Below are 53,376 nucleotides of genomic sequence, written 5' to 3' on the forward strand. Positions count from 1 at the left end.
ACGGGGTCGGAGGCGAAAACCTTTCTCATGCGCATCCTCACCAACGAGGAAGACAACTCAGCCGCTGCCCTGCCAGTAGCGCGCTACCTGGCCAAAACCTACCCCGACAATGCCTACTTCCAGCGGTTCTTCGCGCTGCTCTGCTTTCACGAAGGCGAGTTTGTGGAACTGGAGCGGCAAAGCAAGGATATCCTGGATAAGCTCAACCGCGGCATGCCGGGCTACGAGGCCATTAGCGGCCGCTACGCCACTTACTTCCTGGGCTGGCTGATGCAGACCAAGTACAAGGATATGCAGAAAGCGCAGGATTATTTTCAGCGCTGCATCGTCTTTGCCGAAACGACCGGCGACACAGAGGGCGGCTTCTATATCTACTCCAACGTGAACCTGGCGCGGATGGCAGATAAGGCCAAGGATTCGAAAACAGCTATTCGGTACTATAAAACAGTACAGGAAACAGCAAGCCACAAAACGGAGCAATACCGCGAGGCGGTGGCGTATTTGAAAAAGAACAAGAAATAGGGCGCGGCCTATGTATACCAAAGACCTGCTGTTAACGCCTATCTTTTTATTGTTGATCTATTTGTTTGCCTTTGCCATACGGCCACGAGTAACCAATATTTACACCCGCAACTATTTTATTCCTGCCCTTAGTGTAAAGCTAGTGGGCGCAATGGCTCTGGGGTTGATTTATCAGTTTTATTATCATGGAGGAGACACATTTAACTATTTCCGTCATTCTACTATTATGTATGAAGCCTTTGGTGACTCTTTTACGCTGGGGTTGAAATTATTAACAAGTAATGGAGAGCGGCTACCTGAGTTTACCAAGTATACCTCCCGAATGTTCTGGTGGAAGCCTGGCTCAGAAGAACTGGTTGTCATCCGAATAGCAACGGTACTTGGCTTATTTTGCTTCAACACTTATACGGTTGTAAGTCTGATGTTTGCCTGCCTCAGCTTCAGCGGTATGTGGGCAATGTTTATCACATTTGCTAAAATACGGCCGCAGGTATACAAGCAGTTAGCCATTGCCGTTTTCTTTATACCATCTGTTTTTTTCTGGGGTTCCGGGCTTATGAAAGACTCAATTTGCCTAGGGGCATTAGGCTGGGTATTTTATGGCTTTTATCAAGGGGCTATTCAGAAAAAGCGCATATTTAAATCCCTTATTATCGGAGTGCTTTCCGCTTATCTGGTATATACAACGAAAGTATATATTCTACTTTCATTTTTACCGCCAGCCCTGCTTTGGGTATTCAATGAAAACAGCCAGCGAATTAAAAACCAGACGCTTCGCATGATTGCAAAACCGTTTCTATTGGCTATTGGGGCCGGCGTAGCTTTGTTTGCCATGCAGAACCTCACGGCCGGCGACTCCCAGTATGACATCGATAAGATTGGGGAGAAAAGCAAGATCACGGCCGATTACCTTTATCGGCGCTCTATTCAAAAAGAAGGCTCTGTGTACACCTTGGGTGAGCAGGATGGCACTATTGGCGGCATGCTAAAACTAGCGCCTAAAGCAGTAGTTGTATCCTTGTTTCGTCCGTTTCTGTGGGAAGTACGCAACGCTATTATGCTCCTATCTGCGTTGGAATCAGCCTTTTTTCTGCTGTTCACCCTGCGCATTCTGTTTAACGTAGGTATCGTGCGCTTCTTTACCACTATTGCGCGTACCCCCGTGCTGGTGCTGTGTTTTGTATTTGCTCTGGTTTTTGGAGCTGCAGTGGGCATTATCTCAAATAATTTCGGCACGCTTGTACGCTACAAGATTCCGCTTATCCCCTTTTACGTAGCCGGACTGTATATCATGCGCAATATTAGCCTGGAAGACAAGCCCGCAGCCAAGCCGCGGGTAGCTCGCCGCATAGCTATGCGCTAACGGCTGGATAGGGGTTGTGTTGGTTGCACATCCCAGTTACCCAAGGTCACGCGTGCTAGCGCGTACCGGCACGGCGGTTGGCTAGGTACTCGGTCAGCGTTGGGTGGGACCAGAGCCGCGAAATGCCGGCTGGTGCGGGCTGCAGCTTCACTTCGCCCCGGAGCACGTCACGGATGGCCTGCTTAAGCAGCGGCAGGCCGGCAGCAAGCTGCAGCAGCGGATACGTTACGAAATTATCTTCGGGCGTTGGGCTGATCAGCGCCTGTGCGATAATGCCACCGGTATCAATACCGGCATCCACCAGGTGCACAGATACACCGCAGTGCGCGGCATCGTTGTTGGCCAGCGCCCAGTAGCCGCCGTGTACGCCGCGGTAGAGCGGGGTGATGCCGGCGTGGGTATTCAGAAACTTGCAGGGCACACTGGTCAGCACCTTTTTGGCGATGATACGCGTGCCATTCACTACCACCACATCGGGCTTCAGGGCCTGCAGCTGCGCAATGCACTCCGGCGAATTCACCGAAGGCACCCGCATCACCCGGTCCTCGGGTAAAGGCCGGTCGTTGAGGTTAGCCTGCTGCTTGATAGCCTGCAGGCGCTTACCGGACGTTTTGGCCAGCGGACCCGCTATCAAAAGTTTAAATAGAATCTGGCCGGCGACCTTCGCGTAGCCCAGTTTCTCGGTCCGCCGCTTCAGGAGCTGCTGTTGGCTGACGGGCGTTTCCAGAATAATGCGGTGCACGCCGAATTCCGCATCCAGCGCGTGAAACAATATGTCGGTAGATTCGCCTGGGCCCGCCAGGATTACAATTTTCTTGGTGGACATCATACAACGGAAGTACTGGGGTTGTTCTGCTGCAGCTCGCTTGCCAGATCCCCCATCGACTGGCTAACCATGCCATAGGTGCGCTGCAGCTTGCGGTAATGCTCGGCAATACGCCGCAGGACTGCCATATTCTGCGGAATATTTGCCCCAAAATTGTGCGGGTGCCACCACAGATGAAAAACCTGTCCGTGGCGGGCCGCATACTCCATGCCCTGCAGAATACGGCGCAGACGCAAGCCTTCCAACGCCTGCAAACGCCCCGACCAGGGCCGCAGGAACCGGCTGGCGGGGATATTGTACGGAAACTGCCGGGCGATATCCGTCAGCGAGTGGCAGTTGGGGCCGGAAAGGTCCAGATAGGCGTCGAGCAGGCGGGCGCCCCTCTTGTACAGGCTCTGCTGCTCTTCGTTGCGCTCTTTGTAAATCCAGGAGCTTTCATTGCCCCGGTAGCTGGTGATGCCGAGTTCTTCGCAAACCGAAATGTACTCGGCATTATACTGATTGCGGGGAAATACTAGGCTGCGCAATGTTATTCCCTGCTCGCGCGCCGTCTGCACGGCAGCTTCCAGGTCGGCCCGGAACGACTCGGCTGTTTGGCCGCGCTCCAGGCAGTAGTAGTGACAGAAGGTATGGGTTGCCATTTCCTGGCCCGGAGTGCTCCGAATCTTCTCAATCAGGGAATACCCGAAATGATACGGATCCGTGGCTTCGTCGGGGCCGACCTGGTCCATCACCAGGTAGGGCGACAGGTTGGAATCCACATAATCAGGGCGGATGGCGGGCAAATGGCTCAGCATTTCCTGCTTGGTCCGAAAAAACAGCAGGCCTACCGTCGCCCACGTTACACGCAGGCCGAATTCCTCAAACAAAGCCAGCATAGCCGGAATAGCCTGACGCACCCCCAACAGGTTTTGCCCGTACTGCGCCAGGGTTTGCTGGTCCCGCACGCCCCAGTTTATCTCGAAGTCGAGGGAAATGACGAAGCGGCCTTTTTCCTGCTCTTGTTGCGGTACTTGCTGTGTCATGACCGTCATTGGCTAACTAAACAGCCTCAAAAAGTTCTCCTTGTTCGATACCACGGAGTAGCGCTCCACAATAGTGCGGCGCGCAGCGGCTCCCTGCTTAGCGCGCAGGTCTTGGCTGGCCAGCAGCTCGCGCAAGGCGTTGTACCATTGCTCCGGCGTGTCGCACACAAAGCCATTCTGACCATCCTGTACCACTTCCGTATTCATTCCAACCGGGGAAACCAGCGCAGGCATTCCTAGCGACATGTACTGCAGCGCCTTAAACGCGCACTTTCCTCTGGCCCAGGGGTCGTCCACCAGCGGCATAAGTCCCAAGTTGAACTGGCTCAGATCGGCAATTTCTGTTTCCTTGTTCCAGGGCGTAAAGCGAAAATTCCGGAGGCCGGCATACTCGGGGCCCTGGTTGGAAATCACCCGAAACTCAAAGTCGTAGCCCTCTTGCTCCAAGCGTTCCAGCACCGGCCAGATTAAATCTAGGTGCCGGAGGGTAGTGTGTGTGCCCGTCCAACCGATAATAGGCCGCCCCGACAGGTACTGGTCACGGATTTGGTTGTGCAGGTTCTCCGTGTCCAGCGTGGTGGGGTTTATGAAAGAGTGCGCGTTGAACTGCAGCGCGTAGTCGCGCAGGTAGGCGTTGCCACAGCTGACCTTGTACGCCCACCGGCAGATCTGCCCAACCTTCTGCTGCCACTTAAGACGGCTGATGAAGGTTTGTTCCCCGGCCGGATCTTTCATCCAGATGGCATCGTCGAAGTCGTATATGATCTTCTTTTGAAGAACCTTGGCAATAATCCACTCAAAAACCGGCGGGCCAATAGGTGCGGCTTCCCGATGAATAAATACAAAATCGTAGGAGGAGACCGTAAACAGCAGCAGAAAACGGCGGAATAGACCAGCCAGAATACCCGCTACTTTGCTAACTACATGCCCCGGCTTATATAGAATGGACCAGGTATAATCGGACAGGAAGGGAGCCAAATGCCAAGTATGGCCGGCGGCGGTTAAATAGCTAAGGTACTGTTCGAACCGAAAACGTTGGGAAGGTGCTTTACCCAGCGGATAAGGCACAATAAAAAGAATCCGCATGGATGAACGGCAAAATGGCTGCGTTGTAAGCCCTAAAGATACGGCAATGTCGGCTCATAGTGGGCTCGGGGTCGTAGCATCGGGGTAGCCGGCCTTCCCTGGCTAGGGAGGCAACCTATACAGCCCTTTCTCAGCCATTCATTGCTACGTCGTATTACTTCTGCAACAGCTGCTGATACATAGCATAATAGCTGGCAATGGCGTTATCCAGATCATAATACTGCTGGGCCTTCTCCCGGATTTCACCACCATCCTTAGCCAACAGGCTGGGAATGGCCAGGGCCGCCTTGTCGAATTCCGCGACGTTAAGATTGGAAAGCGCAATGCCGCCGCCAGTTTGCTCGATAATGCCGGCCACGTCGCCAACGCCATCGTTGCAGATAACTGGCAGGCCCATAGCCAGGATTTCGCCCAGCTTGGTTGGGGAACTGGCTTTTTTGGAATAGCTCTGCTTGATGAAGAACAGATTCACATCCGAAGCTGCAATCAGACCAGGAACCTCTGTGCGGGTAGCCGGCCGCACTAAGAAGTCATCGGCCTGTAGCCCGGGTACTTTTGCTGCGGCCGTCAGTATTTCGGCCAGCGGCTCCTGCGTAACAAACAGCATTTTGGCCGCCGGATACTGCTGCTTGATAGCAGCAAACTGCTGCAACATTTCATCCAGCAAATACCACGCGCCAATTGAGCCCAAATAGCTTATCACCAAGCCCTCTGGCTGCAGCCCCAAAGTCCTGCGCGAAGCCTGGCGGGCCTGTTTGGTTACCAATGGGAATACGGAGAAATCAGCGCTACACGGAATAACGGAAATGGGCGCCTGGCGGTAGCTAGGCCAGGTCAGCATCTCATTTTTACCGTTTTCCGTTAAGCTAATAATGCCGTCGGACGCAGCTATAAACGCGGCTTCCTTTTGTTTGTAATTCCGGTAAGCCTGACGGTATACAGGGTTTTTTAAATTCCACATTCCTCCTTCCACACGTTCATCTACCCAGAAGCCACGCATATCAAACAGGAGTTTTACACCAAATTTCTGCTTCAGATATAAGCCTACCTCCGCACTCACATAGCTACGGCAGTGCGTCATATCAAACCGGTGCTGTTTATGCAACGCAACCGCTTTTGCTCTTAGCTGATATCGGTCATACAACTTAGCCAAGACCGGCGGGTTGCTGGTAAAGAATATAGTTTCCCAACGAATGCCCGCCTGGCTTGTAATGTCCTGTATGGTCTTGGCATGCTGGGTATACCGTTCCCTTTTCTCGGTCGAAAGCAAAGTAATTTCATACCCTCTTGCCGATAAGCCAACCAAATAGGGCAGTACTTGTGACTGACCCAAAGGATCCGTCATGCCATCGTAGGAGATGAACAAAACTCTTGGTTTTGCAGAAGGGCTCATAGAAAATTTTGTCAGGCGCAGTTTATACTTATTTAGTAAAGGCAGCAGCACCTCTCTAGTATCTCATTAGTAATTTATTTTTAATAATAGACAAAACATGTTTTAGTATTCTTACATCACCTTTTCTTTCGATAAGCAGCTTTATTTTATCCATTAGAACAGGCCTATCTTCCCATTGAGGATTTGTTTTAATTTTTTCAAACAAATCCGCAGTAAATTTTTTCACAAATATCTTTTTGTTATTCAAATCATTCAATTGAACAACTTCAGAAACAAACTTTAATACATATTCGTCCACAGGTTTTTTCCGCGAATAGTAATGATATACATATTTATCGGAAGCCTGTACATTTGTTTGAGTCTGAAATATCAACGAAAACGAATATTGCTCTATTACAAACACTTTTACTCGTTCATACAAATAATCAGTAAGTTCCAAAGACAAATCTATTAAATTTAAGTTTTTATGACTAAAACCAATAACTCCTGTATTCCAAGAATAGTTATTTCCAGAGAATTCAAACTCAAGGCCTTGGATTCTGATTTTATTATTTTTTATAACTGGAAGAAATAAGGAGCTATTTCTTCCGCCTTTCGACACTGCTTCATTAAATGAATATTCCCTAGCGTACAGAATTGTTTTATCTTGCCCATACATAGCCAATAACGGCCCACTATCAGTATACAAAAATGTATCAGAATCCAAAAACAAAACATCATTATCAGGATATTTTATTGTGGCATCCTGGATAGCTTTAACTTTGACACGAAACATGAAGTTATCCTTGCCTTTCCAATCGGCTAATACTTCAGGTGTTAGGTTTACAAAGGTTATCTGTATATCCTTGAAATAAGGCTCAAAATACTTCTCATTATCAGTATATAAGATAAAACTTATTTTATCTGATGCATTTTCAGTCCATGCATACAGACTCAGCATAGACATAACTATCCTTTGATACTCGATTTCACGACTATGAGCTAGTCCAACAAAAGTTACCATTTGGCCAGTTTTATATTCCGATGAGAAAGGTTTTTACAGATTTTCAGCAGTTAATAGCTGATCCAGGAATAGCTCTACCGGACTAGCTGCCATTTTATTTTTGCCAAAAATTGACGCCTGTTGGCCGATTTTCTGCCAATTGTATCTATCATTCCATGCAACCTCCAGTATCTGATCCAGCGCGTGGGAAGTTATGCCCTCTGCAATGTAACCAGTGTCACCAGAAGTAATCCATTCTGGAACAATACCTACTCGTGTAGATACTACAGGCCTCCCACAAATCATAGCTTCGGCCACAACCATTGGCCCGGAGTCAATTCGTGAAGGAACAATTAACAGATGGCATTCTGCCCATATAGCTGCCATATTCGCTACGTGCCCCCGAAATTTTACTTTATCATCAATCCGATAAAATGAAGCTAATCGTTTCAGGTAATCCAAATCTGGTCCGGTCCCAAATAAGTTAAGTTGCCAGGGACGGTCTTTCCATTTTTTGGAGCTTAATGCCTCAAAGAGAATATCCTGCCCCTTGGCAAGAATCGTCAGGCTCCCGATGCAAGCCAGTTGCGGTACATCTATTGTGGTTGCAGGGAATGGTATAGGGTATTCTGCCGGTAAGTTGAGCAGGTTTGAAACCTGAATATTATTGGTGATGCTATGAGCTAGCTGTCTTTCAATTATTGCCTTCTGTTGAAGCGATACCGTAAATACCTTAACTGCTCCTTCGAATATGCTGACTATAAATTTTTGTTGCTTCTCAGCAAATGTTACCACCTCATTGTATGAATGACAAATAAGATGGTAAGGAATGGCATTTTCTTTAGCGAAGGCAAGTAGCTCTGGCCAATACCTCAAGGTATAAGCCCCCCCCTGGTTAAAGAGGATAACGTCGGGGTTGAATTTTTTAATAGCGGCAACTTCAGGAGAACTTACTTTAGCAGCCTTATATAGCTTATTGATCAGCCTTGTTTTCAACGTAGGATGAGGCCTGAAATAGGACACTGCACCCTTTTGGATAAGCTTATTAATATTTGCATGCGGTGAGGGCCATTCAAAGGCCGAAAAAAAAACCTCATGGCCCTGCTCCAAAGCATAGGCAGCAGTATTGCTCCATAGCACTTCGCTTCCACCCCACGGTGCGTTTGCCATTAAGGAAATGAAAGCTATGCGCATTGGATTTGAAATTACCTGTTTATACTATCGAAGCTTGCTTTATACAATCCGACGAATCAAAGATTCGTACTGATGCTCCGCAATGATTTTACCTTCATTCAACTCGTATATCCGGTCACATTCACGCAGGGTGGTAATGCGGTGAGCAATTATTAATATGGTGATATCCGTTTGCGAAAGTTTATTGATAGCTTCATTTACTTCCCGTTCGGTTTCATTATCAAGCGCGCTCGTGGCTTCATCAAGCACCAATATTTCGGTCTTTTTATACATAGCGCGCGCTATACCGATACGCTGCCGTTGCCCACCGGACAGCTTAGACCCTCTTTCCCCTATATAGGTATTAACACCCTCGGGTAGGCCTTTTATAAAACTTTGTAAGGAGGCTTGCTCTATAGCGTATTGCAAACGCTCCTCATCTACGTCGGTTTCTCCTAAAGTAATATTATCCTTTATCGAAGCTTCCATTAAGAAGGTATCCTGCTTTACATAGCCGATAATTTTATGCCATGCCTGTAAATGTTGGCTTGTTAGTCGCTCACCGTCAATGGCTATATGCCCGCTCTGCTCCGTATAAAAACGCAGCAGAATATTCATCAGCGTGGTTTTTCCTGAGCCGGAGCTGCCTATAAACCCGATCTTTTCTCCTTTTTTTATATCAATATTTATATCCTGAAGTGTAGGCCGGACAGCGCCAGGGAAGCTGAAGTTTACATTCTGAAATGATAATGACTGTTCAAACCGTAAGGGTAGCTGCTGTGGGTGAGGGGCCTCAACATACTCATCACCTCGGAATTTCTCCAATGCCTCAATAGTGTACTGGCTGGTTTTTAGTTGCAGCATAGCCGTAAGAATCCGGTTCACCGAGGGCATAAGCCGGTAAGCAGCAGCTGCGAAAAGCCCTACTAGGGAGATAAGGCTGGTTGAGTCCGGCGCGATTAGGATAGCATACAGGAATATGGTAATAACTCCTAATATAGCTACCATTTCAATTAGCTTCAGCGGTAGCAGCGTGTACAAATATGCCTCTGCTTCAAGAACCTGAATATTTTGCTGCTTTTCTATTGCCGAATCACTGAAATGTTTTTGCTTGTTGGCCAGCTTCAATTCCACGTAGCCGGAAAATAACTCGTTTACAATACCCATTGTAGCAGGGCGAAGCACATTGAGCTTGCTTCCTATTCTTTGCGACTTTACGCGCAGTGCCCGGTAGGCAAGAAACGTAGCGGGAAACAATACCAGCCCGAGAATAACCAGCAAAAGCGGTTTATAAATAAAAATACCAACTACAATAACTACGACAATGCAAATTTCTGACAGGAGGATAAATATTTGACGAACAATACCTATAACATAGTAAGTAGGAACTGTAATTGTACTGTTTACCAGTGCCGCAGAGCCAACATCAGTGAAATGCCAGAAAGGAAAATGCAAATATTTATACATCTGGCTCTTCACAACGGAAAGACCAACTCTGGCAGTAAAGCGGGTTTGCAAATAACTTACCCAGGTAGAAAAAGCATTTTTTGCCAGAAAAAAAATAAAAATACCAACAATCAACAGAACAAGGAAAATCTTTTCCGACTCAATACCTAAGAAATTATAAATACTAAATATTATTTCATTTTTTTGAATTCCGCCTGGTTCGCCCGCTACCATCATGACGGGCACCAAGGCAGCTAAACCAATTACATCAAGAAACGAAGCAAATAGCAGCAGCAGAAACATCCCGACGGCTTCCCGCTTCTGAGAGTGGCTAAGGTAGTATTGGATACTCTCGATACTACGGTTTACGATTCCAGTATTCATTTGAGAAAGGTCAAGGCACTAAAGAGCGTGCTAAATGATCATTTAGCACGCTACACTCTACGTTATTTATTCCGGAAAACGTATTCAGGAACAGATAACCGTTGTTTTACAACAACAATCAGATACTCTTTTTGAAGTACTCCAGCGTCCGGCGCAGGCCTTCGGCCCGGTCGACTTTGGGCTCCCAGCCCAGGATTTCCTTGGCTTTGGTGATGTCCGGCCGGCGCTTCAACGGGTCGTTGGTGGGCAGGGGGCGATAATCGGGCTTGAACTCTACGCCAGTTAGGCGGGCAATTTCCTCCCCGAACTCTTTAATGGTTATTTCCGAAGGATTACCAATGTTGACCGGCAGGTGGTAGTCGCTCAGCAGCAGCCGGTAGATTCCCTCCACAAGGTCATCTACGTAGCAGAAGGAGCGTGTCTGCGAGCCGTCGCCGAATACCGTCAGGGCCTCACCCCGCAGCGCCTGGCTCAGGAAAGCCGGCAGTACACGGCCGTCGTCGAGACGCATGCGCGGGCCGTAGGTGTTGAAGATGCGAATGATGCGCGTTTCCAGCCCGTGGTGGTTGTGGTAGGCCATGGTAATGGCCTCCTGAAAACGCTTGGCTTCATCGTAGCAGCCGCGCGGTCCTACCGGGTTTACGTTGCCATAGTACTCTTCTACCTGCGGATGAACTTCAGGGTCGCCGTATACTTCGGAGGTGCTGGCGATAAGGACGCGGGCTCCCTTCACGCGGGCAAGGCCCAGCAGGTTGTGAGTTCCCAAGGAGCCCACCTTCAACGTCTGAATAGGAATTTTCAGGTAGTCGATAGGCGAAGCCGGGGAAGCGAAATGCAGAATGTAGTCGATTTTGCCTGGCACGAACACAAACTTCGACACATCATGGTGATGAAACTCGAAGCTCTCCTTGCCGAACAAGTGCTCGATGTTAGCCAGGTCACCCGTAATCAGGTTATCCATGGCAATAACGTGGTAGCCCTCGGCCAGGAACCGGTCGCATAGGTGGGAACCCAAGAAACCGGCTCCCCCGGTAATCAGAATGCGTTTTTTGTCAGCGCTGTTAGCCATTAGCTGGAAAAGTTAATTGAAGCCTGCAGCTGCCAGCACCGGCTGGCAGCCCACGCCGAACTATGCGGGTTCCTGATGATGCGTGCGAATACCAATGCAGTGGTAGGCAAAACCGGCCTGCTCCATTTCGGTAGCCTCGTAAATATTACGGCCGTCGAACACCACTTTATTTTTCATTAGCCGGGCCACTACCTCAAAGTTAGGCGCGCGGAACTCGGGCCACTCCGTCACCACCAGCAGCGCATCGGCGTCAATGACGGCGTCGTACTGGTCTTTGGCGTACGTGATAGTGTCGTGCAGGGTGTGCCGGGCTTCGGGCATAGCCACGGGGTCGTAGGCCGATACGGTACAGCCTTCCGCCAGCAGCTTCTCGATGATAACTAGGGAAGGAGCCTCCCGCATATCATCGGTCTTGGGCTTGAACGACAGGCCCCATAAGGCCAGCTTTTTGCCTTTCAGGTCGCCGCCGAAGTGCTTTCTTACCTTATTGAACAGAACTTCCTTCTGGGCATCATTCACGCTTTCCACAGCCTTCAGTACCTGCATGTCGTAGCCATTCTCAGCCGCTGTTTTGATGAGAGCTTTTACGTCCTTCGGAAAGCAGGAGCCGCCGTAGCCAATACCGGGGTAGATAAATTTGGTGCCGATGCGGGCGTCGGAGCCAATGCCTTTGCGTACCATATTCACATCGGCCCCCATGATTTCGCAGAGGTTGGCAATGTCGTTCATAAACGAAATCTTGGTAGCCAACATCGAGTTGGCCGCGTATTTCGTCATCTCCGCCGACGGGATATCCATGAAGATGATCGGGTGACCGTTGAGCAGGAAGGGCTTGTATAGCTTGCGCATAACCTCTTCAGCCCGCTCCGATGACACGCCAACCACAATGCGGTCCGGCTTCAGGAAGTCATCAATAGCGGCGCCTTCTTTCAGGAACTCGGGGTTGGAAGCCACGTCGAAGTCGATCTGCACGCCGCGCTTTCCCAGGGCCTGCTCCAGTTCGCGGCGCACTTTGGCTGCAGTGCCTACCGGTACTGTGCTTTTGGTGACGATAACACCGTAGCTGTTCATGTTCTCCCCTATTCCGCGGGCTACGGCCAGCACATACTTCAGGTCGGCCGAGCCATCTTCGCCGGGCGGGGTGCCTACCGCTATGAAGGCTACGTCGCAGTCTTTAATGGCCTCGCCTAGGTTGGTAGAGAAATGTAGGCGGCCCGCCTCTACGTTGCGGCTCACCATTTCTTCCAGGCCCGGCTCGTAAATCGGCAGGATGCCATGGCGCAGGTTGTCGATTTTCTTCTGGTCGATGTCGATACAGGTAACGTCAATGCCGACTTCGGCAAAGCATGTGCCTGTAACCAATCCTACGTACCCCGTGCCTACTACTGCTATTTTCATATTTGGCCTGAACCGTCGAACAATCGACTTATGCGTTAACTTATTTCGTTGATGAGGGCATCATCCACTTTTTCCACCACCACTGGAACACGATGAGCGCCCAGATCCGGGCGTGTACATCCCCGGGGCTCCGGGAGAAAAGCTGGGTTTTCAGGGCGCGGATGGCGTCCACGTCGAATACGCCCTGGGCTTCTACGAAAGCATCCGACAACAGGTCGTCCTCAATCAGCGGGCGCAGTTCCCCGCGGAACCACTTCAGCAAAGGTACTTCAAAACCATGCTTGGGGCGCTTATAGAGTTCCTCGGGCAGCATAGGCCGGAAGGCATCCTGCACGATTTTCTTCTTCATGTCCGCATCAATCTTGCTTGCTACGGGCAGGGAGAAGGCAAAGCGCACCACGTTGGGGTCTAGGAAGGGGGGGCGCACCTCCAGGGAGTTGGCCATGCTCATCAAGTCCACCTTGGTCAGCATATCGTAAGGCAGCACCATCGTGGTGTCGGTCAGAAGCACCTCATTCAGGTCGCCCTCGGCGTGCAGGCCTTCCAACAGGTCTTTGCGGCGCTTTTCGGCCAGCTTCTTACCTATCTTACGGCGGGAAGCGGCACTCAGCAAACTGCGCGCATCCTTGGCCGAAGCAAACGAAGCCCAGTCCCAGTACCGGTCTTTGGGCCCGCTGAGCATACCGCGCGAAAAGCGCTGAAATTGCCGGATCTTGTTGCCGAAGAAGGAATTGCGCGACTTGGGCAGCACATCCCAGAGCAGGTTCAGGCCCGTCACGGCTTCGGCCTTGAAGCCGCCCTGCCGCACCTGAAACTCGCCCATGTGCTTGTTGTAGCCCGCAAACAGTTCGTCGGCGCCGTCGCCGGACAGGGCCACGGTTACTTTCTCGCGGGTGCGTTTGCTCAGGATGTACACGGCCAGGGACGAGGAATCGGCAAAGGGCTCATCGATGTAGTTGAGCACATCGAAGATATGGTCGTACAGATCCTGGTTGGTGAGCGAGAAAACCGTGTGGTTGGTTTTGTAGCGGTCAGCAACGAGCTTGGCGTACTTGGTTTCGTCGAAGAACGGCTCGTCGCGGTAACCGATGCTGAACGTGTTCAGGTGCTGGGTGTGGCGCGAGGCCAGGGCCACAATCACCGACGAATCGATGCCCCCGCTCAGGAACGCCCCCAGCGGCACGTCGGCCACGAGGCGGCGGGCGGTGGCATCGTCGAGCAACTCCACCAGCTTGGCCTGCTGCTGCTCGTAGGAGAGCTTGTTTTTCTCGGCTTTTTTGGGGTCGTACGGAATCTTGTACCAGCGCTTACGCACCACCTTGCCGCCCTGGATGTACATATAGTGGCCCGGCAAGAGCTTTTTCACCCCTTTGAAGATGGTAGCCGGCCCCGGGATGTAGTTGAGCTGCAGGTAGTGGCTGAGGGCCACATAGTCGAGCTTGCGCGGGATACCCAGCGCCAGCAAGGACTTCATCTCGGAGGCAAACAGCAGCTTATCCTCGTCGCGGTACACCAGCAGGGGCTTCTCCCCCATTCGGTCGCGGGCCAGGAACAGGGAGTCTTCCTCCTTGTCGTAGATGGCAAAGTCGAAGAACCCGTTGAGCTTCTTCAGGAAGCTGCGCCCTTCGGAGATATAAAGCTGCAGCACAACTTCCGTATCCGTTTGGGAATGAAAGCGGTGTCCGCGCTTTACCAGCTTCTGGCGCAGCTCGCGGAAGTTGAAGATTTCGCCATTGAAGACGATGGTATAGCGACCCGACTCGTCGGTCATCGGCTGGTTGCCGTCGGCCGTCAGGTCCAGGATGGCGAGGCGACGAAAGCCCAGCCCACACTGCTCAAACACGAAGTGCCCCTGGGAGTCGGGGCCACGGCTGCTGATAGCGTCGGTTGAGGCGCGCAGGGAGGCCAGTGCGCTACGGCCGACCTCAGTGAAAGCGAATACTCCGGAGATTCCACACATAATTGGCGGGCAAAAGTACGAACTATTAGGACTTGAAGGAGGAAATCTACCTGACCAGCCCGTAACAAAAGCCAGGCCGGCCAAGTAAAGTGGGAAGTTATTCTCCTCACCCTTGATTTCTCAGCGCCATGAATTTGCAGCAGCAACCCGACCTTCAGCAACAATTTGAAGCCGCCGTATCGCGCGTAGACAGCCTGCCCGGTGACAAAGCCGCTCCGCATATGCATGAGCTCTACGGCCTCTATAAACAAGCTACCGAAGGTGACCACGACACTAAACGGGAAGAAGTAGGCGACGATACGCCCGACAACCCCAACGGACCGCAGGGCCTGTCGCAGGCCCAGTGGGACGCCTGGAGCAAATTTAAAGGCGTGAGCCAGGAGGATGCCCGCCGCCAGTACGTAGAAAAAGTGGAGGAGTTGGCTGGTCAGTCGGCCAATACCGCTGCGGGAAGCGCCCAGCCTACCTCATCAACGGGCACAGCCCCCGCTCCCGAACCCAATGAAGCCGGTGCGCCGGGAATAGCCAAGGCACCGTTTGAAAACCTGGGGGGCGCATCAGCCGGTGGTCTGCGCGGTGATATCAACGCTGGCGCGCCGTACGGGGGCGAAGACCTGCTGAAAACCCAGCAATAAGCTCCGGTTGCCGCCCAAACGGCAGTTTCCACATGTGCAACAGAAAAGGCCCGCTACGTTGGAAAACGTAACGGGCCTTTTCTGTTGCGCCTTACGGCTGACCCGGAAGCCAGACCTCCCGGAAGGTGGCGTAGTCCCGGATGTAGTCTTCTTCCTGATAGAGCTCAGAGGCAAACGTGAGCTGAATGGCCTCCTCAGCGTAGTGCATAGAGTGCCAGCTGCTCGGCGGGATGTACAGCCCCAGATGTGGACTATCGAGGCGGAAGCTCTGCAGCTGCCCATTGGCCTGTTCGGTCACTACCACAATGCGCCCGGCTACGGCTACCAGCACGTGTTCTGACTTGTAGTGGGCGTGCCGGCCCCGCACAATTTCCTCGGGGGTATGGTAAGTCCAGAAAACGCGCCGGGGCACAAACGGCAGCACATGTCCTTCTTCCGCCACGGAAATGTAGCCGATATCGGGACTGCCCAGCCGGGGAAATTCTATCAGTTGCGGAGCCCGCATACGCAAGCCGCTCACTTAAAAGATTTTGCCTGGGTTCATTATGCCGTGCGGGTCGAACACCCGCTTGATGCCGCGCATCAGATCCAACTGCACCTCCCCAATGGCAATGCCGATGTAGGGGCGTTGCACCAGCCCGATGCCGTGCTCCCCCGAAATGGTGCCGCCCAGCTTTACGCACAGCCGGAAGATTTCCCGGATGGGTTCCCGCAGGCCGTGGTTCCACATATCGTCGTCCAGCTCGCCGCGGATGATGTTGATGTGCAGGTTGCCGTCGCCGGCGTGGCCATAGCACACGGAGTTGAAGCCGTAGCGCCGCCCGATTTCCTTTACGCCGGCCAGCAGCGTGGGCAGCTCGGCGCGGGGCACTACGGTGTCTTCTTCTTTATACACGGAATTATAGCGCACCGCATTGCCAATGTTGCGGCGAATTTTCCAGAGCTCCTCCTTTTGCCCGGCTGTGTCGGCCAGCAGGATTTCGCCGATGTCGTATTTCTCCAGCACCCCGTATACGTGCTCCGCTTCCTGGTACAGCCGGTCGAGGTCGTTGCCGTCGAGCTCAATCAGCAAGTGGGCCCGGATGTCCTCGGGCAGGTTCAGGTCGATGTTGAGGTAGCCAGCCGACCAGACAATGGCTTCGCGCTCCATGAACTCCATCCCCGAGGGCACGATGCCCGCTCGGAAGATTTCGGATACCGCTTCGGCGGCCTGCGCTTCCTGCCGGAAGGGCACCAGCAGGGTAATATCCTGCTGGGGGTGCGGAATCAGCCGGAATACGATGCGGGTGATGATGCCCAAGGTACCCTCCGAGCCAATCATCAGTTGGGTGAGGTTGTAGCCGGTGGCATTCTTGAGCGTGTTGGCCCCGGTCCAGATGATGTCGCCGGTAGGCAGCACCACCTGCATGTTCAGCACGTAGTCTTTGGTAACGCCGTACTTCACGGCTTTGGGGCCGCCGCTGCTTTCGCTCAGGTTGCCGCCCAGAAAGCAGCTGCCCTTGCTGGCGGGGTCGGGCGGGTACATCAGGCCCCGCTCCCGCACGGCATCCTGAAACACCTGCGTGATGACGCCGGGCTCCACCGTAGCCTGCAGGTTGCGCTCATCTATTTCGATGATTCGGTTAAGCCGCTCCGTGCTCAGTACTACTCCATTATGAATAGGCAGGGCGCCACCGCTCAGGCCCGTGCCGGCGCCCCGGGGCGTGACGGGGATGCGGTGCTCGTGGCACAGGCGCACAATTTCACTGATCTGCTCGGCGTTTTCGGGCCGGAGCACCACCGCGGGCTCGAAGTGGAAGTCCTCCGTATGGTCGCGGCCATAATCGGCGTAGGCGGCGGCTTCCGTGCGCAGCGCGGTGAGTACGTGGGCTTCGCCAACTACCTGCTCAAAGGCCACGAGCAAGGCGGGAGTGATAGAAGAAAACTCAGACATTTTCTGGTTACGAATGAAGTCGCGTATCTTTGTGCCGATGCGGCACCACTCTGCTAAAGTACAGGTTTCGGCCTACAGCCCGCGCTGGCAGTCGATTCTAGTGTGTATTTTTTTAGTTCTGCTGGCCAGCTGCAACAGCACGCGCAAAGTAAACTACCGCGACGGGCGCTACCACTCCGCCCGCGAAATGGCCCGGCTGAAAGCTGCTGAACGCAGCCGTAAGACCAAAACAGTTACCCGTAGCCCCGCTGCCCGCACCAAGGTAGTGGTGAAACGGCCCAGCTCCCCTGCCACCGTCAGCCGCAGTATGGCTACGGTTATTGAAGCCGCCCGCTCCTACCAGGGCACACCCTATAAGTACGGTGGCACCACCCGCCTGGGAATGGATTGCTCCGGACTGCTCTTTGCCTCCTTCAGTGCCATTGAGGTACAAATTCCCCGATCTTCGAACGAACAGGCCTTGTGGGGTGACCCTGTGCGGCCCCAGGATCTGCGCGCCGGAGATTTAGTATTTTTTGGAGCCTCGCCCGGCAGCACAACCATTACCCACGTGGGCCTGGTGACGGAAGCCTCGGCTGAGAGCGTGCAGTTCATTCACTCCTCTTCCTCTCTCGGCGTCATCGAAAACAGCTTGGAATCCGACTATTACCTGAGTCGTTTTATTAAGGCGGTACGTCCGAAAATCTAATTCCGCCCCGTACCTTTGCGGCCTGATTACAGCCGGCATTAAAGCCGGCTTAATGGTAATGATTCGGTAACTGCCCGTACGACGTCTCCTCGTACTTTTGCCCGCGTTTTTCAGAGTCCCCTTTTCTTCCACCAATTTTCCCCTGTATGAAAAATTTAGGTTTACGCCACCTCTTTCTACTGCTGCTGACGGTCCTGTCGGCGCACGTGGGATGGAGCCAGGGCACAACCACCGCGGCCATGAACGGTACGATTACCGATAAGGCCGGCGCTGGTTTGCCGGGTGCTACGGTTATTGCCGTGCACACTCCTACCAACACCCAGTACGTGGCTCCTACCAACTCGGAAGGTCGCTTCAACATCCAGAACATGCGTGTGGGTGGTCCTTACACGGTGCGGGTAACCTTTATCGGCTATCAGGAAGCGACCCGGGAAGGCCTGTTCCTGACGCTGGGCCAGAACCAGCGCCTGGACATCAACCTGAGCGAGCAGACCCAGCAGCTGGCCGGCGTAACGGTGACGGGTCAGCAGAACCCCATCATCAACTCCGACCGCACGGGTGCTGCCACCACGGTACAGCGCGAGCAGATTGAGCGTCTGCCCACCATCAACCGCTCCCTGAGCGACTACACCCGCCTCACGCCGCAGTCAAACGGCAACAGCTTTGGCGGCCGCAGCAGCAGCTTCAACAACATCACCATCGATGGGGCCGTCTTCAACAACGCTTTCGGTCTGCAGTCTACCGTAGGCAGCCAGGCCGGTGCCCAACCGATTTCGCTGGACGCTATTGACCAGATTCAGGTGAGCATTGCGCCTTTCGACGTTCGTCAGGGTTCGTTCACCGGTGCTGGCGTGAACGTGGTGACCCGCTCGGGCACCAACAAATTCTCGGGTTCTATTTACGGGTTCTACCGTAACCAGAAGCTGGTAGGCAAGAAAGTAGGCGACTTTGAGCAGGACTACCCCAAGTTCAACCTGCACAACGAAGGCTTCCGCGTAGGTGGCCCCATCATCAAGGACAAGCTGTTCTTCTTCGTGAACGGTGAGCGGGAGCGTCGCAACGACCCGCCAACCGGCAACTTCACCGCCAACCGCTCGGACACGCCTCCGGCCGTTGGCTCCCAGACCTCGCAGGCTTCGGCCAAGGACCTGGACGCATTGCAGCGCTTCCTGCTGGAGAAGTACAACTACAACGCTGGCGACTACGAAAACTACCAGCTGCGCGCCAACAGCGACAAGATTACCGTGAAGCTGGACTGGAACATCAGCCAGAACCACCGCTTCAACATCAAGTACAACTTCCTGAAGTCGTACGCCGATATTCCGCCAAGCACCTCAGGCGCTATCAACGCCCAACGTTCCCAGACCCAGTTCGGTCTGCCATTCTCGTCGTCGTACTACACCATCAACAACAACCTGAACTCCTACATTGCTGAATTAAACAGCACGCTAGGTGGTGGCAAGTTCTCGAACAACCTGACGGCGGGCTACACCGCTTTCCGCGACTTCCGCGAAAGCAGTGGCGGTATTTTCCCGCTGGTAGACATTGGCACGCAAGTAGGCCTGAGCACCGGTGCCGGTCTGAGCGGTATTAATGCTGCCAACTCGCTGACCTCGTTTGGCTACGAGCCTTTCTCGGCCAACAACGTGCTGAACTCGGACGTGTACCAGTTCGGTGACAACTTCACGGCCTACCTGGGCAAGCACAACGTAACGGTGGGTACTTACAACGAGTACTACAAGTTCAAGAATGGTTTCGCGCCGAACTACTACGGGAACTACTCCTTCAACTCGCTGGAGGACTTCTACGCCTCGGCCGGCTATAGCTACGACCGCACCGCCGGTACGTACAGCAAGATTACTGATCCTGCATTTACTGCCCCCGGCCCGGCCCGCTATAACCTGCAGTACTCGGCCATGCCCGGCGGTGAGTTCCCCTTCGCTTTCATCGAAGCCATCCAGCTGGGCTTGTACGCCCAGGACGAATGGTCGCCGCTCAGCAACCTGAAAGTTACCTACGGGGTACGGGCTGACCTGCCTTACCTGACCTCTGACCTGCAGCAGAACACGAACGCTGCCAACCTCACTTTCCGGGACGGCGTGAAAATCAACACGGGCTCGGTACCGAAGAAAAGCGTACTGTTCTCGCCCCGCGTGGGCTTCAACTGGGACGTGAATGGCGACAGCAAAACGCAGCTGCGCGGTGGTACCGGTATCTTCACCGGCCGCGTACCATTCGTATGGCTGTCGAACCAGGCCAGCAACAACGGGGTGCAGTTTGGCTCCTTCAGCACATCGGGCTCTGTTCCTACAACCAACGCTGACGGCACGATTCGTCCCAACGCCTCTATCTACCCCTTCTCGGGCGATGTAAACGCGTATCGTCCACAGAATGCTGCGGCCAATACGGCCTACAACCTGGCTGTAACGGCTGATGACTTCAAGTTCCCGCAGGTATGGCGCACCAACCTGGCCGTTGACCAGGAGTTGCCCGGAGGTATCATCGGTACCCTGGAAGCCTTCTACACGCAGGACCTCAACGCCGTGTATCACCAGAACGTGAACCTGCCCGGCAGCGAAAACAACCCGTACGCCCGTGCAAACGGCGCCGATACCCGTCCGATCTTCTACAACCTGGACCCGACCAAAACGGCTGTTTACACACCGACCAAGAACTACCAGATCTACGGCTCGATTCCCGCGGCGCAAGGTGGCAACACGGCAGCTAAACCGAACATCAGCGACGCCATCGTGATGAAGAATACCAACAAAGGCTATTCTTACGCCGTAACGGCCCAGCTGCAGAAGGCTTTCAACAGCGGCCTGTCGCTGAGTGCTGCCTATACCTACTCAGATGCCCGCTCGGTAAACGATGGTGGCTCTATCGCCCAGTCTATCTGGCGTGACCGTTCGATTTCCGGTGACCCGAATGCCGAAGCCCTGAGCTACTCGCAGTTCCTGCAGCAGCACCGCGTAATTGGTTCGCTGGCTTATAAGAAGGAGTACATCGGCCACCTGGCTACCACGGTTTCGATGTTCTTCGAAGCCGCTCCAGCCGGCCGTTACTCTTACGTGTACTCTGGTGACATGAATGGTGACAACCAGACGTCGAATGACCTGATGTACATTCCGCGCAACCAGAGCGAAATCGTGCTGCGTGATATCACGCTGACGGCCAACCAGGGTGGTGGAGTTTATTCAGCCGCTCAGCAGTGGGCTGATCTGGATGCCTTCATCAACCAGGACAAGTACCTGAGCAAGCGCCGCGGAGAGTATGCCGAGCGTAACGGCGCGGTTCGTCCGTGGCAGAACCGCCTCGACGTGCGTCTGTTGCAGGATATCTTCACCGACCTCGGCGAAAACCGCAACACGCTGCAGTTCAGCATCGACATCTTTAACGTAGGCAACCTAATCAGCAAGGACTGGGGTACTTTCCAGACCGCCAACAAGGTGAACCCACTGACGTTCTCCGGCTACACCCCCCAGGGCCAGCCCGTGTTCCAGTTCCCTTACCTGACCAACCCCTCACTGAACTCGGCTACCGGCAATGTAACCTCTGGTGTGCCGCTGTCGAAAACCTTCCGCGACGATACCGGCGGTATTGGCTCGCGCTGGCAGGGTCAGATTGGCCTACGCTACATCTTCAACTAAGCCAACGGTTTAGTTCTTCTGAAAGAAGGCGGGAAATATTTCCCGCCTTCTTTTTTTGAAAAAAATACGCGTACGGCTTGCAGATTCCGTTTTCGGCTGTACTTTTGTCCCACCAAACGCAACCGGCGAATGGACTTATCCGGGGGATTAGCTCAGCTGGCTAGAGCGCTTGCATGGCATGCAAGAGGTCATCGGTTCGACTCCGATATTCTCCACACCCCGAAAAAAGCCTGACCTCACGGTCAGGCTTTTTTGTTTTTCGTTGCCTGCGGTCAGCCATTTAGCCTACATTAGCTCCGCACTATTTACTGGCAGCTTTATGGAACTTCGCTATCTGGCGTACGCCCTCATGGGTGTGGTCATCCTGATCCACCTCTATATTGTGTGGCTGGAAATGTTTGCCTGGACGACGCGCGGGCCGAAGGTCTTCCGCTCTTTGCCTGCAAGCCTCTTTCCTCCTACCAAAGCTATGGCGGCCAACCAGGGGCTCTACAATGGCTTTCTGGCGGCCGGGCTCATCTGGGCTTTGAGCATTACCGACCTGCACTGGCAGCGCAACGTAGCCTTCTTTTTTCTGGGTTGCGTGATGGTGGCCGGCCTGTACGGAGCGGCTACGGCCAGTCGCCGCATCCTGTGGGTGCAGACGGTGCCGGCGCTGCTGGCCGCCGCCGTGCTGTGGCTTTCGGCCTAAGAGGGTTTCACACAGCAACACGCCACCCCGTTGCGGCCGCCTGAGCAGCTGTAACGGGGTGGCGTGTTGATGGAGCGTCTACTGAAAGTAGCTGAAGGCTATACGAACAAGCCGTCGACCGACAGATACCGCTCCCCGGTATCGTAGCAGAAGGTGAGCACGCGGCTGCCTTGGGGCATATCGGGCAGCTTTTTAGCCACGGCCGCCAGCGAAGCGCCGGAGGAAACCCCCACAAACATGCCTTCCTCGCGAGCAGCCCGGCGCGTCATATCGAAGGCTTCCTGCTGGCTGATCTGGATGGTACCGTCGAGCACTTCGGTGTGCAGGTTGGCCGGGATGAAGCCCGCGCCGATGCCCTGAATCGGGTGCGGGCCGGGGGCGCCGCCGCTGATGACGGGTGAAAGCTCGGGCTCCACGGCAAACGTCTGCATGTTGGGGAAGTGAGGTTTAAGCACTTCGGTCACGGCCGTGATGTGGCCGCCGGTACCCACGCCGGTAATGTGAAAGTCGAAGCCTTCGGGGGCATCGCGCAGGATTTCCTGGGCCGTGGTTTCGGCGTGCACCTTGAGGTTGGCGGGGTTTTCGAACTGCATAGGCAGCCAGGCACCGGGCGTGTCGCGCACGATTTCGTGGGCTTTCTCGATGGCGCCCTTCATGCCTTTCTCACGGGGCGTCAGCTCCAGGTTGGCACCGTAGGCGGCCATCAGGCGACGGCGCTCAATGCTCATGCTCTCGGGCATCACCAGCGTAATCTTGTAGCCTTTGACCGCGGCCACCATCGCCAGGCCCACGCCGGTGTTGCCGGAGGTGGGCTCCACAATCAGCGAGTCGGGCGTGAGGATACCGTCGCGCTCGGCCTGCTCAATCATGCTCAGGGCAATCCGGTCTTTGATGCTGCCGCCGGGGTTGGCGCGCTCCAGCTTCACCCACACTTCCACATCGGGGCGATGCGCAAACAGGCGGTTGAGGCGGAGCAGCGGCGTATTGCCGATGGTGTCGAGAATGGAGTTGGCTTTCATTGGGCTGAATGGTTGAATGGTCTTTTGGTTGGATGGTTGGATGGTCGAATAGCTAAATGGCTCTATGCCTGGAGAGCTGCCCGGACAGCCCTCTGACCATTCAGCTTAACACCATTCAACCATTTAAATCGAAAAAGTGAGGTCGGCGTTGGGGTCTTCGTTGCGGGTGACGTGAATCTGGGCGCGGTGGTAGACGCGGGAGTGCGAAGGCACACTTTCCGTCAGCCAGACGTTGCCGCCAATAATGCTGTGGCTGCCCACCACCGTACTGCCGCCTAAAATAGTGGCCCCGGCGTAAATCACCGCATAATCCTCGATGGTGGGGTGGCGCTTGATGCCCTGCAGGTGCTTGCCTACGCTGAGCGCCCCAAGCGTGACGCCCTGAAACACCTTTACGTGCGCCCCAATTACGGCCGTTTCGCCAATGACGATGCCCGTACCGTGGTCGATGCAGAACGAGGCGCCGATGCGGGCACCGGGGTGAATATCGATGCCGGTGCGGGCATGCGCGTACTCACTGATGATGCGCGGCAGCTGGGGCACCTGCAGCTGGTACAAGGCGTGCGCGAGGCGGTGCAGGGCAATGGCGTAGAAACCCGGATAGGTCCGAATTACCTCGGGAAGTCCATGCGCGGCGGGGTCGGCGGCGGCAATGGCGGCGGCATCAGCCAGCAGCTGCTCGCGCAGCAGCGGCAGCCCGGCAAAGAACTGCCCGGCAATTTCGGCGGGGGTAGCGGGCAGCGGCAGGGCCACCAGCAGCACCCGCATGTCGGCCTCCAGCTGGAGCAGCGTGGCCGCTACGGCGTCTTCCGTTGCGAAAGGCCGCTCCGCCCGGTCCGGAAACAGCAGCCCCAGCAGCTGCTCGCTCAGCCGGTACCAGGCCGCTCCCGGTAGTGGCGCGGTGGCGTGCTGGTGCGCATGCGTGAGGGTATAAACGAAGGCGGCAACGGGCGAAGAAGATGACACAAGCAGAACCGAAGATGCGAAAGGCTAAACATACGCAGCCATTTGTCATCAACCAGCACCCCATCCGAAGGTTTCTCCGAAACCAAACCCGGCCCCCGCGGGCACAACCGCGGGCCTGCGGCCTGCGTTAGCCCTCAGAGGTTTATTGATTTCTCTTTTTTACTTGCTTCTGCCATGGCTGATACCACCATCACCAAGATTGATTCGAAACACTCCCCGCGCGGGGCTGAGGGCGAAAAGTACCTGGCTTCGGGAATTCACGTGGCCATGCGCCTCTGGGAAAACGAGCAGCCTGCCGACGCCAAAGAGCCCAGCGCCCGTCCCTACGAAACCGTGGGCTACGTAATTAAGGGCCGCGCGGAGCTGCACATTGAAGGCCAGATGGTGCTGCTGGAGCCCGGCAACTCCTGGGTGGTGCCCAAAGGCTCGTCGCACACCTACCGGGTTCTGGAAGCCTTCACGGCCGTGGAAGCCACCTCTCCGCCTGCCCAGGTTCACGGCCGCGACGAAGAGTAGTTATTCGTTTTTAGTTGTTCGTTGTCAGGTCTCTTGTGCCGGAAACCTGATAACGAACAACCAGAAACGAACAACTAAAAACCTTACCGCAGCTGCAGTACCAGCCGCACGCCGGTAGCATCTTGGTACTGCCAGGGCGAGGCCGAAACGTGGCCGATACGCTTGCCCAGGTTGGGCTGGCGCCCCCAGCGGTTACGGTGGGTGAGGTAGCCCAGGTGCGCCGACAGAATTCCCAGGCCGGCTCCGGCCACCACGTCGCTTTGCCAGTGGCGGTTGTTGAGCATCCGTAAGGCGGCTACGCTTGTGGCAATGGTATAGGCTCCTACCCCGTACCACTGGCTTTTGTCGCGAAACTCGGTGTGGACGATACTGGCCGCCAGAAAGGCCTGCGCCGTGTGGCCCGAAGGAAAAGAATGCCGGTCGGAGCCGTCGGGGCGCTCCACGCCGGTCGTGTACTTAAGCGCCATCACGGCCCCCGCAAATATCAGCTCCGACTTTACAATCACCAGCGCTATGTTCAGCCGGTCGTTGCGCGACTCTACACCGGCCAGGGTGGCAATGGCCAGCTCCGCATACGGCGCCAGAATCAGGTAATCATCGACCTTGGTGTGGAAATTGGGGAAAGCGCGCTGGATGTCCCGCCGGGCATCGTAGCTGCTATACAGGCCGTTTCCGTTGATGGTGGACGCCCCGTAGCCGATAAGCAGCACTGGAATAGCGGTAGCCCGCACCAGCTTATGCTGGTACCAGCGCGGCCGGATCGGAGCCGTGACTTCATACTTATGGGCTGTATCGGCCGGCGCAGCAGGAGCCGACTGCGCCAGCGCGGGCGAGGCGCCGGCAAACGTCAGCCACAGAAATAAGAGCCACGCGGGCCGTTGACGAAAAAGCATCTGTAAAGCTTGTTAAGGCAGTAATTCAATCCGGTCGATCCGGTCCCCGATTTCCAGCTGGCTTAGCACGTCCATGCCCTGCTCTACCTGCGCGAAAATGGTGTAGCGGCCGTCGAGGTGGGGCGTAGGCGCGTGGGTGATAAACCACTGGCAGCTTTCCGTATCCTTGCCGGCCGAGGCCAGACCTACTGCGCCTTCCACGTAGCGCAGATCGGCAAACTCGGAGCGCAGGTTGTAGTCGGAGCTGCCCCACCCGTCGCCGCGCGGGCAGCCGCCCTGGGCCACGAAGTTGGGCACCACGCGGTGAAAGTTCTTCTTTTCGTAGAAGCCCTGCCCCACCAGCTCCACAAAGCTGGCCACCGAGCCGGGCGCCTGCTCCACCAGCAGCACGAAGGTGATGGGGCCGCGCCCAGTATGCACCACCGCTTTCTGGCCCACCGGAACACGCTGCACCACATCCCAGTTGATAGGATGAGTGGCAGCAGCGGCCACGGGCTGGGGCGTGGCGGGCTTGTTTTGCAGATAGTCAATAGTCAGCTGCAACGACTGCCAGGCTTCCAGGTCGCGGGGCAGAGTAAGGCGGCTGCGGGCCTGGGTCAGAAACTCCACGGACGGAAATTGCGCGCGTAAGGCCAGCTTCGGGTCCCGGATGGCTTCAGCGGCCGTACCCATGATGGCCAGGTCGCCGCTGCTCACCCCGCGCTGCAGGGTACGCGCAAAGGTGGCGTGCTGGACGCTCGGGAAGTCCTTCTGCTGCCGCATGGCCACCAGCGCCTCCATACCGTACGTCCCGATTACGACCGGATGATTGGGGGAAAATGTGGCTTCTTCCACCCATTTATAGGCCTTGGGGTCTTCGCTCAAAGCCTTCAGCAGGTAGCCCTTTTCGTAGGGACTCGTTGCCGTGGCGTAGCGCTGCATAATGGCCTGCCGGATGGTGTCGCGGGCCGGGCCGCCGTTTTTGAGCGCGGCCGCCAGCAGCGTAGCCCGCACGCGCCATTCCGTGAGCTTGCTGGCTTTCGTCAGAAACAGCTCCCCGGGCTCCTTGCTGGCATGATTCAGGAAAAACTCGGCGGCCGTGAGGGCAACCTGCGCATTGGCATCGGCGAGGGCAGCCCAGGCAGCTTCCTTTACCGGCGCGTACATCCCGGCGTTCATGGCCCGAATGGCACTCAGGCGCACCCGGTAATCCGTGTCGCGGCGGGCCAGGCCGGCCAGAGTTGCAGGCACGGCCGCATCCGTCGATTTGCCCAGGGCTACGGCGCAGGCGGCCCGCACGGCGTAGTCGGGGTCGGTTTGGGCGGCGCGGGTAAGCTGGGGCGTGTAGGGCGTCAGGTTGAGGTTGCGGATGCGCGACAAGGTGCTGGCCGCTGCCAGCCGGGCGCGGTAGGGCACCGGCAGCGGCAAGAGTTGCACTGCCCGGGCCACGGCCGCTTCGGAGGTGATACCGCGCAGGGCGGCGCGGTACAGGCCCCAGGCCTGCCCCACCTGGGCGCTGGTGTCGGTGGCCAGCGCGGGGGGCAGCCGTACCAGATCGGCCAGGGAAGCGCGGGTGGCGCAGCGGCCCATAGCTTCCAGCACATAGCGGCGCACGGCCCGGTCGGGCTCAGCGGTGAGCTGGGTTAGCAGCGCCTGTTGGGTAGCGGCAGCGGTGTCCGCCGTCTGGCCCAGGGCAAACGCGGCGGCGCGGCGTACTTCGGCCTCGGCGTCGGCGGAAAGCAGGCGCGTGAGGGCGGGCACGGCTGCGCGGTCCTGCACCGAGGCAAAGGCCAGGGCAGCCTCGCGGCGGTACCGGGCCTCGGGGCGGCTCAAGTAAGGCAGCAAGGCCGTGGTGTTGCGCTCATCCTGGGCCGTGGCAATCTGGCGCAGCGTGGCGTCGGAGAACTTATTGGGGACGCTGGCGGCGGGTGTAACAGCGGTGGTGGCCGCCGGCCGGGTGGCGCAGCCGGTGGCCGCCAGCAGGATGCTCAGGGCCAGCGGCAGCCCAATGCGGGAAATCGGGAGACAATGCATATCGGGCCAAAATAGCCAAAATCCGGGGAGGGCCGCTACGGTCGTGTTCCGGCCTGGTTTTGGCACCGGCCCAAAAACCCTGACCTTTGCCCTGTACCTTATTCTTTGCCTTATGACTGCTTTCTCCCTCCGCCTGCTGTTGCCGATTGCTGCTTTGCTGTTTGCTTCGGCCTGCACGGCCCCGCGCGCCGTCACCAACTCGGGCAAAGTCACCCCCCATGGCCAGTTTAAAGTAGGTGGCGACATGGTGTTCAACATTGGTACCCGCACGCTGAGCGAGCTGACCGGAGCCGTGAAAGACGAGGTTGCCGCCGCCGCCGGGAAGGACACCGTCAACTACAGCCAGCGCTTCACCCGCATTCAGACGGCGGCCATTGCCTACGTTCTCGACCCACTGCAGCCCAGCACCGCGCTGTACGTACGCTATGGCGCTCTGCCTCGGGTTGATGTCGGCTATAAGTATGCCTTTGGGGCGCACGCCTTCGATGCCATGTACCAGTTTCTGGGCTCTACCGGCACGCCGGAAAACCCGCAGGGCCAGGCCGGCGAAACCTACGGCAGCATCGGGCTGCAGTTTGCCACCCAACGGGCCAAGCTGCCCAGCATCCCATTTCTCGACAACGTGTCGGACCTGCTCAACTTCCGCGCAACGCGCCGCGACCTGATGGTACCGCTCATCTTCAGTACTTCCCTGGGGCGGGAAGAGGAAATCGGGGCCGTGTCCTACGGCGTGGTGTACAACCACACGTTTATCAAGTATGGCTTCGAGCCCAGCAAAGTGTATCTGCCGGGAACCAACGATAAAGTCGGCGGGCTGACGGCCAAAAATAACTTTGCTTCGTTCGGAGCATTTGTCAACGGCAAGTTCGGCTTCCGCTACGCCTATATTCTGCCGGCCGTGGCGCTGTACTACCAGAACTACGGCACGTATCAGCTCCTCAATAACACCAGCACCAAACTCAAGGGCGTCACCATTATTCCGTCCCTGGGCGTGCAGTTTCGTATTCCCACGGGCTCCGGCCGGTAGCTTTTTCTGACCTGCATAGATAACCCACTCCCGGCGCTCAGCTGCGGGTGGGTTATTTGTTGGCGTCGAGGTAGCCTTCGGTGAAGACGCGGTACTGGTCGAAGATGGAGCGGACGTTGCGTCGCACGACGGCCTCACCCCGCACGCCCTGCGGCACCGATACGCCCGAGGCGTAGCCGTTCCACACGGCCCGGTTGGTGCGGTAGTCGATGAGCGTAACCAGCAGAGTGCCTTCCCGCAGCAGCAGCCGCTGCGGCTGGTAGCCTTTGCGCGAATCCTTGGGCGTTTCATCGGTTTCGGCCTGCCCCGAGGCCAGCCACGCCGTCAGCTCTTCCTGCGCAAACCCCCGAAAGCGCAGGTCGCCATCGTAGATCCGGAAGCTCACGAGCAGGTCGGGGCGGTACTTGGCCGGCTTGTAGCCCTGAGAGCGAAGCCGGGTGCGAATGGCGTCGCGCAGCACTTCGCCCAGGGCACTGGTATCGGTGGCCAGGTCACTGCCCGTTACAAAGTCGTAGGTGCGGTAGCGGCGGAAGTTGCCCGTGTAGCTGTAGTCAGACTCAATCCGGGCTTCGCGGGCGGCAAAGCAGCCGCTTAAACCAAGAGCAAGGGTCAGCAGGGTAATGGTTGCGGGTTTCATAGGCAGCGGGATAAGCAGAAAATCAGGGGGTTTAAGGTACTTGATATACGTAAGGTTATCCCCTGATTTTTAGCTTATATAGCGGTAGACCCTAATATAATTTTGTCATTTCTGCTGACCGGCCGTCTGTGAGCCGGCGTATTCTTTTTTTCCTGGCTGCTCACGAGGTTTCGGACGCTGCCCGGAAAGCCGTAACTTTCCCTTTCGTTCCCGGCCTTTTTGCTTTGCTATGCTACCGTTTTACCTCAACAACCAGCTCATCCGTACCGACCAGCCAGCCGGCAGCACATTGCTCGATTTCGTGCGCTACCACCAGCACCTGACGGGCACCAAAATTGGGTGCCGCGAGGGCGACTGCGGCGCCTGCACCGTGCTGGTAGGCGAGCTGGCCCCGGATGGCACCACGGTGCAGTATCAGTCGATGACGTCCTGCCTCACGCCCCTGGGCAATGCGCAGGGCAAGCACGTTGTCACGGTGGAAGGCATCAACGCGGCGCGGGGCACGCTCACGCCGGTGCAGCAGGCCATTGTGCAGGAAGGCGGCTCCCAGTGCGGTTTTTGCACCGTCGGCTTCGTGATGTCGCTCACCGGCCACGCCCTCAGTGCCAAGTCCAGCACCCCGGAAACGGCCTTAGCTTCCATTGACGGCAACATTTGTCGGTGCACGGGCTATAAAAGCCTGGAGCGGGCCACTCAGCACCTGCAGCAGCTGCTGGCGCAGCGCCCGGCTTCTTCCCCCCTAGCCTGGCTGGCTGAGGAAGGCTTTGTGCCCAAGTATTTTGCCGATATGCCCGCCAAGCTCACGGCCCTGCGCAGCGCGGCCACTGGAGGCACCGAAGCAACGGCAGCCATTCAGCCCAGCCAGGGCATTGATGCCGCGGCCGCCGCCCGCGCCCAGATTTTGGGGGGCGGCACCGATTTACTGGTGCAGCGCCCCGAGCAGGTGCGCGCCGTGCCCGTGATGCTGGTGTACGACCAGCATAGCCTGCGCGGCATCCGGCGCGAGGGCGACACTATTGTACTAGGTGCCGCCACTACCGCGCAGCAGCTGATGGAGTCGGAGGTGATGCTGGCGGTGCTGCCCGAGTTGCCCCGATTTCTGAAGCTGGTCAGCAGTACGCCCATCCGGCAGATGGGCACCGTAGCCGGCAACTTCATCAACGCCTCCCCCATTGGCGACCTGACCATCCTGTTTCTGGCTTTAGGCGCGGAAGTTGAGTTGGAAACTTCCGCCGGTCAGCGCCGCGCGCTGCCGCTTTCGGAGCTGTACCTGGATTATAAGAAGCTGGCAAAAACGGCTGATGAGCAGGTAAACGAAATCCGCTTTCCGGCTCCGCAACCGACCGACCATTTCAACTTCGAGAAAGTATCCAAGCGCACCCACCTGGATATTGCCAGCGTGAACTCGGCGGCGTGGCTGCGCATCGAGAATGGCGTAATTCAGGCCGCCCGCCTTTCGGCCGGGGGCGTGGGGCCGATTCCGCTGCTGCTGCACCGCACTTCGGCGTGGCTGGTAGGCCAGCCGGTTTCCGCCGAAACAGTGCAGCACGCCCTCACCCTGGCCCAGCAGGAAATCAGCCCGATTTCGGACGTGCGCGGCACCGAACACTACAAGCGGCTTTTGCTGCACCAGCTGCTGACGGCTCATTTTCTGCCGCTGCTCCCGGAGCTGGTATAACAGCCCCATTTGATTTTGTCATTTCTCTTGAAGCGCCATCCAACCGTCGGCGTTACGTTATGAACCACCTCGATCCGGCCCGCCACGTGCGCGGCGAGTCTCAGTACCTCGATGATATTCCGGTGCAGCACGGCACCCTGTACGCGGCCGTGGTGGAGTCGCCGGTGGCGCACGGCAAGCTGTTGGGCATAGATGCCACGGCGGCCCTGCAGCTGCCGGGTGTGGTGCGCGTCCTCACGGCCGAGGATATTCCCGGCGAAAACCAGATTGGCGGCATCGTGCCCGACGAGCCCCTGCTGGCCGAGGGCCATGTACATTTCCGGGGGCAGCCGGTGGCTTTGTTGCTGGCCGATTCGGAGCACGCGGCCCACGCAGCGTTGCGCCACGTGCGGGTAGAAGTAAGCCCGCTGCCCATCATCGTGGACCCGCGGGAAGCTGCCGCCCAGGGCGAGCTGATTGTGCCGCCCCGCACCTTCCGCATCGGAGCCGCCGAGGAAGCCTGGGCGGGGTGCGCGCACGTGTTTGAGGGCGTAGCTGAGTCGGGTGGGCAGGAGCATCTGTACATCGAAACCCAGGGAACCTATGCCTTCCCGACGGAAATGGGCGGGGTGCGCGTTATTTCTTCCACCCAGGGCCCCACGGCCGTGCAGCGCCACACGGCGCGGGTGCTGGGTGTGGGCATGCACCAGGTGGAAGTGGACGTGACGCGCCTCGGCGGGGGCTTCGGGGGCAAAGAAGACCAGGCCACCACCTGGGGCGCCCTGGCCGCGCTGGGCGCTTTCGTGGTGCGGCGGCCGGTGAAGTTGGTGCTGGACCGCATGGCCGATATGCGCATGACCGGCAAGCGCCACCCCTACTCCTCCGACTTCAAAATCGGGCTGGACGCCGACCTAAAGATTGTGGCCTACGAGGTGACGTTCTACCAGAACGCCGGGGCCGCCGCCGACCTTTCTCCGGCCGTGCTGGAGCGGACGCTGTTTCACGCCACCAACGCCTACTTTATCCCGAACGTGACGGCCACGGCCTACAGCTGCCGCACCAACCTGCCGCCCAACACGGCCTTCCGGGGCTTTGGCGGGCCGCAGGGCATGTTCGTGATAGAGTCGGCTATAGCCTGCGCGGCCGAAAAGCTGGGCGTGACGGCGGCCGACATTCAGCAACGCAACCTGCTGCGAGAGGGTGACCTGTTTCCCTACCGCCAGCCCACCGAAGGCTGCCACGCCGAGCAGGCCTGGAACACGGCTGCCGAGCTGTACGACCTGCCCGCCCGGCGCCGGGAAGTAGCTGAGTTTAACGCTGCGCACAAGCTGCAGAAGAAAGGGCTGGCCCTGATGCCCATTTGCTTTGGTATTTCCTTCACCAAAACCGCCATGAACCAGGCCCGGGCCCTGGTGCACATCTACACCGATGGCTCGGTGGGTGTGAGCACGGGCGCGGTGGAAATGGGCCAGGGCGTGAACATCAAGATTGCCCAGGTGGCCGCCCAGACGCTGGGTATTTCCCTGAGCCGGGTGAAGGTGGAAAGCACCAATACCACCCGCGTAGCCAACACCTCCCCCAGCGCCGCCTCCGCTACCGCCGACCTCAACGGCAAAGCCACCCAGCTGGCCTGCCTGGCTTTGCGCGAGCGGCTGCTGCGCCTTGCAGCCACCGAGCTGAAGATGAACTACGAGGGCCTGCACATCGAAAACGAGCAGGTGCTGGCCGCCGGCAAACCCGCCGATACGACTTGGGAGAAGCTGGTATCGGCGGCGTACTGGCAGCGCATCAGCCTCACCGAAAACGCCCACTACGCCACGCCCGACCTGCACTTCGACGCCGAAACCAACCAGGGCTACCCCTTCGCCTATCACGTGTACGGCACGGCCCTCACCACCGTGCGCGTTGACTGCCTGCGCGGCACCTACGAGGTGGAAGCCGTGCAGATTGCCCACGACTTCGGGCAGAGCATGAACCCGGCCGTGGACCGGGGGCAGATTGAAGGCGGGGCGGTGCAGGGCATCGGCTGGATGACCCTGGAGGAGCTGGTGTTCAACGACGAAGGCCGCCTGCTCAGCAACTCCCTCAACTCCTACAAAATCCCCGACCTGTACTCGGCGCCCAAGGTGCTCGACGTGCATTTCCTCGACACGCCCGGCCACCCGCGGGCAGTGCTGCGCTCCAAGGCGGTGGGCGAGCCGCCGCTGATGTACGGCATCGGGACCTACTTTGCCCTGCGCGACGCCATTCGGGCGTTCAACCCCGCGGCGGATATATCTTTTTCGGCCCCTATGACGCCCGAGAAGGTTCTCGTAAATTTGCACCCCAACTTTACTTGGCAGCGCTAACGTGTTGTCTTTCAGCCCGCCCCGATACTTGCTCGGGGCCTGGTAACCAATCTGGTAACTAAGCCGCCTCCAACTCAGAGGCTTCCATGTTGGCGTAATCCCACATGGAGCGCACCCGCCCGAACCCGATTGGGGGTTGCGGTTCGGCTACGGCGTAGTACACAGGGGCTTCTTGTTGGCTACCCTCACCCTTTCCCACGGCAGCCAGTTGCTGACGAAGAAAGCGGTTGTTGTCGCGCTCGTACTGGATGGTTTCGCGCTGCTCCAGAACAACCGTGTTCAAGTGCTTCACGTCCTTCTTAAGCCCTTCGATTTCGGACAGCAGCCCAGCGATGAAACTCTTGGAGTCGGTTACGGCTGGCTTCTGCTTCACCCCGTCTACATCCTCGCCAAAGTTCGGGCCTAACACGGCTTCCAATCCGCCGGCCGGCATGACCGTAGCGCCCATGCTGTTGACGGTGCCACCGGGCAGGAAGGGCTCAGGCTTTTCCGCTTTACCCAGAAAGGGCTCTCCCTTGCCATTCAGAAGCCAGGTAGCTGACAGCTTAGGCCAGCGGCTGGTAATGGCTTCTAGGGTATCGAAGCTGGGCTTGCTTGGTCCCTGCATTGCCTTGCGCAAAGTATTGGGGTCGATGCCCGCTGCTTTAGCCATCCCCGCAGGCGAGTCAAACCCGAGCAGGTCGGGTAACAGCGCCAATCTTTCGTTTACAGTTTGCATCTTTTTTTACGTACCATTGTTGAGATTTTACGTAAACATTTATACATTTACGTAGCCCGTTGCGACAAATGTAGTGCGCAGAAGGCGTTTACCAAATAAAGTACGGAAAAAATGAAGCAAGCAAAGGAACCTACCTACCGAGAGAGGTACGCCGCCCACCTGTTGCGCTGGGCTAAGATCAAGGATGCCATCCCTGAGCAGTACTCGTCGGCTGTACTTGATCGCCTGTTTCAGCGGGGCGTCTATGGCGTCACCAAGCCACAGCTGCAACGCTTTCGCAATGAGGGCACTATGCCCGATAACCCGGCCGTATTGGAGGTATTCGAGGAAATGGCCCAGCAGTACCACCCCGATAAAATCCGCAGCGACAAGGCCGCCCGCGCCTTCCTGCGCACATGGGAGCAGCGCCCCGGCCGCCGGGCCAAAGCCGCTCTGCTAGCCGCCGCCTAGTTTTCACTTTTCTCTTTTCTACAACGATGGAAGATCTTGTTTTCCCAACTAAGAAAGGCAACCCCGCTACCGACTCACTGCGAGTAGCGAAGGGCTTCGGAAAGTCCCACGCCCACGTTCTGCGGGCTATTGACAACTTGGAATGCGACCCGCAATTCCGCCAATCCAATTTTGGATTGGCCTACTACCTGGATAAACAGGGGAAGAAGCGCCGATCTGTAATCATGTCGAAAGACGGATTTGCAATGCTCGTGATGGGCTTCACCGGCAAACGAGCTGCAACTTTCAAACAGGGGTATATCGAGCAGTTCAATCAAATGGAGCGGCAGCTCCGTTCTGTTGAAAACGACGCGCCAATGGTAAACCTATTGGAGCATACCCAGCGGGAAGTTCAGGTAGCCAACTCCAAGAGTGTCAACAACCATCAATACTTGCTTGGCGGGGTTGGTTCGGTTATCGAGTACAACCGGGCCAACTGCGTAGCTCACACCGGCAAGCGCCCCAACGCGATTGTAAAGGAGGCCAAAGAACGCGGGCTCCCCTGTAAGCTGCGGACCTCGGCAAAAGAAGTACTGCGTAACACCGAGCCCGAAACAGCCGCTGCTATGTCGCTAGCTGATCACATGGTGCATGTTGGCCGTGGGCGCGTTACGCTAGAGCAGGTAACCCCGGTTACCACCCAGGCAAAGCAGGTATTTGCGGGACTGCTACAGTTAGGATTCCGCCCCTCACAACTTAATAGCTAAGCAGATGATAACGGTACTGATAAATGAAGGCCCCGGCCGGACAAATGCCTGCTGGTTAGATGCTGAGCGAGGATTCAAACTGGAAGTAGTGCCCGAGGGCTTGATACTGAAGTTTCGCAGCGAACCAGAAGGCCAGAAGATTGAGCTTCACTTTCATCCCTCTATGCTCTACATGCTGGCTGATTGGGCAAAGGCACAACCAAGTGAATCGTTTATGCCAAAGGAAGGGCGGGCCGAAAGACTGGCAGAAATGGCCTCCTTTGACAAGGAGTATGAAGCAAGCAGGGCCACCCCGGCGAGCGATTATATAACCCCTCCCTTCTAAGCGTGATATTTTTTTACCCTCTTAGGTGAAATATTTACGTAATATGTTTGGTAATTATACGTAAATGTTTCACCTTTGATTCACCACCCGGGCACCCCGCCCTACCCGAAGTAACCGTCAACAGCCATACCGATATGAACACCTACCTGATTCAACTCAATGCCGATGCTGGACAAGGCCCCTTCGGTCCACTGCCTGCCCTCTCCGAATCCTTTACGGTTACGGCAGCCGACCAGCACGGAGCTTTCAAGGCCGCACAGAAGCAGATGAGCCTCCGCCTTTCGGGCCAGCGCCTGCATGTGCTGATTGATGGGGTGGAATACTTCGACCCTTCTATCTGATGCGCCACGCCGGACTTTTCTCAGGTATCGGCGGCTTCTCTCTGGCTGCCTTGATGATGGGCTGGGAGAATGTCTTCGAAGTCGAATTAGACGAATGGTGCCGCAAGGTGCTGCACAAGAACTTCCCCAACTCCTTACTCTTTGATGATGTCTGCACATTCGACGGGCTACCTTTTCGCGGACTCATTGATGTCCTCAGCGGCGGTTTCCCCTGCCAGCCCTGGTCTAGTGCCGGACAGCGAAAGGGCACGGCGGACCCTCGCCACCTCTGGCCGCACTTCCTTAGAATCATTCGAGAGATTCAACCGCGCTTCGTCGTGGGCGAAAACGTTCGTGGCCTGCTTAATTGGGGCGGCGGGGTTCAATTCGAAACTGTGTGTGCTGACTTGGAGGCTGCGGGGTACGAAGTACAACCGCTATTACTTCCAGCTGCGGGCGTCGGTGCCCCCCACCACCGAGATAGGATATGGTTTGTGGCCCACGCCCGACGCGAGTTTGGCAACTGGCGGCAAGATTCTGAATCGGGAAGTATCGATTACAGGTCGGACACCAGAGGGAAAGAAGAGGCAGGTGTCCATCAACGACTACGCGAAGCGGGGCTTGCTACCAACCCCTACTGCATCCATCACGACAGGCAGCAAAACCCCTCCGAACAAACAGGGCGGGCCATCTCTACACCAATACTTTGCCATGCTGCCCACGCCCGGTGCCTCCGATGCCAAAACCGGCTACATGGGTACCAACCGGGAGGGCAAGCAGCAGAACATGGAGACAGTGCTTCGCAATGCCTTCCTGAAAACGCCCACTGCTCATACAATGGAGGGCCGCAAGCCTGCGGGCGGGAGTCAATCGAGCGGCACACTAGCACAGCAGGCGGAAACGGTTGGCGGCTCACTGAACCCCCGCTTTGTGTTGGAAATGATGGGATTCCCGTCCGATTGGTGCGACCTGGGAAATACCACATGCCTGAACGACGCGACCGAAACCGCATCCTAAAAGCCGGCGGCAACGCCATCGTTCCGCAGGTCGCCTACGAAATCTTCCGGGCTATTGAAGCCACCGCCTAGCCCGCTCCCTCCCTTACTACCCACGAAAAAGCCCGGCCGCGCTGGACACGCTAACCGGGCTAAACATTCACCAATTCTACAGCGCAAAGATGCACCAAAATCACTACAACACCCAGCCCGACGCCCCTGTGATGTGGCTGGCCCTGCCCGCCTGCGATGAGGCTCCCTGCCCGAAGGAAATCGAAGAAGTAAAAGCCCGCTTCTCCTGGCGTGCCCTGCTCACCGCCCCCTGGCACTGTGTAGAAACGCTCCTGTGGGGTGTGGCGGCGCAGGATGAAAAGTACCTGCAGGAAGTGCCGGTGGTGCTGCAGGAAGTGAAGGACGCCCGCACCCTTAAAGCAGTCTAACGATGGACACGCAAGAACCCAAAGCCCTGACCGTGCTGGAACGAGCCCGCCTGACCGTGCTGGAGCACGAACAATGGGAGTTGAACGCGCTGGAAACCAACCTGCAGCTAGTGGATTTAGACGGGCTGCGCGAGGCGGTTGTGTCCTACGAATCCATGAAGGAAATCAACGAAGCCTACGACCGGCTGAAGCACGTCATCAGCAGCCGCAAGTGGGAGGTGAAAGGAATGATTGACCACATCAACGGCGTGCTGCCCTTCTAGCCATGCAGATACCCCGCAACATCCTCTGTCATGAAGCCCTGACGCAAGCCGAGAAGGCTGCGCTGGGAGCCGCCGTTACGATTTCCCAGGTTCGCCACTGCGTCCGGCTGGCTAACTGCATTCTCACTACCCGGGTTCCGAAGTTCCACGAACAGCGCACCCACTGGCAAACGGCCGCCTCTGAGCTGGTTCTTCGGGAAATCGGCAACGCCCGGGATGTGCTGAGCGCCCACGAAACGGCCGACCTGAACGCCCGCCTGCAGTCCTTAACTGAACCAGCGGAAGCCCTGCTGCTCTGGCACCGGGCCAAACGCACGGCACAAGCTGCTGCCGACCGGCGCCTGCGGCATGTCGCCACCGGCAAGTATCAAGTCTCCACCGCCAAAGCCGCCTGAAGCCATGTACTTCCCCGCTGACACCCTCATAACCAGCCTCAATCCCTTGCTGGATGCCGCCGGTCTGCAGCGCCTCACCCTGCAGACGGAATACTGCCAGCTCTACGGGTGGCACTTCACCGCCCATGCCTTCCGGGGTGCGGCCGCCGTGCTGCTGATCGACCCCTGTGCGGCCGTTGCCACCCCTGAGCAACTACACGAGCAGCTGACCGATGCCCTGCTTGACCAACTGGCTGCCGCCTGTACGGCTTGCGGACAACTCTAACCTCTTCCTTCCCGCCGCTCCGGTAGCGGCCTACTCTACTACAATGGAACAGAAATCATTAAGTGAAATGGAGGCGCTGGCCTCAGCAGCTACGGAAGGGCCGTGGAGGATAGGTAGCTCGGAAATGATTTCCGACTATGATGAATTTACCATAAGCAGTTCCTCAGAAAAAGTTGATGTGGTGATTGGCGACTATAGCACACAAATAGGCCGCCAGCAAGCAAGCCGCAATACTGCCTTCATAGCCGCCGCCCGCACCTTCATACCGGATGCCATAGCCCACATCCGAGCCTTAGAAGCCCAACTCGCCGCCCGCCCCGGCAGCCCGGCAGCGGGAGAGGCGGAAGAGGTACCAAGTGCTTCTACTCTGCTAACCTGGTGTCTGCGCTACCTCGATACGGAAGGCTTGGAGTATGTGTATGACAAGCTGCAACGCCGCTGCCCACTAGGAAAACAACAGGCAAAAACCCTCGCGGCCCGCCCGGCTACCGGGGAGGCAGACAAGTGGGTGGCGGCTGGGGCTGGGCCAAAGCCACACGAAGAGGATTACTCGCTACATATCCTGATGCCCGGAAACGAAGTGTGGACTGGGCGCTACTTCAATGCAAGCGAAGCAGAGCATACCGACGAAGACTCGACGGCCGGCTGGTTCTACTGGAGCGAAAATGATGTGTACGAGCGCTGCAATCCACAGCCTACGCACTACCACCCTCTCCCCACCCCACCAGTAACACCCACCACAGCCGCACAGAAAGGAGGGGGAGGTGAGTAAGCTAATTGATACAGGCTTCGCGCCCTTCGATAAAATGATGAATGACGGCTGGAATGCCTTCGTTCAGGAAACGCTCCAATTCAACGACAGGAGCAATACGCGGCTGCTAAATGCCGTGCGCCTCAGCAAGGGCGAAGAGTTCGTGGCCGATGTACGGGCGCTGATGAAAACTGCGCGCAGTGAGCACGGGCTGCTTCGGGTTGTGAAAGAACCGGTAGGCATGAAGCAATCCAGCACAAAGCACGGCTCAATTACTGAAATGTGGCTGAATCAGCGGTCTACCTCTTCGGGAATACGCGGCGCTATCTACATACAGGTAAAGCCTGCACGGTGGCTGAAAATCACCTACTCCGCCTAACGCCCCATGAATCGGCCTAAGCCCAAGCCCCGCCCGGGCATCCCCAAACCTACCTGTATCCTCACCCTCCTAGTTCGATAAGATGAAACGTTTTGAATACGACAACACGCTGCCCTACGTGGCCCTGGCACCCAAAGGCAAGTACCTGCGCAAGCAGGATAGCCGCCGCGACTGGAAGCTCCTGGCGGGCCTGTTCTTCATCCTGCTCTGCGCCTACGGGGCCGCTTCGCATTCCAGTGAAGACCGGTACGCCCTGGAAACCCCGGAGCCTCTACACGCCCGGCCATGAGCACCGCCCGAAGCTATTATGGCCAGAAAGGCGGCCTACGCAATCCTTTCGGTAGCTCAGGGAAGAAGACAAAGCAGCCTGAGAAGTTGCCTCGCCACCCGCGCCGCGCCGACCTGCTAAAGCAGATTAGCTGCCACTTAGCTACTGAGCACATGGACAATGAAGGGCCGTGGTCGGTGGCTGCTTTCGACGTCTGGTTTGAAGAGGTTGCCCCGCTCAAAGACCGCTACTGCAAGCCATGAGCATCCTTGGCCGCTACCGCTGCGCCTCTGATGGCTTGCTCTACGAGGTGTACAAACCAGGAGCGAAAGCTGACCTGCACCTACGCAGACGAAGCCCGGCCGATACTGATTGGCGGCCGGGCTTCCCCACCACACCGGAGCACATCAACCGCCTGCTGGCCTTTGGCTCCTTTCTCCTACTCGAAACTGAACCTGTTGTATGAAACGTCCCGCCTATAAACCCTGGAGTGAAACCGAACGGGCTACGCTGATAGCCCTCTACAGCACCCACGGCCCCGATCATGTAGCCTCAGTCCTGGAGCGCCCCCGTCAAGGGGTACGCCAGCAGGCCATGCGCCTGAAGCTCTCCTTTCAACCAACGCCCGAACAGCGGGAAGAATACGCCCGCAACGCTGCTGAAGTACGCTGGGCCGGCCACGCCAAACCTGAGAAGACGAAAGCCCCCTGCGGCCGGCCTACGGCTTTCACCCCGGAGGTAGAGGCTATCCTGCGCCGGGTGTGGCCTACGGCTACGGTAGTAGAAGCTATTGAAGCTACGGGCCTCAGTAAGACCCGCCTGAACATCCACGCTACCCGCTTAGGGCTGGGCCGGATTGGGCAGGCCCGCCGCAAGGTCAAGGAGGTGAAGGAGGTGAAGGTGAAGGCTCCGAAGCCAGTCAAAGAAGCGCCTGGCTTTCGCACAACGGACTTCCGCAGCGCCGGCAAGAAAGCCCCGAAGCCCGAACCACCCAAGCGGGGCTACCACTACCCGATGAACAGCCCACAATACAAGGAGTGGGAAGCCTCACTGTATGAGGGTCGGCAGGCGGTCAGCTTTATCGACTCCATGAACCGGCCGACAACTATCTACCGCAAAGTTGCCTAAGCGCCCGCCTCTCCTGCTTCCCTAGTAGGGGGAGGCGGGGGGTCACTTCTTCACTTCGGGCAGCACAATGAACTGCTTATCCCCGATGATTTCCGGCTCTGCCTTGCCGTCGCTGATACGGCGGTACACCTGGGTAACGCTAATCCCTTCCCGTTCGGCATACTGCTTAATCGTCAGCAGGCGAGAAAGATAGGCTCTTATAGCCGGGTCTGTCGTTGGCATCTGGTCTAGGAAGGTTCTCATGGCTGGTTGGTCGAAGGTAAAAAAGATTACCGTTAAAAGTTTGACGTAGTAAATATAACCGTTATATTCGTAACGGTAAAGAAAATAACCATTCGAAGCATGAAGCAATCACTAGAGGCGCGCTTTTGGAGCAAGGTTGATAAGACACCAGGGTTTGGGCCTGCTGGTGATTGTTGGATATGGACTGCCTCGCTCATCAATTCAGGATATGGCCGCCTAGGAATTGGACGCCATAAGAAAGTCTTGGCCCATCGCCTGTCCTATGAGATGAAAAATGGGCCCATCCCCGAAGGGTTGCTCGTGCTTCACTCATGCGACAACAGACAATGTGTAAACCCGTCCCACCTCTCCCTTGGGACGGTTTCTGAGAACACAAAGGACATGCTTGTTAAAGGCCGGCCGTGGGCTTCCTCTTTAAAGAAAGAGCGCACCCACTGCAAAAAAGGACACGAGTACACGCCAGAAAACACCTACCACACTACTTCTGGCAGGTCTTGCAAGGCCTGCAATTCTGCCTATCAAAAGGCCAGATACTTAAAAAGGACGTCGCCTGAATAAAAGGGCTTCGCGAACTACTGGAACGGCCGCCCACACGGCCCTGCAAAGTCTTCTGGGGTTGCCGCCCCTATCTGACAGCCCCGTTTGCCGCACTTGTGGGAGTGTGGCAGCGGGGCGCGTCATTTCCTGGCACCGATGGGAACCACCAAAGAAATCCTTGCGCCTTACATCCCCTATGGCATTGGGCTGTATATCACCCCCGGCCTTAGAGGCAAGCTAATTGGCTTAACCGCCTTGCCTTGTAGCAACCCAGTAGAAACCGAGATACCAGGGGACGAAGCCGGTTTGCTGGCCAATTTATACGCCTTTGAATATGGCGAGACCTTGCCCGTACTGTACCCCTGGCGCTACCTAACCACCCCGTTGGCAGATAGCTCTATTCCGGCGCTCGTGGTGGCCTCCATGCTTGTCAACGATTGGGCCTCCCAGTACAGCTACGTAGCCCGCGACGTCTCATTGGATTGCATCAGCGTGGACGTGTTCCAGCAAGGCGGCTACATGGATGAAGGCGACGAACAGGTGTATGTGGTGAATCTGTATGCCGATTGGAATTGGGATGTGCTACAGATTGAAGGGGAAGGCGAAACGCATACCGGGGCGCACAACCCGGCGCAAGTAATTGACTACCTGAGAAGTCAACACTTCGCCGTCGGCTTGGAGACACACCAATATTTCAACAAGCTGCCAGCATGATACGCAACGTCTCACTCAAGCGCATCGGCTCACTACCCCACACCTCTCCCAAGGGCCGCAGAGCCAAAGCCGAGGTCCGCAAAGCCTACCAGGTAGTAGACGCCGGCCCCCGGTATTGCCTGGCCTGCGGAACCAGCCACAACCTGACCCACTCGCACATCCTGACCCAGAAGATGTACCCCTCAGAGCGGGCTAATCCTGACAACATCGTGACGCTGTGCTGGCCCTGCCACTCGATTTGGGAGAACGATAAGGCCCGGTTTGCCAAGGATTTCCCCGCTGCCTTTGAAGAGAAGCTGCGCCGCATGGAGCTGGTGAATCCCTACGCCTACGTCGCCTTCCACTCCAAGCACCCTAACCTGTTCAGCTTATGAAGTCGCCAGCATTCCAATGGTACGCGGCTGACTACTTAGCCGACGAGCGGGTAACACTGCTGAGCCTCGAAGCTGAGGGGGCGTACGTCCGACTCCTTAGCTACTGCTGGCGCGAAGGAAGCATCCCAGCCAACCCAGCGCTGCTTTCGGCCATGTGCAAGTACGCTGACGTGAAGGTTATCAAGGCAGCCCTGGCGTTGTTCACGAAGGTTGGAGCTCCATCCGGCCGCCTCATTCACAAGCGATTAGAAGAGGAACGGGGCAAGCAAGAGGCCTTCCGGGAGAAGCAGATAGAGAACGGGAAACGGGGCGGACGGCCCCGGAAAGACCTGGGAAACCCAAACGAAACCCAAACAAAAGGCCTGGGTTTTTTTGGCGAAACCCAAACGGAACCCAAAAAAACCTCTACTACTTCTACTTCATCTACTACTACATCTTCTACTTCAGAAGAAATAAATACTCCCTCTTCACTTCGTTCAGAGGTCGTAGCGCCCGCCAAGGTTGAAGAGGTGGAGTACTCTTCCCACACGAAGAGTACCGGCGGCCCCGAAAAGTTACCCCCTGAAGACCCAGGCGCGTCGGCTTCGCACACCAGGGGGGCGCGGCGGCCAAAGCAGCCCAAACAGGAGCCTGCGCATTTCGCCGCCTTCTACGACGCCTACCCCCGGAAGGAAAACAGGCAAGCCGCCGCCGCCGCATTCGCCCGCCTCTCAGAGGCCGATCAACTCGAAGCCATAGCCAGTGTGAAGGCCTGGTTTGCCCGCAAAGCCGACTGGTTAGGGCCGCAGGGCGAAGACTACCGCCCGCACCCTTCGACATGGCTCAACAACACCCGCTGGAAAGAACTAACCAATCCGACGACCCCAAGCCCGCAAGCCCATGCAATCCCTCGCTCAAGCACTTACCAAAACCCCTACGGGGCCGCTGCCCGCCTCCACACCCCAGCACCTGACCCTGTTGCCGGGTGGGGCTACCCCGGCAGCTGACCGCCCCCGGCCGGTGGTTCCAGCTACGCCCTACGAGCTGCCCATTTCGGAAGAGCGACTTGCCGTTATCAGTCAACAGGCAATCCAGGCAGCGGTGCGGGCTGAGCAGGAACGGCAGTGGCATGAGTTGAAAACGGCGCAGTACTGGTGGGACGTGGCCAACCCGCAGGAAGCCCGCCGCCTCTCGCTGGCTGACCTGAAGCGCACGTTTCTGGCCGCCGCCAAGCAACACATCCACCCCAACTACGCCACCGACCACGGCCTGGCTGATGTGCTGCACAAACTGGCTTTGTACTTCGCTGACGACGAAGCCTTCGATGCGGCCGGGGCTGGGTTCTCCCGTCAAAAGGGATTGATGCTAGTTGGTACAGTGGGGGTTGGCAAGTCTTCGCTGATGCGGGTTTGGGGGCAGATCAACACCCGGCAGCGGTTCGGGGTGAAGTCCTGCAACGCCGTACACGCCGCTTTCACCGATGACGGGTTTGCCGGACTGGACGTGTACTGCCAGCCGCATACCAGCGGGGTGTGCTTTGATGACCTGGGGACGGAGGCGTTGGTAGGCAAGAGCTACGGCAATGAGGCGTCGGCTATGGCAACAGTTCTGCTCTCCCGCTACGACATGTTCCAGGCCGGCCGCATTCCTGGCTGCGCTACGCATCTGACAACGAACCTAACGTGGGATGGGCTGAAGCCCTACGGCGACCGGGTGCTGGACCGCATTCGTGAAATGTTCAACATCATTCCTTTCCCGCCTACGGCCCCCAGCCGCCGCGCCTAACCCCCTCAAGAAGCCATGAGCCATTACTATCTGGAAGTCAGGCCATACCACGGCCGCAATCAGTCAGTTCGACGCCGCTACGACATTACCAGCCTGAGCGAAGACGCCGCCAATCGATTCTATCAACGTCTTAACCGCGCGCTGAATTGGCGGCGCTACTTCATAAGCGAAAACTATTCGCCTCGTCGCCTGCCCCGCGTCCGAAAGCCTGTCTACAACGCCTAACCACCCCTCACCCCGCCGCCCCCGGCTACACCAACCACTACCATGAGCCAGAGAGATAAAGAATCGGCTTCCCCAGCAGCCCAGCGGGCGGCAGAGAGGCATGAAGACCAAACCGGACACCTCACAGAAGATTTGTGGGATGATAACATGGAAGCGGTTGAGGGGAAGTGCTGCCATCACTGCGACTGGATGCGCTACAATGTCCAGCCTGTCACCAAAACCGGCTGGATGCGCGAGGCTGCCAGAAAAGCCCGCAAAGACCTGCGGCGAAAGATTGCCGCCATGTCGGACGCTGCCTTTTTGGATTGGCACAACCGCCTGCCTGCCCTCAACCCTAACGCCTAAACGCCCGCCGCCCCCGGCTACACCAACTACTACCATGAATCAAGAAACCCTGAAACAAGCCAAGGCCCTCGACAAGAAAATCGGGGAGTCCAATCACGAGCTGTCCACCTTCCAAAAGCCCGGAATTATTATTCGGGTGTATTCCAGTGACGCCAGCTTTGACCTGCTGACCACCATAGGGACAGGTGACAACTGCGAACATCCCGACGCGGAGGCAGCCAATGAGTTCCTGGCTAAGCTGATAGCCCGCCGCCAAGCCGAGTCCAGCAAGCTCCACGAGCAGTTCAACAACCTGTAGCCCCGCCGCCCCCGGCTACAGGGGCAGACACCGACATGGAGAACTTGACTAAAGAACAGATTGAACAGATGCCGGCCGGGCAAGACCTGAACCGCCTTATTACTGAACTGATGGAGCCTAAGCCTACTTCCTGGCAGCTTTCTGAATTGAGGAAAGGGCGGGATTGGGGCTACAACTACGCCACGATTACCTCTCCCGGTGAATGGTGGGAATGCAATATCGGCATCGACGCTGGCAGCAATAATGAACTGGTAGAGTGGTACGACCACCGCGACCCCAGCGCCGAAATCGTTGATGCTTGGCCGGTAGTCGAGAAGATGAATGCCACGCACTACGTCACCCTCAGCACCCTCTGGCTAACGGGCGGATCTGACAAGGGCACACTAGGCTTCCGGGCCAGCTTTCGCGCCTTCAAGACCTTCGATGGCCCGGAAGCCATAGCCGATACTGCCCCGTTGGCCCTGTGCCGCGCCTTTCTTCTCTCCACCCTCCCCAAGTAACCCCACCATGAACACACCCAAAAACTGCACAGCCTGCCCGGGCTGCCCCACTACAGAGGCCGGAGAGGAAAATCGGCTGGCAGAAATCAAGCGCCAACAGCCCCTACAAACACCCACCAGTATCTTAACCCACATCCTTACCCACCTGGACGCGGAAGGAATAGACTTCCTGTACGCTACTCTTCGCCAGCGCTGCCCGACCGGCCAGCAAGAAGCCCAGCAACTAGCCCACGCCAAAGGCTGGGTATGGGAGTGGCAGCAGGAGAAAGCAACCCTACAGCAGGCTCTCACGGCGGCCCGCACCAGGGAAGCCGAGGCGCTGGCAAAGCTGCGGGAGCATGAGGTGGACGCGTTTTGTGGATTGCAAACCGTCTACTACACCAGCAGTGAGCTAACGCAGGTGTCGGAAGCTATTTCGCATCTACATGCAGGCAACCGCGATGCTGGCAATGCCTTGCGCCGCATGTTCAACGACTTCAAAGCCCGCAAGGCGTTGGTTGAAACAAGCCCACTAGACCCAGCGCCACCCACACCAGAAGAACAGAAAGGAGGGGAGGCGCTATGAGGGTTCTGTTTAATTCCAAATCACTGTTAAGGCAGATGCAGCCTCACCAAGCAGCCGAGCGGGTAGCCATGACCATAGACGATTTCTGGTGTACGCTACTATCCGGCGAAGGTCGCACGGAACTGCCTTGTGAGTCCCGTGGCCGGGAGGTGACAACCACTGTGGATGTTCAGCGCCTCATAACCGCCCTGGAGTCCATCGAAGATCAGCCGATTACGTTGGACCTGCACCAGTGGCGCGGGGCGAAAAATGTTCTATACGCCTGCCGATTCTACCGCAGCGAGTATTCCCTTGACAGGTCGGAGCCTATTCAGTTCGACATATGACCGCCGCCGAGTACCGGGCATACAATACCCCGAAAAGCACGAAAAGAAGCTCACCACGCCCCGAACCCACCCAAGAGGCTACACCGACACCCCCAGCCGCTCCGGTGCCGGTAGCGGGGCGGAAACGAGAGGAACCGCCGCCCGTCCTTCGCCCCGCCTTCGCCGTCGCCACCCATCCAGGGTATGAGGGAAAGCGCTTCGTCGCCCACTCACTTACCCAGGCCCAGGCCGACCAACTAACCGCCGCCGCGAAAGCCGCCGGCATTCCCCAACAACAGTAAAGCCAAAAGCCATGAGTAACATCCTAGACCTCGCCAAAAAGATGCAGCGCCTCGCCGAGCAAGGTGTGGGTGGAGAGAAAGAAAACGCTCTGACCATGTTACGGCGGTTGATGAGTCGGAACGGTATAAGCGAGTCCGACCTTGCCCAAACGCAGCGCAGTTACAGGCTATTCCCTGTAGAGTCGGTAGACGAGGCCCGAATCATCTCTCAGGTGATGAGCACCATCTTACCAGTTGGCTTTGAGCGCAAAGGGCACAAAGACCACAAGTTGGCCTACGTGGTTGAGGTAACTGATTTGGAATTTTTGGAGATACGGGCAAAGCACGACTTCTACTGGCGGGCTTACAAGCGGGAACTTGAGCTGTTCGTGATGGCCTTCATTCAAAAGCATGGGCTAGTGCCGCCTCCGAGCCTAGCCGGGGTTGACGCCATGCCAATGAGCGCAGAGGAAACCGCAAAGGTGCGCGGCATGATGCGCAACATGGATAGCCATACCTATCACAAGCAAATTGGATAAAGCCGCGCACCCCATGAACACACCCAAGAACTTCCTAGGAGCCCCAGCCTACCACCCAACCCCCATTCCGCCTCACCAGGGAGTACGGGTAGTAGAGGTACCGACCAAGAAGACACCCGATACAGCTACCCTGACCTTAACCGTTGACCGCTCTGCCCGGGTATACCCTTCTACAGAGCTGATGCGCTTTCTCGGTCTAAAGGGCGGGCAGCCTATCGACCTGATACCTCCTGCTTCCCGCAACGGGTTAGGCCCCTGGCATCTGGATTGCCGCCCTACAGCAGGCGCCACGCTTACGCACACGCCCAACTCCTTCCCGCAATTCAAGGCCCGCCAACACCTAAACCCGAAGAGCTTCTGCCACTACCTGGGAAGAGGGCAGTATGGGACGTGTTACGAGCGCATTACCCTGATGCTGGAGATAACCCCCCTGCAGGACTTCGACTACTACACCTTCCGTCCCGTCTTCGATGCCCACCCTCCCAAGTAGCCCAAGAAGGCCCTGGCAGCCCAAACAGGTACCCAAGGAGTACGTAGCCCACGCCGCCCGCTCCCCTGAGTACAGTACAGCCCGGTGGCAGAAGGCCCGGAAGCTACACCTGAGTACCGAACCCTGCTGCAGGGAATGCACCAAGCGCGGTAGAACGGTTGTTGCTACGGTAGTCGATCACATCCTACCCGTGCGTCTCGGTGGCGGCTTCTGGGACACGCGCAATTATCAGTCCTTGTGCAAGCCCTGCCATGCAAGAAAGAGTCAATCAGAACGAACCATTCAGCCCAAACAGTCATGAATAACACCGAAATTCCCATTAGCAGCACTCTGCCCACCAGCTACACCTCTTGGCAGGAATGTTATGCCGCTGCTCGTAAGGCGCCGGAGTGGAAGGATGATAACCCGTACATCCTTTGCACCAGCCATAGCCTAACCTCGTGGGTCGCTCCGCCTGTCATTGTGCGCTACGCAAAGGATTATATCAAGCAACAGGCCCAGCAAGAGGTCGAGAGTGCGTCAGAACGCTTAAAACACACGAAAAACGGCCAACAGGGGTAGGGGGTCGAAATCCTTGATAGGGTCAGGCTCTATACCGTAGCCCAGAGTCAAATTTTCATGCGTCCAAGTTTGGAGCAAAAGGGGAAATAACCCCGTAAATTCACGTTATGCGCGGTCCAGCCCCAAAACCAACTGAACTCAAGAAGCTTTCAGGCACCCATCGGCCCAGCCGGGATGCGCCCAATGCTATGAGGCTGCCAAAATTGGATACAATCGAGATGGCGCCAGATGATTTGCCGGAAATCGGGCAAGCGGAATGGTATCGTGTCGTGAAACAGCTTACGCCACTAGGCGTGTTGAATGGCGCCGACCTCTCTCTGCTCAAGTCGTACTGTCACCACGTAGCAACAATGGAAGCCGCTGCCGCTCAGTTGAAAGAAGGGGGCTATACCACTATCATGACCAATAAAGGCGGGGGTAGTTATGAGATTAAAAGCCCCTGGGTCACCATTTACAACGAGGCCAGCGACCGGGCTGCCAAGCTGGGCCAGCAATTTGGCCTGACACCTTCTGCCCGAACGCGCATCAGCGTTCCGGCCAAAACTGAGGAAGAGAAAGATGGCTGGGACGAACTCTAAGCGCGACTATGTAGCCATTGCCCACGCCTACGCCCGGCAGATGGTGGCGGCTGGCGCGGAAGAGGCCCAGATAAAGGCGCAGATGAAGCCGCTGCAGGATGAAAAACGGCGACTACTCGCTGAGCAGGAGCGCGACGACTTTGCCCTGGCTGAAATCGAAAAGCAGTTAGCTCCTTACCGCAAGCTGCTACGCAAGATGCCGGCCCGCGCCTGCAAGTGGGTTGTGTTATCCTGCCAACGGCAGCTGGACGACCTGCAGCGCAAGCGGTTTAAGTATCATTTTGATGAGGCAAGAGCCAGCCGCATCTGCCGTTTTCTTGAACTACTCCCCCACACGAAAGGAGAATGGGCCAAACAGAAGCTTTTGATTACACTGGAGCCCTGGCAGATATTCATTCTGTGCGTGACCTTTGGCTGGGTAGATGATCTTGGGCGGCGTCGTTACAAGGTCAGCTACAAGGAAATACCGCGTAAGAATGCCAAGTCAACCCTCAGTTCCGGTGTAGGGCTGTACATGCTCACCGCTGACGGGGAAGGCGGGCCGGAGGTATATAGTGCCGCTACCACCAAGGACCAGGCAAAGATTGTGTGGCGCGACGCCTGGAAAATGGCGCAGAAGTCAGAAGGCCTGCAGCGCAAGTTTGGGGTGAAGACTGCCGCCCACAGCATCTACACGGAAGATGGCGGGTCTTTCCTGGCCTTGGCCCGGGACCAAGGCGGCAACTTGGACGGGTTAAATACCCATTGCGGAATCATCGACGAGCTGCACGCCCACAAAACCCGGGAAGTGGTGGACGTTATTGAAACCAGTACGGGCGCCCGCTCCCAGCCCATGCTGTGGCAGATCACAACGGCCGGCTTTAACCTGTCGGGCATCTGCTACGAAACCAGAACCTATACCCAGAAAGTGCTTTCCGGTGTTATCAAAGACGAGGAGCATTTTGGCATTATCTTCACCATTGACGAAGATGATGATTGGGCAGACCCCAGCAGCTGGGCAAAAGCCAACCCGAATTGGGGTATTTCGGTGAACGTGGAGGACGTAACCCGTAAAGGCAACAAGGCTGTTAAGGTGCCAGCCGCCCGGGGAAACTTCCAAACCAAGCACTTGAACGTCTGGGTGAATGCTGCGCAAGCCTGGATGGACATGCGGGCCTGGAATGCTGGCGCTGATGAGTCGCTGAGCCTGGAGCAGTTTGCAGGCGAATCGTGCTGGGCTGCGGTTGACTTAGCCACCAAAACCGACGTAGCGGCACTGGCGCTGCTCTTTCACCGGGAGGGCATTTTCTATCTATTCTGGCGCTTCTACGTGCCGCAAGCAATGGTTGAGGGGGAAGAAAATGCGCACTACGCCGGCTGGGCAGATGAGGGTATGTTAGTGGTAACACCCGGAAACGTCATAGACCAGAACGCTATACAAGATGATGTACGGGGATTGGCTGCTACCCACGAGCTGAAAGTAATGGGGTACGACCCCTGGCAAGCCAATAAGTTTGCTGCCGAACTCGCAGAGGAAGGCTTGCCTGTCAGTGAATACCGTATGACGGTACAGAATATGTCGGAGCCGATGAAGGAGCTACACGCCTGGGTTGTCAGCGGGAAGCTGCGCCACAACGGCGACCCAGTTATGACGTGGATGATGTCGAACGTAGTAGCACACCAGGACGCGAAAGAAAATATCTTCCCCCGTAAGGAGAACCCGAAAAGCAAGATTGATGGACCCGTCGCGGCGATCATGGCTGTCGGGGAATACATGACCGGCGCCGAAGACGAAAGTAGTGTGTATGAAGACCGGGGATTGATCTTGTTATAAGCTAATTATCCCCTGCCCCGCCCGAAACGGTGGGGCTTTTTTGTTTGTCCTAGTGATACCCGCCCGTTAACTAGCATACCCCCGGCCATCAGGTGAGCTTTGAAAAAGCAAACCGCACACGATGGCCTTCTGGGATAACTTCCTTGCCCGCGATACCAGCACCCCCCTCCGCGCTGCCGTTTCGGCTGTTCGCGAAGAGCGAGGCGCATCGGTGTCCACAGAAGAAACCAACCAGGGCGTACTTGGGGCTGTGTTGGGGTTTGGTGGGGGTGTTGCTGGCGTCAGCGTTAACGAGCGCACCGCCCTGAGTATCTCCGCTATCTGGGCTGGGGTGAACAACATCAGTCAAGACATTGCCGGGCTGCCTTGCCAGCTGTTTCGCAAGACGGACGCTGGTATTGAGCCAGTAACTGGCCACCGGGCCACTCGTCTGCTGAACCTGCAGGCCTCGGCGCTGCAGAATAGCTTTCAACTCCGTCAAAGCCTCGTTGCGCAAGTGCTCCTTCGAGGCAACGCCTATGGCAAGATTGAGCGCGATGGGCGCCAGAGCCTGGCAAAAATCCACTTTAAGCACCCAGGCGAAACCGAAGTACGGCTGTCTAATGGGCGACTGTGGTACAAATTCAATGGTGACCCCAAGCTCTATGCTGATTACGAGGTAATCCACCTGCGGGGGCTTTCTCTGGATGGGGTAATGGGGGTATCAGTCCTCACTTACCACCGCGAAACTATTGGCAAAGGCCTGGCATCAAGCCGGTCGCAAACCCGCTTCTACGAGAACGGCACCCGGGCTACTCTTGCCCTGGAAATTGACAAGCGCCTCAGCAAAGAAGCTGCGGCCAACCTGCGCGAGAGTTACCAGGAAGTATATGGCGGGGTAGAGAATACCGGCAAGCCCCTCATTCTGGAGGAAGGCATGAAAGCCAGGCCGCTTTCCCTCTCCCCGGCTGATGCGCAGTACATCGAACAAGCCAAGCTTACCCGGTCTGACATCTGCGCCATCCTGCGTATGCCGCCGCACAAGATTGGCGACCTAGAGCGCAGCACCAACAACAACATCGAACAGCAAAGCCTGGACTACGTGGGGGATACCCTCATGCCCTGGCTGCTGAACTTTGAACAGGAGTACCGCCTCAAGCTCCTGCGCACGGATGAGGTTGAAAACAGCTACTTCCGCCACAACATCACGGCCCTTTTACGGGCAGACGCCACGGCCCGCGCCACCTACTACGGCAAGATGCTGGAGCGCGGAGTCTACTCCATCAACGAAGTACGCGCCTTGGAAGAGCGAAACGGCATCGGCCCGGCCGGTGATGAGCGCTTTATCCAGGTGAATATGATGCCCCTAAGCCGGGTAAACGAGCTAACGGACGCCCAAATAGCGGCCAAAGGCCCCCAAACCTCCCCTAAACCTACCGATGAAGCCGACCCTACCGACGAATAGCGCCGAAATCCGCTTTGCCGCTGGCACGCTCTCTGTAGAGCGCCGCGCCAACGAAAACACCCCCGAAGCCTTCGTGGGCAAAGCCATTGTGTGCGGCTCCCGCTCCAAGAACATGGGTGGGTTTGTGGAAGTGATTGACCCGAAGGCCTTGGATAGCGCCGATATGAGCGACGTGGTAGGCCTGTTCAACCACAACCGCGACATTCTACTAGGGCGGTCTACCTCCGGCTCTCTGACCCTGACGCGAGACGCTGACGGGGGCTTGAGCTACCGGATTGCCTATGACCCCAACGACCCAGATCACACCCGTTTGCTGGCCAAGTTCGAACGGGGTGATGTAGTCGGCAGTTCTTTCGCCTTTACCACCGCCCGCAACGGGGAAGAGTGGCAGGAGGAGGAAACCGAAGGCGGTGGAATCCTCTACGTGCGCACTGTCACGGCCATCAAGAAAATCTACGACGTGAGCCCGGTCACGGACCCGGCCTATGCCGACTCCACGGCCGCCAAGCGCAGCCTGGAGCACTTCAAGCAAGAACACCCAGACGCCCGCATGAAGGGAATGAAAATGCCGAAAAAGAAGGGTAAGCGCGACGAAACAGCCGCTGAACTGGCTGAGCGCGCCTTTTTGGAGGCAATGATTCCCCATCATGAAATGGCCTTAGAAATGGCCAGCACGGCCCTGAAAGAGGCCGAAACCCCCGACATCCGCGCCTTTGCCCAAGGCATTATCGACGGGCAAGGGGGCGAAATCAATCAAATGAAACAGTGGCTGTCCGATATGGATACTGCCGAACGCCAATCGCCCGATGCCGAAACGCTGCGCATGGCCGAAGAACACGCCTTTTTCTCTTCTCTCTAACCCCTTCACTCCTAGCCGTGAAAAACCTACAGCAATTGCGCGAAGAGCGCACCGCCAAAATCGATGCTGCCTCCGCTCTCTTTGCGAAGGCCAAAACGGAAAACCGCAGCCTCACTGACGAGGAAAAAGCGCAGGTTCGCACCCTGCAGTCTGAAGCCGATACGCTGAAAGGCGACATCGACATTGCCGAACGTCAGG

The 53,376-nt window shown here is 56.9% G+C and carries 63 protein-coding genes, 1 tRNA gene and 1 pseudogene (2 of these 65 cut by a window edge); 46 read left to right on the forward strand and 19 right to left on the reverse strand.

The window, feature by feature from the left end:
• Together I5L79_RS01945 and I5L79_RS01950 are read left to right on the forward strand one after the other, a co-directional pair.
• Positions 1 to 522: the 3' portion of a tetratricopeptide repeat protein gene (locus I5L79_RS01945; protein WP_196953327.1), read on the forward strand. The gene continues 732 nt to the left of window position 1, outside the view; only the last 522 of its 1,254 coding nucleotides appear in the window; its start codon lies off the left edge, out of view; it ends in the stop codon at positions 520 to 522.
• A 10-nt stretch (positions 523 to 532) separates the two neighbouring features.
• The gene (locus I5L79_RS01950; RefSeq protein WP_196953328.1) at positions 533 to 1,885 is read left to right on the forward strand and encodes a hypothetical protein; all 1,353 of its coding nucleotides are present in this window, start codon (positions 533 to 535) and stop codon (positions 1,883 to 1,885) included.
• 55 nt (positions 1,886 to 1,940) lie between these two features.
• Here the strand turns inward: I5L79_RS01950 and I5L79_RS01955 are convergent, their stop codons facing one another.
• The 10 genes from I5L79_RS01955 to asnB all read right to left on the reverse strand — a co-directional run bounded on the left by I5L79_RS01955 (position 1,941) and on the right by asnB (position 14,627).
• Positions 1,941 to 2,714, reverse strand: coding sequence for a formyl transferase (locus tag I5L79_RS01955; protein ID WP_196953329.1), 774 nt, complete (start codon positions 2,712 to 2,714; stop codon positions 1,941 to 1,943).
• Complete coding sequence (locus tag I5L79_RS01960; RefSeq protein WP_196953330.1) at positions 2,711 to 3,736, reverse strand: polysaccharide deacetylase family protein; 1,026 nt, start codon at positions 3,734 to 3,736, stop codon at positions 2,711 to 2,713. The genes I5L79_RS01955 and I5L79_RS01960 overlap by 4 nt, the downstream gene beginning before the upstream one ends.
• A 12-nt stretch (positions 3,737 to 3,748) precedes the next feature.
• Positions 3,749 to 4,714, reverse strand: a complete 966-nt coding sequence (locus I5L79_RS01965; protein WP_231402679.1) for a glycosyltransferase family 4 protein — start codon at positions 4,712 to 4,714, stop codon at positions 3,749 to 3,751.
• Between the two features lie 262 nt (positions 4,715 to 4,976).
• Positions 4,977 to 6,215: a glycosyltransferase gene (locus I5L79_RS01970; protein WP_196953332.1), complete on the reverse strand. Its 1,239-nt coding sequence runs from the start codon at positions 6,213 to 6,215 to the stop codon at positions 4,977 to 4,979.
• A gap of 55 nt (positions 6,216 to 6,270) precedes the next feature.
• Positions 6,271 to 7,218: a hypothetical protein gene (locus tag I5L79_RS01975; protein WP_196953333.1), complete on the reverse strand. Its 948-nt coding sequence runs from the start codon at positions 7,216 to 7,218 to the stop codon at positions 6,271 to 6,273.
• Positions 7,219 to 7,251: 33 nt separating this feature from the next.
• The gene (locus I5L79_RS01980) at positions 7,252 to 8,391 is read right to left on the reverse strand and encodes a glycosyltransferase family 4 protein (protein WP_196953334.1); all 1,140 of its coding nucleotides are present in this window, start codon (positions 8,389 to 8,391) and stop codon (positions 7,252 to 7,254) included.
• A gap of 39 nt (positions 8,392 to 8,430) precedes the next feature.
• Positions 8,431 to 10,119, reverse strand: coding sequence for an ABC transporter ATP-binding protein (locus I5L79_RS01985; protein WP_196953335.1), 1,689 nt, complete (start codon positions 10,117 to 10,119; stop codon positions 8,431 to 8,433).
• A gap of 199 nt (positions 10,120 to 10,318) precedes the next feature.
• Positions 10,319 to 11,269 carry a UDP-glucuronic acid decarboxylase family protein gene (locus I5L79_RS01990; protein WP_196953336.1) on the reverse strand — a complete coding sequence of 317 codons (951 nt, stop codon included), beginning with the start codon at positions 11,267 to 11,269 and terminating at the stop codon, positions 10,319 to 10,321.
• Between the two features lie 60 nt (positions 11,270 to 11,329).
• A complete protein-coding gene (locus I5L79_RS01995; RefSeq protein WP_196953337.1) occupies positions 11,330 to 12,667 on the reverse strand; it encodes a UDP-glucose dehydrogenase family protein in 1,338 nt (445 codons plus the stop codon).
• Positions 12,668 to 12,707: 40 nt separating this feature from the next.
• Positions 12,708 to 14,627, reverse strand: a complete 1,920-nt coding sequence (asnB, locus tag I5L79_RS02000; protein ID WP_196953338.1) for an asparagine synthase (glutamine-hydrolyzing) — start codon at positions 14,625 to 14,627, stop codon at positions 12,708 to 12,710.
• 128 nt (positions 14,628 to 14,755) lie between these two features.
• On the opposite strand from asnB, the gene I5L79_RS02005 reads away from it, so the two are divergent.
• Positions 14,756 to 15,262 carry an acyl-CoA-binding protein gene (locus tag I5L79_RS02005; RefSeq protein WP_196953339.1) on the forward strand — a complete coding sequence of 169 codons (507 nt, stop codon included), beginning with the start codon at positions 14,756 to 14,758 and terminating at the stop codon, positions 15,260 to 15,262.
• 91 nt (positions 15,263 to 15,353) lie between these two features.
• Here I5L79_RS02005 and I5L79_RS02010 read toward each other — a convergent pair whose 3' ends face one another.
• Together I5L79_RS02010 and I5L79_RS02015 are read right to left on the reverse strand one after the other, a co-directional pair.
• Positions 15,354 to 15,767, reverse strand: coding sequence for a sugar 3,4-ketoisomerase (locus tag I5L79_RS02010; RefSeq protein ID WP_196953340.1), 414 nt, complete (start codon positions 15,765 to 15,767; stop codon positions 15,354 to 15,356).
• A gap of 15 nt (positions 15,768 to 15,782) precedes the next feature.
• The gene (locus I5L79_RS02015) at positions 15,783 to 17,195 is read right to left on the reverse strand and encodes an FAD-binding oxidoreductase (RefSeq protein WP_196953341.1); all 1,413 of its coding nucleotides are present in this window, start codon (positions 17,193 to 17,195) and stop codon (positions 15,783 to 15,785) included.
• A gap of 13 nt (positions 17,196 to 17,208) precedes the next feature.
• Here I5L79_RS02015 and I5L79_RS02020 point away from each other — a divergent pair, with 13 nt between their 5' ends.
• The 4 genes from I5L79_RS02020 (at position 17,209) to I5L79_RS02035 (ending at position 22,224) form a co-directional block, all read left to right on the forward strand.
• The gene (locus I5L79_RS02020; RefSeq protein ID WP_231402681.1) at positions 17,209 to 17,883 is read left to right on the forward strand and encodes a C40 family peptidase; all 675 of its coding nucleotides are present in this window, start codon (positions 17,209 to 17,211) and stop codon (positions 17,881 to 17,883) included.
• 146 nt (positions 17,884 to 18,029) lie between these two features.
• A complete protein-coding gene (locus I5L79_RS02025; protein ID WP_196953342.1) occupies positions 18,030 to 21,533 on the forward strand; it encodes a TonB-dependent receptor in 3,504 nt (1,167 codons plus the stop codon).
• A gap of 141 nt (positions 21,534 to 21,674) precedes the next feature.
• Positions 21,675 to 21,748, forward strand: a tRNA-Ala gene (locus I5L79_RS02030).
• A gap of 104 nt (positions 21,749 to 21,852) precedes the next feature.
• Positions 21,853 to 22,224, forward strand: coding sequence for a DUF1304 domain-containing protein (locus tag I5L79_RS02035; protein WP_196953343.1), 372 nt, complete (start codon positions 21,853 to 21,855; stop codon positions 22,222 to 22,224).
• A gap of 98 nt (positions 22,225 to 22,322) precedes the next feature.
• Here the strand turns inward: I5L79_RS02035 and cysK are convergent, their stop codons facing one another.
• Together cysK and I5L79_RS23580 are read right to left on the reverse strand one after the other, a co-directional pair.
• Positions 22,323 to 23,243 carry a cysteine synthase A gene (cysK, locus tag I5L79_RS02040; protein WP_196953344.1) on the reverse strand — a complete coding sequence of 307 codons (921 nt, stop codon included), beginning with the start codon at positions 23,241 to 23,243 and terminating at the stop codon, positions 22,323 to 22,325.
• Positions 23,244 to 23,366: 123 nt separating this feature from the next.
• Positions 23,367 to 24,209 (reverse strand): serine O-acetyltransferase, encoded by an 843-nt coding sequence (locus tag I5L79_RS23580; protein WP_196953345.1) that lies wholly within the window; start codon positions 24,207 to 24,209, stop codon positions 23,367 to 23,369.
• Positions 24,210 to 24,383: 174 nt separating this feature from the next.
• Between I5L79_RS23580 and I5L79_RS02050 the strand changes: the two genes are divergently transcribed.
• A complete protein-coding gene (locus I5L79_RS02050; protein ID WP_196953346.1) occupies positions 24,384 to 24,725 on the forward strand; it encodes a cupin domain-containing protein in 342 nt (113 codons plus the stop codon).
• Between the two features lie 83 nt (positions 24,726 to 24,808).
• On the opposite strand, the gene I5L79_RS02055 is transcribed toward I5L79_RS02050, so the two are convergent.
• Positions 24,809 to 25,618, reverse strand: coding sequence for a phosphatase PAP2 family protein (locus I5L79_RS02055; RefSeq protein WP_196953347.1), 810 nt, complete (start codon positions 25,616 to 25,618; stop codon positions 24,809 to 24,811).
• Between the two features lie 12 nt (positions 25,619 to 25,630).
• A complete protein-coding gene (locus tag I5L79_RS02060; RefSeq protein ID WP_196953348.1) occupies positions 25,631 to 27,631 on the reverse strand; it encodes a peptidylprolyl isomerase in 2,001 nt (666 codons plus the stop codon).
• A 112-nt stretch (positions 27,632 to 27,743) separates the two neighbouring features.
• Here I5L79_RS02060 and I5L79_RS02065 point away from each other — a divergent pair, with 112 nt between their 5' ends.
• Positions 27,744 to 28,658, forward strand: a complete 915-nt coding sequence (locus I5L79_RS02065; protein WP_196953349.1) for a hypothetical protein — start codon at positions 27,744 to 27,746, stop codon at positions 28,656 to 28,658.
• 52 nt (positions 28,659 to 28,710) lie between these two features.
• Here the strand turns inward: I5L79_RS02065 and I5L79_RS02070 are convergent, their stop codons facing one another.
• Positions 28,711 to 29,295, reverse strand: coding sequence for a DUF4136 domain-containing protein (locus I5L79_RS02070; RefSeq protein WP_196953350.1), 585 nt, complete (start codon positions 29,293 to 29,295; stop codon positions 28,711 to 28,713).
• Positions 29,296 to 29,524: 229 nt separating this feature from the next.
• Between I5L79_RS02070 and I5L79_RS02075 the strand changes: the two genes are divergently transcribed.
• Together I5L79_RS02075 and I5L79_RS02080 are read left to right on the forward strand one after the other, a co-directional pair.
• On the forward strand, positions 29,525 to 30,973 hold the full coding sequence (locus I5L79_RS02075; RefSeq protein ID WP_196953351.1) for an FAD binding domain-containing protein: 1,449 nt from the start codon (positions 29,525 to 29,527) through the stop codon (positions 30,971 to 30,973).
• A gap of 59 nt (positions 30,974 to 31,032) precedes the next feature.
• Positions 31,033 to 33,300, forward strand: coding sequence for a xanthine dehydrogenase molybdopterin binding subunit (locus I5L79_RS02080; RefSeq protein WP_196953352.1), 2,268 nt, complete (start codon positions 31,033 to 31,035; stop codon positions 33,298 to 33,300).
• 58 nt (positions 33,301 to 33,358) lie between these two features.
• Here the strand turns inward: I5L79_RS02080 and I5L79_RS02085 are convergent, their stop codons facing one another.
• The gene (locus tag I5L79_RS02085) at positions 33,359 to 33,997 is read right to left on the reverse strand and encodes a hypothetical protein (RefSeq protein WP_196953353.1); all 639 of its coding nucleotides are present in this window, start codon (positions 33,995 to 33,997) and stop codon (positions 33,359 to 33,361) included.
• 132 nt (positions 33,998 to 34,129) lie between these two features.
• Here I5L79_RS02085 and I5L79_RS02090 point away from each other — a divergent pair, with 132 nt between their 5' ends.
• From I5L79_RS02090 to I5L79_RS02160, 16 genes and pseudogenes are all read left to right on the forward strand, one after another.
• Positions 34,130 to 34,468, forward strand: coding sequence for a hypothetical protein (locus tag I5L79_RS02090; RefSeq protein ID WP_196953354.1), 339 nt, complete (start codon positions 34,130 to 34,132; stop codon positions 34,466 to 34,468).
• Positions 34,469 to 34,494: 26 nt separating this feature from the next.
• Positions 34,495 to 35,214 (forward strand): Rha family transcriptional regulator, encoded by a 720-nt coding sequence (locus I5L79_RS02095; protein WP_196953355.1) that lies wholly within the window; start codon positions 34,495 to 34,497, stop codon positions 35,212 to 35,214.
• 4 nt (positions 35,215 to 35,218) lie between these two features.
• Complete coding sequence (locus I5L79_RS02100) at positions 35,219 to 35,539, forward strand: hypothetical protein (RefSeq protein WP_196953356.1); 321 nt, start codon at positions 35,219 to 35,221, stop codon at positions 35,537 to 35,539.
• A gap of 134 nt (positions 35,540 to 35,673) precedes the next feature.
• Positions 35,674 to 35,880 carry a hypothetical protein gene (locus I5L79_RS02105; protein ID WP_196953357.1) on the forward strand — a complete coding sequence of 69 codons (207 nt, stop codon included), beginning with the start codon at positions 35,674 to 35,676 and terminating at the stop codon, positions 35,878 to 35,880.
• 56 nt (positions 35,881 to 35,936) lie between these two features.
• Positions 35,937 to 36,332: pseudogene (locus I5L79_RS23710) on the forward strand (DNA cytosine methyltransferase); the annotation flags it as partial.
• On the forward strand, positions 36,259 to 36,876 hold the full coding sequence (locus tag I5L79_RS23150) for a hypothetical protein (protein WP_231402683.1): 618 nt from the start codon (positions 36,259 to 36,261) through the stop codon (positions 36,874 to 36,876). The pseudogene I5L79_RS23710 and the gene I5L79_RS23150, both read left to right, overlap by 74 nt.
• Before the next feature lie 160 nt (positions 36,877 to 37,036).
• Entirely contained in the window at positions 37,037 to 37,294 is a 258-nt protein-coding gene (locus I5L79_RS02115; protein ID WP_196953359.1) for a hypothetical protein, read from the forward strand.
• A 2-nt stretch (positions 37,295 to 37,296) separates the two neighbouring features.
• The gene (locus I5L79_RS02120; RefSeq protein WP_196953360.1) at positions 37,297 to 37,557 is read left to right on the forward strand and encodes a hypothetical protein; all 261 of its coding nucleotides are present in this window, start codon (positions 37,297 to 37,299) and stop codon (positions 37,555 to 37,557) included.
• Between the two features lie 2 nt (positions 37,558 to 37,559).
• Positions 37,560 to 37,952: a hypothetical protein gene (locus I5L79_RS02125; RefSeq protein WP_196953361.1), complete on the forward strand. Its 393-nt coding sequence runs from the start codon at positions 37,560 to 37,562 to the stop codon at positions 37,950 to 37,952.
• A gap of 4 nt (positions 37,953 to 37,956) precedes the next feature.
• Positions 37,957 to 38,217: a hypothetical protein gene (locus I5L79_RS02130; protein WP_196953362.1), complete on the forward strand. Its 261-nt coding sequence runs from the start codon at positions 37,957 to 37,959 to the stop codon at positions 38,215 to 38,217.
• A 43-nt stretch (positions 38,218 to 38,260) separates the two neighbouring features.
• A complete protein-coding gene (locus I5L79_RS02135) occupies positions 38,261 to 38,989 on the forward strand; it encodes a hypothetical protein (protein ID WP_196953363.1) in 729 nt (242 codons plus the stop codon).
• A gap of 34 nt (positions 38,990 to 39,023) precedes the next feature.
• Positions 39,024 to 39,347: a hypothetical protein gene (locus I5L79_RS02140; protein ID WP_196953364.1), complete on the forward strand. Its 324-nt coding sequence runs from the start codon at positions 39,024 to 39,026 to the stop codon at positions 39,345 to 39,347.
• 82 nt (positions 39,348 to 39,429) lie between these two features.
• Positions 39,430 to 39,636 carry a hypothetical protein gene (locus tag I5L79_RS02145; RefSeq protein ID WP_196953365.1) on the forward strand — a complete coding sequence of 69 codons (207 nt, stop codon included), beginning with the start codon at positions 39,430 to 39,432 and terminating at the stop codon, positions 39,634 to 39,636.
• Complete coding sequence (locus I5L79_RS02150) at positions 39,633 to 39,878, forward strand: hypothetical protein (RefSeq protein ID WP_196953366.1); 246 nt, start codon at positions 39,633 to 39,635, stop codon at positions 39,876 to 39,878. The genes I5L79_RS02145 and I5L79_RS02150 overlap by 4 nt, the downstream gene beginning before the upstream one ends.
• Positions 39,875 to 40,081 (forward strand): hypothetical protein, encoded by a 207-nt coding sequence (locus tag I5L79_RS02155; RefSeq protein ID WP_196953367.1) that lies wholly within the window; start codon positions 39,875 to 39,877, stop codon positions 40,079 to 40,081. Before I5L79_RS02150 ends, I5L79_RS02155 begins: the two co-directional genes overlap by 4 nt.
• Positions 40,078 to 40,743 (forward strand): hypothetical protein, encoded by a 666-nt coding sequence (locus I5L79_RS02160; RefSeq protein WP_196953368.1) that lies wholly within the window; start codon positions 40,078 to 40,080, stop codon positions 40,741 to 40,743. The genes I5L79_RS02155 and I5L79_RS02160 overlap by 4 nt, the downstream gene beginning before the upstream one ends.
• A 42-nt stretch (positions 40,744 to 40,785) precedes the next feature.
• Here the strand turns inward: I5L79_RS02160 and I5L79_RS02165 are convergent, their stop codons facing one another.
• A complete protein-coding gene (locus tag I5L79_RS02165) occupies positions 40,786 to 40,986 on the reverse strand; it encodes a hypothetical protein (protein WP_196953369.1) in 201 nt (66 codons plus the stop codon).
• A 99-nt stretch (positions 40,987 to 41,085) separates the two neighbouring features.
• Here I5L79_RS02165 and I5L79_RS23715 point away from each other — a divergent pair, with 99 nt between their 5' ends.
• From I5L79_RS23715 to I5L79_RS02265, 19 genes are all read left to right on the forward strand, one after another.
• The gene (locus tag I5L79_RS23715; protein ID WP_196953370.1) at positions 41,086 to 41,544 is read left to right on the forward strand and encodes an HNH endonuclease signature motif containing protein; all 459 of its coding nucleotides are present in this window, start codon (positions 41,086 to 41,088) and stop codon (positions 41,542 to 41,544) included.
• Positions 41,545 to 41,679: 135 nt separating this feature from the next.
• A complete protein-coding gene (locus I5L79_RS02175) occupies positions 41,680 to 42,237 on the forward strand; it encodes a hypothetical protein (RefSeq protein WP_196953371.1) in 558 nt (185 codons plus the stop codon).
• Positions 42,234 to 42,611 carry a hypothetical protein gene (locus I5L79_RS02180; protein ID WP_196953372.1) on the forward strand — a complete coding sequence of 126 codons (378 nt, stop codon included), beginning with the start codon at positions 42,234 to 42,236 and terminating at the stop codon, positions 42,609 to 42,611. Before I5L79_RS02175 ends, I5L79_RS02180 begins: the two co-directional genes overlap by 4 nt.
• Positions 42,612 to 43,490: 879 nt before the next feature.
• The gene (locus I5L79_RS02190; RefSeq protein ID WP_196953374.1) at positions 43,491 to 44,375 is read left to right on the forward strand and encodes a hypothetical protein; all 885 of its coding nucleotides are present in this window, start codon (positions 43,491 to 43,493) and stop codon (positions 44,373 to 44,375) included.
• A 15-nt stretch (positions 44,376 to 44,390) separates the two neighbouring features.
• On the forward strand, positions 44,391 to 44,600 hold the full coding sequence (locus tag I5L79_RS02195) for a hypothetical protein (protein WP_196953375.1): 210 nt from the start codon (positions 44,391 to 44,393) through the stop codon (positions 44,598 to 44,600).
• A 42-nt stretch (positions 44,601 to 44,642) separates the two neighbouring features.
• Positions 44,643 to 44,945 (forward strand): hypothetical protein, encoded by a 303-nt coding sequence (locus I5L79_RS02200; protein ID WP_196953376.1) that lies wholly within the window; start codon positions 44,643 to 44,645, stop codon positions 44,943 to 44,945.
• Positions 44,946 to 44,979: 34 nt separating this feature from the next.
• A complete protein-coding gene (locus I5L79_RS02205; protein ID WP_196953377.1) occupies positions 44,980 to 45,243 on the forward strand; it encodes a hypothetical protein in 264 nt (87 codons plus the stop codon).
• A 35-nt stretch (positions 45,244 to 45,278) separates the two neighbouring features.
• Positions 45,279 to 45,743, forward strand: a complete 465-nt coding sequence (locus I5L79_RS02210) for a hypothetical protein (protein ID WP_196953378.1) — start codon at positions 45,279 to 45,281, stop codon at positions 45,741 to 45,743.
• Between the two features lie 7 nt (positions 45,744 to 45,750).
• Positions 45,751 to 46,308, forward strand: a complete 558-nt coding sequence (locus I5L79_RS02215; RefSeq protein WP_196953379.1) for a hypothetical protein — start codon at positions 45,751 to 45,753, stop codon at positions 46,306 to 46,308.
• Between the two features lie 35 nt (positions 46,309 to 46,343).
• Positions 46,344 to 46,634, forward strand: a complete 291-nt coding sequence (locus I5L79_RS02220) for a hypothetical protein (protein WP_196953380.1) — start codon at positions 46,344 to 46,346, stop codon at positions 46,632 to 46,634.
• 292 nt (positions 46,635 to 46,926) lie between these two features.
• On the forward strand, positions 46,927 to 47,433 hold the full coding sequence (locus I5L79_RS02225) for a DUF2786 domain-containing protein (protein WP_196953381.1): 507 nt from the start codon (positions 46,927 to 46,929) through the stop codon (positions 47,431 to 47,433).
• 13 nt (positions 47,434 to 47,446) lie between these two features.
• Positions 47,447 to 47,923, forward strand: a complete 477-nt coding sequence (locus I5L79_RS02230) for a hypothetical protein (RefSeq protein WP_196953382.1) — start codon at positions 47,447 to 47,449, stop codon at positions 47,921 to 47,923.
• A complete protein-coding gene (locus I5L79_RS23720) occupies positions 47,904 to 48,224 on the forward strand; it encodes an HNH endonuclease signature motif containing protein (protein WP_196953383.1) in 321 nt (106 codons plus the stop codon). Before I5L79_RS02230 ends, I5L79_RS23720 begins: the two co-directional genes overlap by 20 nt.
• Entirely contained in the window at positions 48,221 to 48,484 is a 264-nt protein-coding gene (locus I5L79_RS02240) for a hypothetical protein (RefSeq protein ID WP_196953384.1), read from the forward strand. The genes I5L79_RS23720 and I5L79_RS02240 overlap by 4 nt, the downstream gene beginning before the upstream one ends.
• A 107-nt stretch (positions 48,485 to 48,591) precedes the next feature.
• Complete coding sequence (locus I5L79_RS02245) at positions 48,592 to 49,062, forward strand: phage terminase small subunit P27 family (RefSeq protein WP_196953385.1); 471 nt, start codon at positions 48,592 to 48,594, stop codon at positions 49,060 to 49,062.
• Entirely contained in the window at positions 49,043 to 50,875 is a 1,833-nt protein-coding gene (locus I5L79_RS02250; RefSeq protein ID WP_196953386.1) for a terminase large subunit, read from the forward strand. Before I5L79_RS02245 ends, I5L79_RS02250 begins: the two co-directional genes overlap by 20 nt.
• 121 nt (positions 50,876 to 50,996) lie before the next feature.
• Positions 50,997 to 52,319, forward strand: a complete 1,323-nt coding sequence (locus I5L79_RS02255) for a phage portal protein (RefSeq protein WP_196953387.1) — start codon at positions 50,997 to 50,999, stop codon at positions 52,317 to 52,319.
• On the forward strand, positions 52,294 to 53,178 hold the full coding sequence (locus tag I5L79_RS02260; protein WP_196953388.1) for an HK97 family phage prohead protease: 885 nt from the start codon (positions 52,294 to 52,296) through the stop codon (positions 53,176 to 53,178). Before I5L79_RS02255 ends, I5L79_RS02260 begins: the two co-directional genes overlap by 26 nt.
• A gap of 17 nt (positions 53,179 to 53,195) precedes the next feature.
• On the forward strand, positions 53,196 to 53,376 hold the beginning of the coding sequence (locus tag I5L79_RS02265; protein WP_196953389.1) for a phage major capsid protein. 1,142 nt of this gene lie beyond the right edge of the window; 181 of the gene's 1,323 nt are visible here — the first part of the coding sequence; it begins with the start codon at positions 53,196 to 53,198; the stop codon falls past the right edge of the window.

Source organism: Hymenobacter guriensis (assembly GCF_015773195.1).
Taxonomy (GTDB): domain Bacteria; phylum Bacteroidota; class Bacteroidia; order Cytophagales; family Hymenobacteraceae; genus Hymenobacter; species Hymenobacter guriensis.

Excerpts from the sequence above, each read along its gene's own strand:
- I5L79_RS02055 (WP_196953347.1), bottom strand. The coding sequence starts at position 25,618 with ATGCTTTTTCGTCAACGGCCCGCGTGGCTCTTATTTCTGTGGCTGACG.
- I5L79_RS02250 (WP_196953386.1), top strand. The coding sequence starts at position 49,043 with ATGGCTGGGACGAACTCTAAGCGCGACTATGTAGCCATTGCCCACGCC.
- I5L79_RS02010 (WP_196953340.1), bottom strand. The coding sequence starts at position 15,767 with ATGCGGGCTCCGCAACTGATAGAATTTCCCCGGCTGGGCAGTCCCGAT.
- I5L79_RS02205 (WP_196953377.1), top strand. The coding sequence starts at position 44,980 with ATGAATCAAGAAACCCTGAAACAAGCCAAGGCCCTCGACAAGAAAATC.
- I5L79_RS01995 (WP_196953337.1), bottom strand. The coding sequence starts at position 12,667 with ATGAAAATAGCAGTAGTAGGCACGGGGTACGTAGGATTGGTTACAGGC.
- I5L79_RS02255 (WP_196953387.1), top strand. The coding sequence starts at position 50,997 with ATGGCCTTCTGGGATAACTTCCTTGCCCGCGATACCAGCACCCCCCTC.
- I5L79_RS02065 (WP_196953349.1), top strand. The coding sequence starts at position 27,744 with ATGACTGCTTTCTCCCTCCGCCTGCTGTTGCCGATTGCTGCTTTGCTG.
- I5L79_RS02015 (WP_196953341.1), bottom strand. The coding sequence starts at position 17,195 with ATGTCTGAGTTTTCTTCTATCACTCCCGCCTTGCTCGTGGCCTTTGAG.
- I5L79_RS02080 (WP_196953352.1), top strand. The coding sequence starts at position 31,033 with ATGAACCACCTCGATCCGGCCCGCCACGTGCGCGGCGAGTCTCAGTAC.
- I5L79_RS02005 (WP_196953339.1), top strand. The coding sequence starts at position 14,756 with ATGAATTTGCAGCAGCAACCCGACCTTCAGCAACAATTTGAAGCCGCC.
- I5L79_RS02130 (WP_196953362.1), top strand. The coding sequence starts at position 37,957 with ATGTACTTCCCCGCTGACACCCTCATAACCAGCCTCAATCCCTTGCTG.
- I5L79_RS02190 (WP_196953374.1), top strand. The coding sequence starts at position 43,491 with ATGCAATCCCTCGCTCAAGCACTTACCAAAACCCCTACGGGGCCGCTG.
- I5L79_RS01960 (WP_196953330.1), bottom strand. The coding sequence starts at position 3,736 with ATGACACAGCAAGTACCGCAACAAGAGCAGGAAAAAGGCCGCTTCGTC.
- I5L79_RS02260 (WP_196953388.1), top strand. The coding sequence starts at position 52,294 with ATGAAGCCGACCCTACCGACGAATAGCGCCGAAATCCGCTTTGCCGCT.
- I5L79_RS02240 (WP_196953384.1), top strand. The coding sequence starts at position 48,221 with ATGAATAACACCGAAATTCCCATTAGCAGCACTCTGCCCACCAGCTAC.
- asnB (WP_196953338.1), bottom strand. The coding sequence starts at position 14,627 with ATGTGTGGAATCTCCGGAGTATTCGCTTTCACTGAGGTCGGCCGTAGC.
- I5L79_RS01950 (WP_196953328.1), top strand. The coding sequence starts at position 533 with ATGTATACCAAAGACCTGCTGTTAACGCCTATCTTTTTATTGTTGATC.
- I5L79_RS23720 (WP_196953383.1), top strand. The coding sequence starts at position 47,904 with ATGCCCACCCTCCCAAGTAGCCCAAGAAGGCCCTGGCAGCCCAAACAG.
- I5L79_RS02025 (WP_196953342.1), top strand. The coding sequence starts at position 18,030 with ATGAAAAATTTAGGTTTACGCCACCTCTTTCTACTGCTGCTGACGGTC.
- I5L79_RS02200 (WP_196953376.1), top strand. The coding sequence starts at position 44,643 with ATGAGCCAGAGAGATAAAGAATCGGCTTCCCCAGCAGCCCAGCGGGCG.
- I5L79_RS02155 (WP_196953367.1), top strand. The coding sequence starts at position 39,875 with ATGAGCATCCTTGGCCGCTACCGCTGCGCCTCTGATGGCTTGCTCTAC.
- I5L79_RS02195 (WP_196953375.1), top strand. The coding sequence starts at position 44,391 with ATGAGCCATTACTATCTGGAAGTCAGGCCATACCACGGCCGCAATCAG.
- I5L79_RS23715 (WP_196953370.1), top strand. The coding sequence starts at position 41,086 with ATGAAGCAATCACTAGAGGCGCGCTTTTGGAGCAAGGTTGATAAGACA.
- I5L79_RS02150 (WP_196953366.1), top strand. The coding sequence starts at position 39,633 with ATGAGCACCGCCCGAAGCTATTATGGCCAGAAAGGCGGCCTACGCAAT.
- I5L79_RS01975 (WP_196953333.1), bottom strand. The coding sequence starts at position 7,218 with ATGGTAACTTTTGTTGGACTAGCTCATAGTCGTGAAATCGAGTATCAA.
- I5L79_RS02020 (WP_231402681.1), top strand. The coding sequence starts at position 17,209 with ATGAAGTCGCGTATCTTTGTGCCGATGCGGCACCACTCTGCTAAAGTA.
- I5L79_RS02165 (WP_196953369.1), bottom strand. The coding sequence starts at position 40,986 with ATGAGAACCTTCCTAGACCAGATGCCAACGACAGACCCGGCTATAAGA.
- I5L79_RS02210 (WP_196953378.1), top strand. The coding sequence starts at position 45,279 with ATGGAGAACTTGACTAAAGAACAGATTGAACAGATGCCGGCCGGGCAA.
- I5L79_RS02215 (WP_196953379.1), top strand. The coding sequence starts at position 45,751 with ATGAACACACCCAAAAACTGCACAGCCTGCCCGGGCTGCCCCACTACA.
- I5L79_RS02140 (WP_196953364.1), top strand. The coding sequence starts at position 39,024 with ATGATGAATGACGGCTGGAATGCCTTCGTTCAGGAAACGCTCCAATTC.
- I5L79_RS02135 (WP_196953363.1), top strand. The coding sequence starts at position 38,261 with ATGGAACAGAAATCATTAAGTGAAATGGAGGCGCTGGCCTCAGCAGCT.
- I5L79_RS02245 (WP_196953385.1), top strand. The coding sequence starts at position 48,592 with ATGCGCGGTCCAGCCCCAAAACCAACTGAACTCAAGAAGCTTTCAGGC.
- I5L79_RS01955 (WP_196953329.1), bottom strand. The coding sequence starts at position 2,714 with ATGATGTCCACCAAGAAAATTGTAATCCTGGCGGGCCCAGGCGAATCT.
- I5L79_RS02105 (WP_196953357.1), top strand. The coding sequence starts at position 35,674 with ATGAACACCTACCTGATTCAACTCAATGCCGATGCTGGACAAGGCCCC.
- I5L79_RS01970 (WP_196953332.1), bottom strand. The coding sequence starts at position 6,215 with ATGAGCCCTTCTGCAAAACCAAGAGTTTTGTTCATCTCCTACGATGGC.
- I5L79_RS02075 (WP_196953351.1), top strand. The coding sequence starts at position 29,525 with ATGCTACCGTTTTACCTCAACAACCAGCTCATCCGTACCGACCAGCCA.
- I5L79_RS02060 (WP_196953348.1), bottom strand. The coding sequence starts at position 27,631 with ATGCATTGTCTCCCGATTTCCCGCATTGGGCTGCCGCTGGCCCTGAGC.
- I5L79_RS02120 (WP_196953360.1), top strand. The coding sequence starts at position 37,297 with ATGGACACGCAAGAACCCAAAGCCCTGACCGTGCTGGAACGAGCCCGC.
- I5L79_RS02225 (WP_196953381.1), top strand. The coding sequence starts at position 46,927 with ATGAGTAACATCCTAGACCTCGCCAAAAAGATGCAGCGCCTCGCCGAG.
- I5L79_RS02220 (WP_196953380.1), top strand. The coding sequence starts at position 46,344 with ATGCAGCCTCACCAAGCAGCCGAGCGGGTAGCCATGACCATAGACGAT.
- I5L79_RS02050 (WP_196953346.1), top strand. The coding sequence starts at position 24,384 with ATGGCTGATACCACCATCACCAAGATTGATTCGAAACACTCCCCGCGC.
- I5L79_RS02145 (WP_196953365.1), top strand. The coding sequence starts at position 39,430 with ATGAAACGTTTTGAATACGACAACACGCTGCCCTACGTGGCCCTGGCA.
- I5L79_RS02070 (WP_196953350.1), bottom strand. The coding sequence starts at position 29,295 with ATGAAACCCGCAACCATTACCCTGCTGACCCTTGCTCTTGGTTTAAGC.
- I5L79_RS02180 (WP_196953372.1), top strand. The coding sequence starts at position 42,234 with ATGATACGCAACGTCTCACTCAAGCGCATCGGCTCACTACCCCACACC.
- I5L79_RS02115 (WP_196953359.1), top strand. The coding sequence starts at position 37,037 with ATGCACCAAAATCACTACAACACCCAGCCCGACGCCCCTGTGATGTGG.
- I5L79_RS01985 (WP_196953335.1), bottom strand. The coding sequence starts at position 10,119 with ATGTTTCTGCTGCTGCTATTTGCTTCGTTTCTTGATGTAATTGGTTTA.
- I5L79_RS02090 (WP_196953354.1), top strand. The coding sequence starts at position 34,130 with ATGAAGCAAGCAAAGGAACCTACCTACCGAGAGAGGTACGCCGCCCAC.
- I5L79_RS02125 (WP_196953361.1), top strand. The coding sequence starts at position 37,560 with ATGCAGATACCCCGCAACATCCTCTGTCATGAAGCCCTGACGCAAGCC.
- I5L79_RS02095 (WP_196953355.1), top strand. The coding sequence starts at position 34,495 with ATGGAAGATCTTGTTTTCCCAACTAAGAAAGGCAACCCCGCTACCGAC.
- cysK (WP_196953344.1), bottom strand. The coding sequence starts at position 23,243 with ATGAAAGCCAACTCCATTCTCGACACCATCGGCAATACGCCGCTGCTC.
- I5L79_RS02230 (WP_196953382.1), top strand. The coding sequence starts at position 47,447 with ATGAACACACCCAAGAACTTCCTAGGAGCCCCAGCCTACCACCCAACC.
- I5L79_RS02035 (WP_196953343.1), top strand. The coding sequence starts at position 21,853 with ATGGAACTTCGCTATCTGGCGTACGCCCTCATGGGTGTGGTCATCCTG.
- I5L79_RS02160 (WP_196953368.1), top strand. The coding sequence starts at position 40,078 with ATGAAACGTCCCGCCTATAAACCCTGGAGTGAAACCGAACGGGCTACG.
- I5L79_RS01990 (WP_196953336.1), bottom strand. The coding sequence starts at position 11,269 with ATGGCTAACAGCGCTGACAAAAAACGCATTCTGATTACCGGGGGAGCC.
- I5L79_RS01980 (WP_196953334.1), bottom strand. The coding sequence starts at position 8,391 with ATGCGCATAGCTTTCATTTCCTTAATGGCAAACGCACCGTGGGGTGGA.
- I5L79_RS02175 (WP_196953371.1), top strand. The coding sequence starts at position 41,680 with ATGGGAACCACCAAAGAAATCCTTGCGCCTTACATCCCCTATGGCATT.
- I5L79_RS02100 (WP_196953356.1), top strand. The coding sequence starts at position 35,219 with ATGATAACGGTACTGATAAATGAAGGCCCCGGCCGGACAAATGCCTGC.